Annotated in this window: 52 protein-coding genes and 1 pseudogene (1 of these 53 cut by a window edge); 12 read left to right on the top strand and 41 right to left on the bottom strand. The window is 66.1% G+C overall.

Features of this window, described 5'->3' with window-relative positions:
- From AC07PA_RS10915 to AC07PA_RS10900, 4 genes are all read left to right on the top strand, one after another.
- A protein-coding gene (locus tag AC07PA_RS10915; protein ID WP_007858183.1) for a tripartite tricarboxylate transporter substrate-binding protein crosses the window boundary here: on the top strand, positions 1–447 show its final stretch. 537 nt of this gene lie to the left of the window's left edge; only the last 447 of its 984 coding nucleotides appear in the window; the start codon falls outside the window, past its left edge; it ends in the stop codon at positions 445–447.
- Between the two features lie 15 nt (positions 448–462).
- Entirely contained in the window at positions 463–1,278 is an 816-nt protein-coding gene (locus AC07PA_RS10910; protein ID WP_007858184.1) for a cyclase family protein, read from the top strand.
- Positions 1,275–2,282, top strand: a complete 1,008-nt coding sequence (locus AC07PA_RS10905; protein ID WP_494605234.1) for a fumarylacetoacetate hydrolase family protein — start codon at positions 1,275–1,277, stop codon at positions 2,280–2,282. The genes AC07PA_RS10910 and AC07PA_RS10905 overlap by 4 nt, the downstream gene beginning before the upstream one ends.
- 161 nt (positions 2,283–2,443) lie before the next feature.
- A complete protein-coding gene (locus AC07PA_RS10900; protein ID WP_494605232.1) occupies positions 2,444–3,532 on the top strand; it encodes an adenylate/guanylate cyclase domain-containing protein in 1,089 nt (362 codons plus the stop codon).
- 38 nt (positions 3,533–3,570) lie between these two features.
- Here AC07PA_RS10900 and AC07PA_RS10895 read toward each other — a convergent pair whose 3' ends face one another.
- Positions 3,571–4,299, bottom strand: a complete 729-nt coding sequence (locus AC07PA_RS10895) for a haloacid dehalogenase type II (RefSeq protein WP_494605230.1) — start codon at positions 4,297–4,299, stop codon at positions 3,571–3,573.
- A 185-nt stretch (positions 4,300–4,484) separates the two neighbouring features.
- Between AC07PA_RS10895 and AC07PA_RS10890 the strand changes: the two genes are divergently transcribed.
- The 4 genes from AC07PA_RS10890 to AC07PA_RS10875 all read left to right on the top strand — a co-directional run bounded on the left by AC07PA_RS10890 (position 4,485) and on the right by AC07PA_RS10875 (position 8,863).
- Positions 4,485–5,717: an MFS transporter gene (locus AC07PA_RS10890; protein WP_007858188.1), complete on the top strand. Its 1,233-nt coding sequence runs from the start codon at positions 4,485–4,487 to the stop codon at positions 5,715–5,717.
- Between the two features lie 134 nt (positions 5,718–5,851).
- Positions 5,852–7,081 carry an alanine transaminase gene (gene alaC / locus AC07PA_RS10885; RefSeq protein ID WP_494605227.1) on the top strand — a complete coding sequence of 410 codons (1,230 nt, stop codon included), beginning with the start codon at positions 5,852–5,854 and terminating at the stop codon, positions 7,079–7,081.
- Between the two features lie 242 nt (positions 7,082–7,323).
- Positions 7,324–8,244, top strand: coding sequence for a hypothetical protein (locus AC07PA_RS10880; RefSeq protein WP_494605225.1), 921 nt, complete (start codon positions 7,324–7,326; stop codon positions 8,242–8,244).
- 103 nt (positions 8,245–8,347) lie between these two features.
- A complete protein-coding gene (locus tag AC07PA_RS10875; protein ID WP_494605223.1) occupies positions 8,348–8,863 on the top strand; it encodes a GAF domain-containing protein in 516 nt (171 codons plus the stop codon).
- Positions 8,864–8,917: 54 nt separating this feature from the next.
- Here the strand turns inward: AC07PA_RS10875 and AC07PA_RS10870 are convergent, their stop codons facing one another.
- The 15 genes from AC07PA_RS10870 to AC07PA_RS10800 form a co-directional block, all read right to left on the bottom strand.
- Positions 8,918–10,024, bottom strand: a complete 1,107-nt coding sequence (locus AC07PA_RS10870; protein ID WP_494605221.1) for a M14 family metallopeptidase — start codon at positions 10,022–10,024, stop codon at positions 8,918–8,920.
- Positions 10,025–10,060: 36 nt separating this feature from the next.
- Positions 10,061–10,900 (bottom strand): urease accessory protein UreD, encoded by an 840-nt coding sequence (locus AC07PA_RS10865; protein WP_494605219.1) that lies wholly within the window; start codon positions 10,898–10,900, stop codon positions 10,061–10,063.
- Positions 10,901–11,087: 187 nt separating this feature from the next.
- Positions 11,088–12,446, bottom strand: a complete 1,359-nt coding sequence (locus tag AC07PA_RS10860) for an FAD-binding oxidoreductase (protein WP_494605217.1) — start codon at positions 12,444–12,446, stop codon at positions 11,088–11,090.
- 108 nt (positions 12,447–12,554) lie between these two features.
- Complete coding sequence (locus AC07PA_RS10855; RefSeq protein WP_494605215.1) at positions 12,555–13,454, bottom strand: ABC transporter permease; 900 nt, start codon at positions 13,452–13,454, stop codon at positions 12,555–12,557.
- Positions 13,451–14,284: an ABC transporter ATP-binding protein gene (locus AC07PA_RS10850; RefSeq protein WP_494605213.1), complete on the bottom strand. Its 834-nt coding sequence runs from the start codon at positions 14,282–14,284 to the stop codon at positions 13,451–13,453. The genes AC07PA_RS10855 and AC07PA_RS10850 overlap by 4 nt, the downstream gene beginning before the upstream one ends.
- Before the next feature lie 75 nt (positions 14,285–14,359).
- Positions 14,360–15,358, bottom strand: a complete 999-nt coding sequence (locus AC07PA_RS10845) for an ABC transporter substrate-binding protein (protein ID WP_145695473.1) — start codon at positions 15,356–15,358, stop codon at positions 14,360–14,362.
- A gap of 77 nt (positions 15,359–15,435) precedes the next feature.
- Positions 15,436–16,299 (bottom strand): creatininase family protein, encoded by an 864-nt coding sequence (locus AC07PA_RS10840; protein ID WP_494605211.1) that lies wholly within the window; start codon positions 16,297–16,299, stop codon positions 15,436–15,438.
- 31 nt (positions 16,300–16,330) lie between these two features.
- On the bottom strand, positions 16,331–16,801 hold the full coding sequence (locus tag AC07PA_RS10835) for a RidA family protein (protein WP_494605209.1): 471 nt from the start codon (positions 16,799–16,801) through the stop codon (positions 16,331–16,333).
- Entirely contained in the window at positions 16,798–18,129 is a 1,332-nt protein-coding gene (locus tag AC07PA_RS10830; RefSeq protein WP_494605207.1) for an amidohydrolase family protein, read from the bottom strand. The genes AC07PA_RS10835 and AC07PA_RS10830 overlap by 4 nt, the downstream gene beginning before the upstream one ends.
- 13 nt (positions 18,130–18,142) lie before the next feature.
- Positions 18,143–18,730 (bottom strand): NAD(P)H-dependent oxidoreductase, encoded by a 588-nt coding sequence (locus AC07PA_RS10825; protein ID WP_218340396.1) that lies wholly within the window; start codon positions 18,728–18,730, stop codon positions 18,143–18,145.
- Between the two features lie 16 nt (positions 18,731–18,746).
- A complete protein-coding gene (locus AC07PA_RS10820) occupies positions 18,747–19,052 on the bottom strand; it encodes a 2Fe-2S iron-sulfur cluster-binding protein (protein ID WP_492805508.1) in 306 nt (101 codons plus the stop codon).
- 139 nt (positions 19,053–19,191) lie between these two features.
- Positions 19,192–19,863, bottom strand: a complete 672-nt coding sequence (locus AC07PA_RS10815; protein ID WP_494605205.1) for a TetR family transcriptional regulator C-terminal domain-containing protein — start codon at positions 19,861–19,863, stop codon at positions 19,192–19,194.
- Positions 19,864–19,903: 40 nt separating this feature from the next.
- On the bottom strand, positions 19,904–20,422 hold the full coding sequence (locus AC07PA_RS10810; RefSeq protein ID WP_494605287.1) for a nucleoside deaminase: 519 nt from the start codon (positions 20,420–20,422) through the stop codon (positions 19,904–19,906).
- A 120-nt stretch (positions 20,423–20,542) separates the two neighbouring features.
- Entirely contained in the window at positions 20,543–21,064 is a 522-nt protein-coding gene (locus AC07PA_RS10805; protein ID WP_494605203.1) for a nucleoside deaminase, read from the bottom strand.
- Positions 21,061–22,089: an ABC transporter substrate-binding protein gene (locus AC07PA_RS10800; protein ID WP_494605285.1), complete on the bottom strand. Its 1,029-nt coding sequence runs from the start codon at positions 22,087–22,089 to the stop codon at positions 21,061–21,063. Before AC07PA_RS10800 ends, AC07PA_RS10805 begins: the two co-directional genes overlap by 4 nt.
- Before the next feature lie 751 nt (positions 22,090–22,840).
- On the opposite strand from AC07PA_RS10800, the gene AC07PA_RS10795 reads away from it, so the two are divergent.
- Positions 22,841–23,785, top strand: a complete 945-nt coding sequence (locus AC07PA_RS10795) for an isopenicillin N synthase family dioxygenase (protein WP_494605283.1) — start codon at positions 22,841–22,843, stop codon at positions 23,783–23,785.
- A 25-nt stretch (positions 23,786–23,810) separates the two neighbouring features.
- Here the strand turns inward: AC07PA_RS10795 and AC07PA_RS10790 are convergent, their stop codons facing one another.
- On the bottom strand, positions 23,811–24,242 hold the full coding sequence (locus tag AC07PA_RS10790) for a hypothetical protein (RefSeq protein WP_494605201.1): 432 nt from the start codon (positions 24,240–24,242) through the stop codon (positions 23,811–23,813).
- Positions 24,243–24,418: 176 nt separating this feature from the next.
- Between AC07PA_RS10790 and AC07PA_RS10785 the strand changes: the two are divergent.
- A pseudogene (locus AC07PA_RS10785) lies at positions 24,419–24,869 on the top strand (carbohydrate kinase family protein); the annotation flags it as partial.
- A 45-nt stretch (positions 24,870–24,914) separates the two neighbouring features.
- Here the strand turns inward: AC07PA_RS10785 and AC07PA_RS10780 are convergent.
- From AC07PA_RS10780 to AC07PA_RS10745, 8 genes are all read right to left on the bottom strand, one after another.
- Positions 24,915–25,946 carry a DEAD/DEAH box helicase family protein gene (locus tag AC07PA_RS10780; RefSeq protein ID WP_494605199.1) on the bottom strand — a complete coding sequence of 344 codons (1,032 nt, stop codon included), beginning with the start codon at positions 25,944–25,946 and terminating at the stop codon, positions 24,915–24,917.
- On the bottom strand, positions 25,931–27,499 hold the full coding sequence (locus tag AC07PA_RS10775; protein ID WP_494605197.1) for an ATP-dependent nuclease: 1,569 nt from the start codon (positions 27,497–27,499) through the stop codon (positions 25,931–25,933). The genes AC07PA_RS10780 and AC07PA_RS10775 overlap by 16 nt, the downstream gene beginning before the upstream one ends.
- A 156-nt stretch (positions 27,500–27,655) precedes the next feature.
- On the bottom strand, positions 27,656–29,062 hold the full coding sequence (locus tag AC07PA_RS10770) for an ApeA N-terminal domain 1-containing protein (protein WP_494605195.1): 1,407 nt from the start codon (positions 29,060–29,062) through the stop codon (positions 27,656–27,658).
- A gap of 210 nt (positions 29,063–29,272) precedes the next feature.
- The gene (locus AC07PA_RS10765) at positions 29,273–30,328 is read right to left on the bottom strand and encodes a patatin-like phospholipase family protein (RefSeq protein ID WP_494605193.1); all 1,056 of its coding nucleotides are present in this window, start codon (positions 30,326–30,328) and stop codon (positions 29,273–29,275) included.
- A 90-nt stretch (positions 30,329–30,418) separates the two neighbouring features.
- The gene (locus tag AC07PA_RS10760) at positions 30,419–30,895 is read right to left on the bottom strand and encodes a nucleoside deaminase (protein ID WP_494605191.1); all 477 of its coding nucleotides are present in this window, start codon (positions 30,893–30,895) and stop codon (positions 30,419–30,421) included.
- A 4-nt stretch (positions 30,896–30,899) separates the two neighbouring features.
- Positions 30,900–31,667 carry an ABC transporter permease gene (locus tag AC07PA_RS10755; RefSeq protein WP_007861943.1) on the bottom strand — a complete coding sequence of 256 codons (768 nt, stop codon included), beginning with the start codon at positions 31,665–31,667 and terminating at the stop codon, positions 30,900–30,902.
- A gap of 19 nt (positions 31,668–31,686) precedes the next feature.
- Positions 31,687–32,511, bottom strand: coding sequence for an ABC transporter ATP-binding protein (locus AC07PA_RS10750; RefSeq protein WP_494605188.1), 825 nt, complete (start codon positions 32,509–32,511; stop codon positions 31,687–31,689).
- A gap of 106 nt (positions 32,512–32,617) precedes the next feature.
- Entirely contained in the window at positions 32,618–33,649 is a 1,032-nt protein-coding gene (locus tag AC07PA_RS10745; RefSeq protein WP_007861939.1) for an ABC transporter substrate-binding protein, read from the bottom strand.
- Between the two features lie 327 nt (positions 33,650–33,976).
- Here AC07PA_RS10745 and AC07PA_RS10740 point away from each other — a divergent pair, with 327 nt between their 5' ends.
- Entirely contained in the window at positions 33,977–34,795 is an 819-nt protein-coding gene (locus tag AC07PA_RS10740) for an HDOD domain-containing protein (RefSeq protein WP_007861936.1), read from the top strand.
- Positions 34,796–34,865: 70 nt separating this feature from the next.
- Here AC07PA_RS10740 and AC07PA_RS10735 read toward each other — a convergent pair whose 3' ends face one another.
- From AC07PA_RS10735 to AC07PA_RS10660, 16 genes are all read right to left on the bottom strand, one after another.
- Positions 34,866–37,172, bottom strand: coding sequence for an NADP-dependent malic enzyme (locus AC07PA_RS10735; protein ID WP_494605186.1), 2,307 nt, complete (start codon positions 37,170–37,172; stop codon positions 34,866–34,868).
- A gap of 239 nt (positions 37,173–37,411) precedes the next feature.
- Positions 37,412–37,729: a DUF6471 domain-containing protein gene (locus tag AC07PA_RS10730; RefSeq protein ID WP_007861932.1), complete on the bottom strand. Its 318-nt coding sequence runs from the start codon at positions 37,727–37,729 to the stop codon at positions 37,412–37,414.
- Positions 37,730–37,739: 10 nt separating this feature from the next.
- The gene (locus tag AC07PA_RS10725; RefSeq protein ID WP_494605184.1) at positions 37,740–39,572 is read right to left on the bottom strand and encodes an ATP-binding protein; all 1,833 of its coding nucleotides are present in this window, start codon (positions 39,570–39,572) and stop codon (positions 37,740–37,742) included.
- Positions 39,573–39,620: 48 nt separating this feature from the next.
- The gene (locus AC07PA_RS10720; RefSeq protein ID WP_007861927.1) at positions 39,621–40,325 is read right to left on the bottom strand and encodes a PspA/IM30 family protein; all 705 of its coding nucleotides are present in this window, start codon (positions 40,323–40,325) and stop codon (positions 39,621–39,623) included.
- A 16-nt stretch (positions 40,326–40,341) separates the two neighbouring features.
- Positions 40,342–41,196, bottom strand: coding sequence for a hypothetical protein (locus AC07PA_RS10715; protein WP_494605182.1), 855 nt, complete (start codon positions 41,194–41,196; stop codon positions 40,342–40,344).
- A gap of 8 nt (positions 41,197–41,204) precedes the next feature.
- Complete coding sequence (locus AC07PA_RS10710) at positions 41,205–42,095, bottom strand: hypothetical protein (protein ID WP_494605180.1); 891 nt, start codon at positions 42,093–42,095, stop codon at positions 41,205–41,207.
- Positions 42,092–42,928, bottom strand: a complete 837-nt coding sequence (locus AC07PA_RS10705) for an ABC transporter ATP-binding protein (protein ID WP_007861921.1) — start codon at positions 42,926–42,928, stop codon at positions 42,092–42,094. The genes AC07PA_RS10710 and AC07PA_RS10705 overlap by 4 nt, the downstream gene beginning before the upstream one ends.
- Positions 42,929–42,962: 34 nt before the next feature.
- Positions 42,963–43,766, bottom strand: coding sequence for an ABC transporter permease (locus tag AC07PA_RS10700; RefSeq protein ID WP_007861919.1), 804 nt, complete (start codon positions 43,764–43,766; stop codon positions 42,963–42,965).
- Between the two features lie 10 nt (positions 43,767–43,776).
- Positions 43,777–45,492, bottom strand: coding sequence for a phosphate ABC transporter substrate-binding/OmpA family protein (locus AC07PA_RS10695; protein ID WP_494605178.1), 1,716 nt, complete (start codon positions 45,490–45,492; stop codon positions 43,777–43,779).
- Positions 45,493–45,505: 13 nt separating this feature from the next.
- The gene (locus tag AC07PA_RS10690) at positions 45,506–46,201 is read right to left on the bottom strand and encodes a hypothetical protein (RefSeq protein WP_494605176.1); all 696 of its coding nucleotides are present in this window, start codon (positions 46,199–46,201) and stop codon (positions 45,506–45,508) included.
- A gap of 239 nt (positions 46,202–46,440) precedes the next feature.
- A complete protein-coding gene (locus tag AC07PA_RS10685; protein ID WP_494605174.1) occupies positions 46,441–47,928 on the bottom strand; it encodes a nucleobase:cation symporter-2 family protein in 1,488 nt (495 codons plus the stop codon).
- Between the two features lie 180 nt (positions 47,929–48,108).
- Positions 48,109–48,876: a GntR family transcriptional regulator gene (locus AC07PA_RS10680; protein ID WP_145695193.1), complete on the bottom strand. Its 768-nt coding sequence runs from the start codon at positions 48,874–48,876 to the stop codon at positions 48,109–48,111.
- A gap of 46 nt (positions 48,877–48,922) precedes the next feature.
- A complete protein-coding gene (locus AC07PA_RS10675) occupies positions 48,923–49,699 on the bottom strand; it encodes an aspartate/glutamate racemase family protein (protein WP_494605172.1) in 777 nt (258 codons plus the stop codon).
- Positions 49,700–49,729: 30 nt separating this feature from the next.
- Positions 49,730–51,220: an NCS1 family nucleobase:cation symporter-1 gene (locus AC07PA_RS10670; protein WP_494605170.1), complete on the bottom strand. Its 1,491-nt coding sequence runs from the start codon at positions 51,218–51,220 to the stop codon at positions 49,730–49,732.
- Positions 51,221–51,438: 218 nt separating this feature from the next.
- Positions 51,439–52,143 (bottom strand): GntR family transcriptional regulator, encoded by a 705-nt coding sequence (locus AC07PA_RS10665; protein ID WP_494605168.1) that lies wholly within the window; start codon positions 52,141–52,143, stop codon positions 51,439–51,441.
- Entirely contained in the window at positions 52,140–53,465 is a 1,326-nt protein-coding gene (locus AC07PA_RS10660; protein WP_494605166.1) for a C4-dicarboxylate transporter DctA, read from the bottom strand. The genes AC07PA_RS10665 and AC07PA_RS10660 overlap by 4 nt, the downstream gene beginning before the upstream one ends.
- A gap of 327 nt (positions 53,466–53,792) precedes the next feature.
- Here AC07PA_RS10660 and AC07PA_RS10655 point away from each other — a divergent pair, with 327 nt between their 5' ends.
- On the top strand, positions 53,793–55,775 hold the full coding sequence (locus AC07PA_RS10655) for an ATP-binding protein (RefSeq protein ID WP_494605164.1): 1,983 nt from the start codon (positions 53,793–53,795) through the stop codon (positions 55,773–55,775).
- Positions 55,776–56,075: the final 300 nt, after the last annotated feature.

The raw sequence follows: 56,075 nt of genomic DNA, 5'->3' as shown, positions 1-56,075 counted from the left end.
CAGCTGGACATGCGCCACATCGCCTACCGCGGCACCGTGCCCGGCGTGCAGGACCTGCTGGGCGGGCAGGTGCCGGCGTTCTGGGGCCCCATCGGCGACTACCTGCAGCACACCAGAACCGGCAAGCTGCGCGTGCTGGCCATTGCCGGGGGCAAGCGCTCGGTGTTCCTGCCCCAGGTGCCCACCCTGCAGGAGCTGGGTTATCCCCTCAAGGTCAGCGAGTGGTATGGCTTCTTCCTGCCCGGCAAGGCCACGCCCGAGGTGGTCAAGCGTGCGTCCGACGCGCTGCAGGCCGCGCTCACCCAGCCCGAGGTGGTCGATTTCGGCAAGCAGTACGGGCTGGAGATCCGTGCCTCCAGCGCAGCCGACCTGGCCCGGATGCTGCAGGCCGACGCCGACCAGTGGCGCGGCCTGATCAAGCAAACCGGCTTCACCGCGGAATCCTGAGAAAGTCTTTCAGCCATGTCCACCCCATCCCCGCGCCGCATCGTCGATATCTCGATGCACCTTGAAAACGATGTCGTCTCCGACCCCCCGGGCCTGGGCCCGCGCATCAGCTACATCGACCACCACATGAGCTTCGACGACCTGGCGCGCTTCTTCCCCGGCGTGCGCAAGGAGGACCTGCCCGACGGCGAATCCTGGGCGGTCGAGGACGTGCAGCTCAACACCCACAACGGCACGCACCTCGATGCGCCCTACCACTTCGCATCCACCATGGACGGCGGCCAGCGCGCGCTGTCCATCGACGAGGTGGACCTCGACTGGTGCTTCCAGCCCGGCGTGAAGCTCGACTTTCGCCACCTGCCCGATGGCTACGTGGTGCAGGCCGCCGACGTGGCGGCCGAGCTCGCGCGCATCGGCCACACCCTGCAGCCGCTGGAGATCGTGGTCGTCAACACCCGTGCGGGCAGCGCCTACGGCACGGCGGGCTACACCCGCGCGGGCTGCGGCATGGGTTACGAGGCCACCATGTACCTGCTGGAGCGCGGCGTGCGCCTCACGGGCACCGACGCCTGGAGCTGGGACGCCCCCTTCGCCTACACCGCCGAGCGCTATGCCGAAACCCGCGATGCCTCGCTGATCTGGGAGGGCCACAAGGCCGGCCGCGACATCGGCTACTGCCACCTCGAAAAACTGCACAACCTCGAAGCCCTGCCTGCGAGCGGCTTCTATATCTCCTGCTTCCCGGTCAAGGTGCGCGGCGCCTCCGCCGGCTGGACGCGCGCCGTCGCCATCTTCGATCCGGTACTCCCCTTGCGCAAGGAACCGGCATGAAGCTCGCCACCCTCAAGAACGGCCAGCCCGACGGCCGCCTGGTCATCGTCTCGGCCGATGCCGCCCACTGCGTGGACGCCAGCCCCGTGGCCCCCACCCTGCTCGATGCGCTGCAGCGCTGGGATGCGGTGCTTCCTGCCCTCACGCGCCTGTCGCAGGCCCTCGACATCCCCGACGCCCGCACCAGCGTGGGGGCCATTGCCTTCGATCCACGCCAGTGCGCGGCACCGCTGCCGCGCAGCTTCCAGTGGCTCGACGGCTCGGCCTTCCTGAACCACGGGCGGCTCATGGAGCGCGCCTTCAAGACCCCGCCCATTGCCGACTTCGAGACCATCCCCCTCATGTACCAGGGTGCGGCCGACGACTTTCTGGGCCCGCACGACCCGGTGCCGCTGCCTTCGGAAGACGACGGCATCGACTACGAAGGCGAGTTCGGTGTGGTGCTGGGCGCCACGCCCATGGGGGTCAGCGCCCGGCAGGCGCTGCAGCATGTGCGCCTGGTCGTGCTGCTCAACGACTGGAGCCTGCGCGGCTTTGGCCCGCGCGAGGCCAAAAGCGGCTTCGGCTTCGTGCAGGCCAAGCCCGCCACGGCATTTGCCCCTATCGCCGTCACGCCCGACGAGCTGGGTCCCGCCTGGCGCGAGGGCCGCGTGCACCTGCAGTTGCAGACCTACCGCAACGATGCCTGGTGCGGCCACCCGCACGGCGGTGCCATGCACTTCGACTTTGGCCAGCTGATCGCCCATGCCGCACGCACACGCCGGCTGTCGGCCGGCACGGTCATCGGCTCGGGCACCGTCTCCAATGCCGATGCGGCCATGGGCTCCAGCTGCATTGCCGAGCGCCGCATGCTCGAAACCCTGGCCCAGGGTGCGCCGCGCACACCCTTTCTGCGCTTTGGCGAGCGGGTGCGCATGGTGGCGCTCGATGGGCAGGGCCACCCTGGTCCCTTCGGCCAGCTCGACCAGGTGGTGCAGTGCGCAGGGGCCCTCGCTGCGGGTTGATGCGAGCACGGCGACTGCCGGGCGATCATAAGGCGCTTTCCCCTGTTGTCGTTGTTTTCCCGGGGTCGGCTTGACCGGCCCGCGGGCCGCGCCTATTCTGGCTGGAGAGGACTGCCGTGCCCGGCAGTGCCCGGATCCCTGTGGAACCCCGCCTGTTGCCCATGCACAAAGAATTCAACCACGACGCCCTGCGCCGCCTGCAGGCGTTGATTGCCCGCGAGACAGGCGCCCCGCTGGGCGAGGCGGCCGCGGCCGAGGCGGCCGCCATCCTGCGCGGCGCCGACGGGCCCGAAGGCGTGCCCGCTGACGACAGCGTGGTGGCGGCACCGCGCGAGGTCACCATTTTGCTGGCCGACCTGCGCGGCTTCACGGCGCTGTCGGCATCGCTGCCCGCGGGCGTGGTGATCGCCGCGCTCAACCGCTGCCTGGCCGTGCTCAGCGAGGTGGTCTTCAAGCACCAGGGCGCCATCGACAAGTTCATGGGCGACTCCATCATGGTGCTGTTCGGCGCGCCCACGGCCAGCGACGACGATGTGGACCGGGCGCTGATGTGCGCCGTCGAGATGCAGATGGCCATGCGCGACCTGAACCTGGCCCACATGCGCGAGCGCCTGCCCGAGGTGTTCCTGGGCATCGGGGTGAACACCGGCACGGTGATGGCCGGGCGCTTCGGCTCCGACGTGTACTCCGAATACACCGTGATCGGCGAAGAGGTCAACCTCGCCTCGCGCATCGAGGCCTTCAGTCTGCGCGGCCAGGTGCTCATCAGCGAGGCCACCTACCAGCGCTGCTGGGGGCTGGTGTCGGCATCAGCCCCCATGCAGGTCTATGTCAAGGGGCGCCAGCAGCCCGTGGGCCTGCGCGAGCTGGTGGCCATCCCCTCGCGCAAGCTCAAGGTGCCGCGCCAGGAGTTTCGCCGCAGCCACCGCGTGGACACGCGCCTGCCCTGCCTGTGCCAGCGCATCCAGGACAAGATCATCGTGCCGCAGATCGTGCACACCGCCATCCGCGACATCGGTTACCACGGCCTGCTGGTGGAGATGACCGAGCGGCTCGCCCTGCACAGCGAGATCAAGCTCGAATTCGACCTGACCCTGGTCGAGTACCGCGCCACCGATGTGTATGCCCGCGTCATCACCCTGAAGCCCGAGGGCGAGCAGTGGCTGGCGGGCCTGGAGTTCACCTCCATCAGCCCCGAGTGCCACGCCAAGGTGCAGATGTTCGTGCAGCTGCTGGTGGCAGCGCGGTAAGGCTTCGTTCTTCTCCGCTGTCAGGGTTGATCAGGCGCTCAGCAGCCCAGCCGCTGGGCTGCGTCCACGATATCGCGGGTGTGCAGGTCATTGCCTGGCTGCGGAGTGCAGTCCTTGGGGCGGGCAGCGCCCAGTTCCAGGGGCCGCTCCACATAGATGGTGCGCAGCCCGCAGGCGCGCGCCGCCTCCAGGTCGTCGTGGTGGGTGGCCACCAATGCCACCTGGGCGGGCTCCAGGTCGAAGATGCGCGCCACGCCCAGGTAGGTGTCCGGGTGGGGCTTGTACGCGCGGAACACCTCCGCGCTGAGCACGCAGTCCCACGGCAGTCCCGCGCGCTTGGCCATGTGGGTCAGAAGGCTGATGTTGCCGTTCGACAGGCTGGTAATGGTGAAGCGCTGCTTGAGCCGCGTGAGCCCGGCCACGCTGTCGGCCCAAGGGTCCAGCCGCTGCCACACATGGTTCAGGTGCCAGCGCTCGGCCTCGGTGAGGTAGGCCAGACCGAATTTCGGCAGTATCTCGTCGAGGATGCCGCGGTGCAGCGCGTCGATGCGCGTCCAGCCCTGCTCGCCGCGCATCACGCGCGCCATGGCCGGCTGGTAGCCGCTGCGCCAGGCGATGGCGAAGGCATCTCCATCCACGGCAGGGTATAGCGCCTGCATCTCGCGCACGATGCTGCCGTGCCAATCCACCACGGTGCCAAAGATGTCGAAGGCCAATACCTTCACGGTGCTGGCAAGCTCGTCTGCGGTGCTCGGTGGTGTGGTCATTCGCTGGCCTTGGTTGGGAACGAAGGCCAAAGCGTAGCAGGCCCGCCGCCAGCGCGTTTTGGCCAGGCATGCTATGGTTACAGGATTCGGGTTTACCCCCGTAACTCCGTTTCTTCTCCACACCCTGCATGTCCTGCGCTGCGCCATCGCGTGCAATGCAGTGCTGCCCTGTTGCTGCTGCCGCCATGACCGCGCCCCTGTCTCCCACGTCGTCGCCCATCGCCCACACCCCCACCGACGACCGCACCCTGGTGCGCGCCGTGCTGGCCCTCGGGGTCGGCGGCTTTTCCATCGGCACGGGCGAATTCGTCATCATGGGCCTGCTGCCCGAGGTGGCGCGCGACATCGGGGTCACCATCCCGCAGGCCGGCCACGTCATCAGCGCCTATGCGCTGGGCGTGGTGGTCGGCGCCCCGGTGCTGGCCGTGCTGTGCGCCAACTGGGGCCGGCGTGCGCTGCTGATGGCGCTGATGGTGGTGTATGCGCTGGGCAACTTCGCATCGGCCCTGGCGCCGGGCTACCTGTCGCTCAGCGCCATGCGCCTGTTCACCGGCCTGCCGCACGGCACCTACTTTGGCGTGGCCGCCCTCGTGGCTGCGGCCCTGGCGCCGCCCGGGCGCCGCGCGCGCGCCGTGGGCTGGGTCATGCTGGGGCTGACCACCGCCACCCTGGTGGGTGTGCCGATTGCGGCGGCGCTGGGCGAATACTTCGGCTGGCGCGCGGCCTTCGTTTTCGTGGGGCTCATCGCCGTGGCCGCCGTGGTCATGGTGCGCCTGTGGGTGCCCGACATGCCGGCGTCGCACGGTGCCAGCCCGCTGCGCGAACTGGGCGCCCTGGCGCGCAAGCAGGTGTGGTTCACCCTGGGCATCGGCGCCATCGGCTTTGGCGGCATGTTCGCCGTGTTCAGCTACATCAAGCCCACGCTGCTCGAAGTGGCCGGCCTCTCGCCCGCCTATGTGCCCTTCGTGCTCTCGCTGTTCGGCCTGGGCATGGTGGCGGGCAACATCGTCGGTTCGCGCATGGCCGACAAGGCCCTCATGCCCGCCATCGGCAAGGTGCTGCTGTGGTCCATCGTGGTGCTCGCGCTGTTCGTGCCCGCCGCACACCACCCGGTCAGCGCCGCGCTGGCCACCTTCTTCCTGGGCACACTGGTCGCCATCGGCCCTGCGCTGCAGATCCGCCTGATGGACGTGGCCGGCGATGCGCAGACCCTGGCCGCAGCGCTCAACCACTCGGCCTTCAACGCCGCCAACGCGCTGGGCGCCTGGCTCGGCGGTGTGTCCATCGCGGCCGGCCTGGGCTGGACGTCCACCGGCTGGGTGGGCGTGGTGCTGGGCATCTGCGGCGTGGGCATCTTCGCGTGGTCGATGGGCAGCGAGCGGAACACGCAGCGCGCCACGGCGGGCCTCAAGGCCTGAGCGTAGCGGCGGCGCTACAGCGCCGCCCTCTGCAGACCGGCCACCGCGTTCTGCGTTACAGTGAACGCGGGCCAACCCCATTGTTGGCCACGTCGCTCGGACGGTTCCGGGCGCTTACGTGAAAGTTCACCAGCATGTCTGCTTCTCAGGGCAAGCGCCGCTTTGCGCGCATCGATCGCCTCCCCCCCTACGTCTTCAACATCACGGCCGAGCTCAAGCTGGCTGCCCGCCGCCGTGGCGAGGACATCATCGACATGAGCATGGGCAACCCCGATGGCGCGACCCCGCCGCACATCGTGGCCAAGCTCACCGAGGTGGCCCAGCGGCCCGACACCCACGGCTACTCCGCCAGCAAGGGCATCCCGCGCCTGCGCCGCGCCATCAGCCACTGGTACAAGGACCGCTATGCGGTCGACATCGACCCGGACACCGAGGCCATCGTCACCATCGGCTCCAAGGAGGGCCTGGCCCACCTGATGCTGGCCACGCTGGACCGGGGCGACACCGTGCTCGTGCCCGACCCGAGCTACCCCATCCACATCTACGGCGCGGTGATCGCCGGTGCCGACATCCGCAGCGTGCCCGTGGCGCCCGACGTGGACTTCTTCGCCGAGCTGGAAAAGGCCATCCGCGGCAGCTACCCCAAGCCCAAGATGATGATCTTCGGCTTCCCGAGCAACCCCACGGCGCAGTGCGTGGAGCTGTCGTTCTTTGAGCGCGTGATCGCGCTGGCCAAGAAGCACGACATCCTGGTGGTGCATGACCTGGCCTACGCCGACATCGTGTACGACGGCTACCGCGCCCCCAGCATCATGGAAGTGCCCGGCGCCAAGGACGTGGCGGTGGAGTTCTTCACCCTGTCCAAGAGCTACAACATGGCCGGCTGGCGCGTGGGCTTCATGGTCGGCAACCCCGACCTCGTGGCCGCGCTCGCCCGCATCAAGAGCTACCACGACTACGGCACCTTCACTCCCCTGCAGGTCGCGGCCATCGCCGCGCTCGAGGGCGACCAGCAGTGTGTGAAAGACATCGCTGCCCAGTACCAGCGTCGCCGCGACGTGCTGTACAAAGGCCTCACCGAAGCCGGCTGGGCCGTGGACTGCCCCAAGGCCAGCATGTACATCTGGGCCCGCATTCCCGAGCCCTACCGCGCCCTGGGCTCGCTCGAATTCGCGCGCCAGCTGCTCGACAAGGCCAAGGTCTGCGTCTCGCCCGGCATCGGCTTCGGCGACCAGGGCGATGAGTACGTGCGCTTCGCCCTCATCGAGAACGAGGCCCGCATCCGCCAGGCCGTGCGCGGCATCCGCGCCATGTTCAAGGCCGATGGCTTGCTGAAGGTGCCGGCGGCGACCGGGGCAGCGTGATGCGGCATTGATGCCGGCCTGTCGTTGGGGCTGTGGGTGCGCGCGCCTGGGTTTTGGACCCGGCGCGCTGCACCACAATCGGCACCGTGAATTCACCTACCGCCATCCCTCGTCTCTTTTCTTCTGATTCTTCATTGGCATGCCTGGGCCGGGCGCGTTCCAGCGCTGCAGCAGCTGCGGCAGTAGCGGTTGTCGTGGCGCGGTCGTGTCTGCCGGTGCATGCCCAGGGCGCTGCGGCCCAGATGGCTGTTGCCACGCCCGCTGCGGCGTGCTCCTTTGCCGGCACGGGCGTGTTGCCCCGGGACACCATCGTGATTGCAGCGGGTAGCTACGGTGGGCGCCCCGCCGGCTTCCAGATCGACCAGAGCGGCAACGACGCCACGGTCTTCGACGTCACGGTGCATGCAGACAAGCCAGTGGCCCTGCTTCTGGCCGCGTACGAGCCGTCTGTCTGGTCCGTCGGCTGGACAGCGGGGACCCGGGTCGTCGCGGTGTTTGCCACGGGCTACCACCGCCAGGCTGTGGCCGGGCTTCCTGCCGGCACGCCCATCATCACCTCGGCCCACACGGAACAAGGCGAGTGTGGCTATGCCTATCTGGGCGAAAGCCTGGCCTGGGTCAACCCGAAGTCCCGCGCCGTGTTCGGCAAGGAGGCCAAAAGGGTTTACGACAAGGCGCCCGAGGGGGCCATCCTCATCACAGAGTCCTCCCGTGCGCCGACGGCGCCCATGCGCTCGCCCGATACGGCGGTCGAATCCTTTCGCAGTCCCGATGCGCTGCTGGCCGGCAAGGCCGGCCTGGAATTGGGCGTGCGCAAGGGCCTGCTGCGCATGGCGGTCGATGGCGACGTCCAGGCCGTGCGCAGGCACTACCAGAAGCTGGCCGCAAACAACAGCCGAGCGGGCAAGGCCGACATACCCCCCGTCGCAGGCCAGGCACCCGGCGCGGGGCCTGCAGTGCAGATACCGAACCTGTACCTGGGCAACACCTACGTCGTGCTCAAGCCCTTCACCCTTCCCGCAGGGCTGTACGGGGGGCACTCCGCTTCCTTCATCGTGCCCAAGGGCGTGCCCGCCCCCGGCGGAGACCTGGGGCACAGCATGGTCGTCAACCTCAACAGCAGCCAGGAAAAGCAGGCCTGCACGGGATCGGGTTGTCGTTGAGGGCGCGTGTTGGGGCCGCGAGTGTGCGAAACGCACGCAACAAAACCATACGTCTGCTTACCGCTGGCCTGCTCAGTCGCGGTTTAGACTGGTAGGTATGCACATGCTCGACTACAACCCCGACGACCTGGATGTCACCATTTCCGAGATGCTGGTCGCCACCAGCGACTCTGCCGACCACGAACTGCCCGCGGTGGTGCCTGCGGTGTTGAAACTGCTGCGCAAGCGCCTGGGCATGGACGTGGCCTTCGTCTCCCAGATCGCAGACGGCCGCCGCACTTTCCAGGCCGTGGACAACGCGCCCGACTTCCCGTTGCTTCAGCCCGGCATGTCCGATCCGGCCGAAGAAAGCTGGTGCCAGTATGTCGTCGAGGGCCGTCTGCCAGAGAAGATCGACGATGCAGCGCCCCTCGTCAGGGCAGGGAAGGCGCCCGACCCCGGATTTACCATCGGCACCCACCTGAGCACCCCCGTGCGCTTGGCCGACGGCCAGGTCTATGGCACCCTGTGCTGCTTCAGCCGGGGTGTGCAGAAGGATGCGGACATCGACCGGCTGCGGTACACGGCGAACCTGCTGGGCGAGAAGTTATCGGAGGGGGCAGGAGAGACTTCTCGTTGAACTCGCGGTGATGGGGTGGCGACCACGGCGCGCTTGTTGTGGCCCCGCTGCCCCTCAAGCCTTGCGCAACCCCTGCAGCGTCTGCAGCAGCACCACCCGCGTCTGCCCCAGCACCATGCCCTTCCACTCCTCGTTGTCGCAGTAGAACGTGTCGCGCAGCTGGGCGCGGATCTCGCGCTGCTGCGCTGCGGGTGCCTCGGGGTGGCGGCGCAGCCAGGTGTCCGCGCGCAGGCGGTACAGCATGTCGGGCTCGGGCACGGTGCCGAACTCCAGGCCCATGGGCGCGATGCGGGCGTTGGGGCATTCGTCGAATGCGGTGGTGACCACCGGGCCCGACACATCGGCCGAGGCCGAGTCGCCGGAGAACGGCGAGAACACGTCGGCGCCCCACCAGGACTGGGCCAGCGCCAGGTCTTCGGGCGTGTTGCGGCCCGGGTAGATCTTCTCGCCGTGGCCGTAGGGGCCCAGGCCCGTGTGCACGTCGATCCAGCCCAGGTGCGTGGCGGCTGCCGCGTACTTGCGCAGGATGGCGCGGATGGTCCTGTTGCTCCACGACGGGGCGGTGCCGCCGTAGAACAAACCGTCGGGCGAGGTGTACTGCCCCTTGAACACGGCATTGCGGAAGGCGGCCATGCCGTGCCGGGCAATATAGGCGTCCACGGCTGCGTCGTCGGCGGTTGTGGGTGGCCAGGTGGCGGGCAGCACCAGCGGCTCGACCTCGGCATACGCCGTGTTCACCGGCAGCGGCGCGCTGAAGTCGATGTGGTTGCGGTTCAGGTCGATGTTGTCTTCGTTGGTGCGGTGCAGGTGCGAGAACCCGTGCGGGTTGACCGCATGCACCAGCAGCAGTGCCACGCCGGCCTGTTCGAGCCGCGCGAGCAGGTCGGCATCGTGGAGCGTGGCGACCTGCGTGCCCGAGCCGCAGAAGCCCTCGGGCCCATGCGTGCCCGAGGTCACAAGCAGGATCTTTTGCGCACCGATGGCGCCGACCAACGCCACGTCGGTGGCCAGCTCTTCGCCCAGCGCACCCCGGTGCTCCGGGTGCACAAAGGACTCGATGGCCGCGCCGCTGTGCGCTGCGGCTTCGAGGAACTTGGTGCGGGCTTCGGCGTAGGTGCCCGAGAAGTGGCGCGTGGCCGCGCTGCGTTGCGGTGTAGGCATGGCGAATGGCTCCTGTGTGGGGTGTGTCGAGTGGGGCTACATCGCCCAGATGCGCGGCGCCTCGCCCTGCAGCGCCCACATCTGCTCGCGCCAGGCCACGCGCACGGCCTTGAGCAGCTTCATCGCCGGCTCCACCTGCGGGGCCAGCACGCGCACCACCACCATCTGCGCGTTGGGGCTGGTGGCGCCTGCGGTGGCGGTCAGGGTGGGGTGCGCATCCATCACCGCGCGCGCCGCGTCCAGTGCGGCGTCGCGGCGGTTGCGCTCCAGCGCGCTGCCTGCGGCAAAGAACATGCTGGCCATGCAGCGCTGGCCGGCCAGGCCCAGCGGGCTTTGCAGCAGGCGCTCGTCGGCGGCATCGATCACGCCGCGCTCCAGCCACAGGCCGGGCACGGTGAGGTGCTGCACGAAGCGGCCCTGCACAAAGGGCTGCTCGGCATGGGGCAGGCCCAGGGCGGTCACGTCCCAGCCCATGCATTCGGCGCCAGGCGCCAGGTTCAGGGTGAGGTGGTTCTCGGCATTGCAGGCGCTGTAGCACAGGGCCTCCAGCGGCAGCCATTCCAGGCGCGCGCCCTCGGCCAGTGTCAGGTGGCTGCGCTGCAGCGCCAGCGGGCCGGTGGATCGGTAAAAGCGCGTGGCGCCCGGCGTGGTCACCAGGCCGTGCGCGCCCGGGCCCACGGTGGCGGCGATGTCCAGCGTGTCGCCGCCCACCAGGCCGCCGGGCGGGTGCACCAGCACGTTGTGGCAGATGGCGTCGCCCTCGGGGTACAGGCTTTGCAGGATGCGCAGCGGGCCGTTGTGCTCGTACCGTGCCACGGTGCGGGCGTTGGGTTCTTCAACGGTGTAGTCGAGCTGCAGGCGGGCGTGCCAGGACATGGATGAATCACTGCCGAGCTGCGCGGCTGCTATTAAATGAATAGCTGATTATGCCTCTGCGACTTTTGCACGGCGGCTTTGAAGGATCGCATTCAGCCGGATAGCTAGGCGGGGAGCCGCAGACAGTGCTTTTGCACGGCAAGGCTCCCCAACGACGCTAGCTGGTTGAAGGCAAATCCGCAGGGCACTAAGCCACCTTGGCTACAGGAGGTACCCAGCTGCGCAGCTTGCCGGGGTTGAGCAGGCCCTGCGGGTCGAAGCGCTGCTTGATGCCCACCACGGCCGGGTCCAGGTTGTTCTGCTTGCCGTCTTCCACGATGTAGACGTGCGGGTTGTTGATCTGCACGCCATGGTCGCGGTAGATCTGCATGATCTGGTTCAGGCGCTCTTCGGTGCTGTAGCGGATGATCTGCAGCCCGCTGCAGTTGAAGGCGCCTTCCTTGGTGCGCAGGAACTCCAGGTGCATCATCACCTCGCTGCCCAGGGCCTTCTCCAGCGCCTTCACCTGCTCCAGCCGGGTGGCTGGGTTGAAGCCGCTCTGGATGTAGGTGAGCGTCTTGTCCACCTTCAGCGCGTGCAGGGTGGTGTGGTTCCAGGTGTATTCGAGCAGCGTCTTGTGGCTCTTTTCCACCTCGTCGGCGGTCTTGCGGTAGCCGACGTTGCCGCCGTATCGGGTGGCCATGTCGCGCATGCCGTCTTCGGAGTGCGAGGCCACCAGCAGCATCACCGCGTGGCAGCCTGCGGGCAGGTGCTCGGCCAGGCTGGTGAAGTAGGCGGGGATGGGCGCGGCCAGAAAGCACACCTCCTTTTTCTCCAGCCCCGGCGCGGCGCCGAAGCGGTCGGCAAACTCCAGCGCGGCGTCGAACTCAGTGAAGGTGACGATGCATTCCGTCCACGCCACCGTGGGGGTCAGCGCCACCTCCAGCTCCAGCACAATGCCGTTGGTGCCGTAGGTGTGGTGCAGCAGCATGGCCTCAGGGCCGCGCAGCTCGATGACCTGGGGCTCGGGCTCCACCGTCATGGCGCGCACGGCCAGCACGTTGCCCGGTGCGGCCAGCGGGCCGTGGTTGATCGACCCGGCCCCGCCAAAGCCGCCGCCGAACAGCCCGCCCAGCGTGGCGCTGCGGTAGGTGGAGGGCAGCCATCGCAGCTCCTGCCCCAGGGGCTTGGCCTGCGCGTCGAAGTCCGACAGGCGGATGCCCGCCTGCGCCCGGCCCACGCCGCCACGCACCCAGCCAAAGCCGTTGTAGCCCGACAGGTCCAGGATCACCCCGCCATGCAGCGGCGTGCTCTGTCCGTAGTTGCCGGTGCCGCTGCCGCGCACGGTGAGGGGGATCTGCGCCTTTGCACAGGCGGCCACTACCTGGCGGATCTCGTCCTCGGTGCGAGGACGCACGGCCACGTCGCCGCGCTTGCCGGCCAGGTCGCGCTTGAGTACAGGGCTGAACCAGGCGAAGTCCTGCGACAGCCGGCCCACGCGCAGCGGGTCGGCAATCCAGTCCAGGCCGGGCAGTTGTTCGGGCAGTTGGTGGGCAGTGGTGGTCATGTCTGTCTCTCCTGTCGGTGCGGCGGGTGGCGTGGGGCGGGCAAAGCGCGGCCCCCACCACGCGTGCGCAGTGTCAAAAAATGGATGCGGTCCGGGTAGGTGGTGGGCTCAGTCGTGCGAGTTTTCGCTGGCGTGCCAGCTGCCCAGGGCCAGCCGGGTACCCCAGGCCATCAGGGCGAACAGCGCCACGCCGGTCAGCGAGATCAGCAGCAGCGCAGCGAACATGCGCGGGATGTTGAGCTGAAAGCCGGCCTGCAGGATCTGGTAGGCCAGCCCGGCGCCCTGGCCGCCGGTGCCGGCCACGAACTCGGCCACCACGGCGCCGATCAGGGCCAGCCCGCTGGATATGCGCAGCCCGCCGAAGAAGTAGGGCAGCGCACTCGGTATGCGCAGGCGCAGCAGGGTCTGCATGCGCGTGGCGCGGTTGAGCTTGAAGTAGCTTTGCAGGTCCGGCTCCACGCTGCGCAGGCCCAGCGTGGTGTTGCTGATGATGGGGAACAGCGCCACCAGCGCAGCGCAGATCACCATCGACGCCGTCGGGTCCTTCACCCAGATGATGATGAGCGGCGCCACGGCCACGATGGGCGTGACCTGCAGCAGCACGGCGTACGGGAACAGCGCTGTCTCGATGCGCTTGCTCTGCACAAACAGAAACGAGATCAGCACCCCCGCCACCGTGGCCACAGCAAAGGCCAGCACGGTGATCTTGACGGTGACCCAGAGCGAGCCGCCCAGGGCCGCCCAGTCGGTGAACAGCGTCTTGAGCATGAGCAAAGGTGAGGGCACCAGGTAGGGCGGCAGCTCCATCGCCGTGACCAGGCCCTGCCACAGTGCGATGAGCACCAGGCCCACCAGCAGCGGGTAGACCACGCGCTGCACGCGGGGCTGGGCCATCAGCGGCACGCGCGGTCGTACGGCAGGCTTGGTAGCGGCGATGGCGCGGGCGGGCGGGGCGGTGCGCTCGGCCGCAGGGCTGGCCACCGGGGTGGAAGGGAACGGGGTGCTCATGCTGCGGTCTCCTCGGTGTCGGCGCTGGCGCGCAGCAGGCTGTCCTGCAACTGCTTGGCGTAGCGGCTGAATTCGGACGAGACCATGAAGTCCGACGTGCGCGGGTAGGGCGCATCGATGCGGAACTCCTCCACCACGCGGCCGGGGCGCGCGGCCATCATCACCACGCGGCTCGACAGGAACACCGCCTCGTGGATCGAGTGCGTCACGAAGATCACCGTGAGCTTCTTCTTGCGCCACAGATCCAGCAGGTCCGCATCGAGCCTGTGGCGCGTGATTTCGTCCAGCGCGCCGAAGGGCTCGTCCATCAGCAGCAAATCAGGCTGGGTCACCAGGCCGCGCGCAATGGACACGCGCATCTGCATGCCGCCCGACAGGGCGCGCGGCAGCGCGTTGGCAAACTTCGACAGGCCCACCAGCGCCAGGGCCTCGGCCACGCGGCCGTCGGCCTCCTGGCGCGGCATGCCGGCCAGGTCCAGCGGCAGGCGCACATTGGTCTGCACGCTGGCCCAGGGCATGAGCGTGGGCGACTGGAAGACAAAGGCCATCTTCTTGCCGCTTTCCTCCAGCTGGGCCACCGGCTTGTGCCACAGCTGCAGCCGGCCATCGGTGGGCTCCAGCAGGCCGGCCACCATCTTCAGCAGCGTACTCTTGCCGCAGCCCGAGGGGCCGAGCAGGGTGACGAACTCGCCCTCTTCGATGGTCAGGTCCACCGGCAGCAGGGCTTGCGTGCCGTTGGGGTAGGTCTTCTCGGCCGACAGCACCTGCACGGCGGGCGTGGGGCGGTGGGTCGTTGCCGGGTCGGCGGGGGTGGGCTCAGCGGACTGCATGGGGTCGCCTTTCGATGGATGCGGCCCGCCCCGCTGCGCGCGGGGCCGGGGCCGCTGTTTCAGGGCAGGGTGGGCTTACGGAAGAACCTTGAGGTCCTTGACGAAAGCGGTGCTGTACGTATCGGCCAGCTTCACCTTGGCCGGGTCGATCAGCTTGGCCTCCACCAGGAAGTCGTAGCTCGCCTTGGCGCGCGCATCGGTCATCACGCCGATGCCCATGCTGGCCGCGTCGCCACCCGTCACCATGCCCATCTCCTTGAGCTTGGCCACGCTGTAGGCCAGCTGTTCGTCGGTCATGTTCGGGTTGTCCTTCTTGATCAGGGCATTGGCCGGGGCCGGGTCGGCCAGGTAGCTCTTCCAGCCTTCCATGGTGGCCTTCACGAACGAGGCGACGGCGGTGCCGCGCTCCTTCACGGTCTTGTCCATGCAGCTCACCGTGGTGGCGTAGGCGGGGTAGCCCTGGTCGCTGAACATCAGGGTGTTGGCCTTCACGCCGGCCTTGGCGATGGCGAAGGGCTCGGACGTCAGGTAGCCCTGCTGGGCGGTGTTCTTGTCGGCCACGAAGGGCTGGATGTTGAAGGTATAGGGCCGCGTCTGCGCATCGTTGAAGCCGTACTTGGCCTTCAGCCAGGGCCAGTAGCCGCGCTGGGCCGACGAGGCGATGAGGATGGTCTTGCCCTTGAGGTCCTCGAACTTCTTCACGTCGTCGTGCGCGATCAGCACCTGCGGGTCTTTCTGGAACACGGCCGCCACCGTGGTCACGGGCACACCGCCCTCGCGCATCTGGATCATCTGCAGGTCGCTCGATCCCATCACGCACTCGGCCTGGCCGGCCGCCATCATCTGCACGATGTTGACCTGCGGGCCACCCATCTTGATGGTCACGTCCAGGCCGTACTTCTTGTACAGGCCCGTGGCCACCGCCTGGTAGAAGCCGCCATGCTCGGCCTGCGCGTACCAGTTGGTCATGTAGGTGAACTTTTCCTGCGCGTGGGCCTGCATGGTGCCGGCGGCACCAACAGCGAGCAGCGCAGCTGCACCAAGTTTGGAAAGGCGGGAGGCGGTCTTCTTCATCATGGCAGTGCTCCGGTAGGTGGTGGAGGGGGAACAGGGACGAAAAGGGGGGATGGATGCGGCTGCGTTCGCAGGTTTCAAGCCAGGGCGGTGGAGCTCTCCACATGGCCCGTGTGGTTGGCGCGGCCCCAGGTGGCTTCGGCGCGCGGGGCCCAGCGCAGCTGGTGCAGCTCGGTGATGGCGGCGGCCCAGCTCACGGCCAGCGAGTCGAGGATTGCGTGGCCCTGCTCGGCCGTGGCCGGCAGCGGGTCGCCGATGATGCCGCTGGGCCCGAAGTCGCGCGCGCTCCAGGCGCAGGCCGGGCGGCCGTCGGGCGACAGCAGGGGCGAGCCGAACACGGGCGGGTAGTTCACCACCGCGCGTTCCATGTGCACGGTGTCGGGCGCCAGGGCCAGCATCAGCGCCGTCTCGGCATGGCCGGCGTGCATGGCCAGCTTCTTTTCCTGCTCCGACAGGTACTTGCCCGCCACGTGCGGCACGCGCCAGGTGAAGCTGGGCACCACGATGAAGTCGCCATGGCGCAGGCGCAGCTCGCGCGCGCACATCTCCATCACCTGCGGCTGGCCGCCATGGCCGTTGACGAACAGCAGCTTGCGAAAGCCCGCGCGGTAGACCGACTCGCCCACCTCGTTCATGGTGGCCAGCAGGGTCTCGCCGCTGAGCGTGATGGTGCCCGGAAAGTGCAGGTGCTCCTCCGACTTACCGTAGGTGATGGGGGCCATGGCAAAGGCCGGCACCTCGGCCGGCAGGCGCGCCAGCGCATGGCCCACCACACCCGCGCTGATCACCGTGTCCACCGCGCAGGGCAGGTGCGGGCCGTGCTGCTCGGTGGCGCCCGTGGGCAGCACGATCACGGTGTTCTCCTTGTCCGGCAGGTCGACGATCTCGGTCCAGCTCAGGTAGGGCAGGTAGCGGTGGGGCGGGGTGTAGCCGTGCAGCATGGGCGGGTCTTTCGTGAAGGGGATGTGGAGGTCAGCGCAAGGGGAGGTAGGCAGTCGCTTCCACCTCGATCAGGATGTCGGCCGTGGGCAGCATGCCGGTGACCTCCACCACGGTGGAGGCCGGCGGCTCACCCGGGAAGAACAGCTTGCGCACGCGGCTGTACTGGGGAAAGTGGTCCAGGTGCTTGAAGTACTGCACCAGCTTGAACACGTCGGACATCTGGCCGCCCGCGGCCTCGATGGTCTGGCGGATGCGGTCCAGCACATACCAGCTCTGCGCCAGGATGGGCCCCTCCTTGATGTCGCTGCTGAACTCGCCCGTGCGGCCGATCAGCGTGGCCGCCTCGTCGGGGATGTCGGCGTAGCCGCGCACGATGCGGTTGGCCGCAGGGTCCACGGCGATGATCCCGGACAGGAACACCAGGTCGCCCGCGCGGCGCCAGGCGGCGTAACGGGCCAGGGGCTGGGCGATGCCCGAGGGGGTGTTGGAAGCGGTCGTCATGCAAGGCTCCGTACAGGAATGGGGGAGGGGGCTGGGGTGGCGTTGGCCACATGCCACGCCGCGCTGGCATGGCCGCTGGTGACGCGGCCCTGGCGCAGCACCACGCGCTGCTGCGTGCGCGACGGAAAGCCCCAGCCATCGGCCTGCTGGAAGACGATCAGGTCGGCCGGCATACCGGGCTGCAAGGGCAGGGCATCGGGCCCGCGGCGCAGCCAGTCGCTGCGGCACAGAGCCTCGGACCAGCGGTCGAACGGCGCGTCAAGCTGCGCCGCCAGCACGCCGGTGGCCAGGGCCTCCAGCGGGTCCAGGCTGCCCACGGGGCAGAACGGGTCCTGGATGTTGTCGCTGGCCACCAGTACCGGAATGCCGCGCGCATGCGCCTCCTTGATGAGGGTGATGCCGCGCTGGCGCGGCGTGCGGCCCGTGGTGGCGTCCTGCAGCAGCAGGTTGGTGATGGGCAGGGTGACCAGGGTGATGGGGCAGCGCGCCACGGCGTCCAGCGTGGCCAGGGCGGTGGCCTCGTCCTGCGCGGCCAGCGCGCAGGTGTGGCCGCAGACCACGTGGCCGTCGAAGCGCAGCTCCTGCAGCAGCGCCGCCGTGGTGGCCAGGCCCTGGGCGCCGGGGTGCAGCTCCTCGTCCACATGCAGGTCCACGTTCAGGCCGTGGTGCTGCGCGGCCTCGAACAGGTGGCGCAGGGCCTGTGGGTCCCAGTTCGTGGAATGCACGAAGCCCCCCAGCAGCGCGCCCGGGCCGCTGTCGGCCACGGTGGCGGCCAGCCGCATGGCGGTGGCACGCTCGGTGTACAGGTGCAGGGGGATCAGGGCCACGCGCTCCAGCAGCAGGCGGCCCGCCCATTCGTGCGCCAGGCTGCGCAGCACGTTCCAGGCGAGCGGCTGCGCATCGGGCTCCCACCAATCGCAGTGGGTGCGCAGGTGCACGGTGCCGGCCTCGCAGGCCCATTGCAGGGCGCGGCTGGCGCGGGTGCGGATGTCGGCGTCGGTCCAGCCCTGGCGGTCCACCATCATGGCCTCGATGGCGCCCAGCAGGCCGGGCTTCACCGTGCCCATGCGCGGCAGGGTGAAGGCCTTGTCCAGATGGGTGTGCGCATCCACCAGGCCGGGCAGCACCAGGGCGCCGGCCAGGTCCCAGGTGGCGCCCGTGGCCGGGGGCTGGGCAGGGTGGTGCGGCGCGATGGACTCGACGCGGCCCTGCACCAGGTGCACATCGGCCAGTGTGGGCTGGCTGCCCTGGGCGGGCCATTGGCGCGGCAGCAGCCAGCGCGGCAGCCGCGCGCGCAGCAGGTGGTCGGGGGCGTTGGATGCGTGCATGGACAAGATCCCCTTACGCAAAGCGCGCCATGGCCTGGCCCACGCGGGCCTTGAAGGCGGCCAGCCGCGGCGGCGTGGCCACGTTCATGTGGTAGTAGGCGTGGTAGTCCACGCGCGCCTTGCCGCCGGTTAGCAGGCGCATGTAGCGCGTGACGGACTTGCGTGGCGGATCGCCCATGAGCAGCGCCGTCCAGCGCGGGCGGCCATAGGTCACCACGGCCGAGATGCGCTTGATGTGCGTGAGCGAAGGCTTGACGTTGTGCGGGTCGCTGATGTCGAAGGCCACGCCGGGCATCAGCACCCGGTCGAAAAAGCCCTTGAGCATGGCCGGCATGCCGAAGCACCAGGTGGGAAAGCAGAACACCACCGCCTCGGCCCACAGCAGCCGGTCCACATAGCCCTGCACCGGCAGGCGGTTGCTCGGCACCTCGTGGTAGCCCAGGCGCTCCTCGCGGCTGAGCACGGGGTTGAAGTCCTCGGCATACAGGTCGCAGTCGTCCACCTCGTGGCCGGCCGCGCGCAGGTTGCGCACCACCTCGTCGTGCAGGGCCGCGTTGTAGCTGGTCTCCACCGGGTGGCAATAGATCACGAGGATGCGCATGGCGGGGGCTCCTTCTTCAAAGGTCGAGCGTGAGCGTGGGCCCGTGGCTGCGCGCGCAGCACACGGCCACATGGGTGGCCTGCTCTTCGGGGCTCAGGCAGCTGTCGCGGTGGTCGGGCGCGCCGGCCAGCCAGCGCGTGGCGCAGGTGCCGCACACGCCCTGTTCGCACAGCGTGTCGATGGCGATGCCGGCGAGCTGCAGCACATCGGCCATGCTCTCGCCGGGCTGCACGGGCAGCCGCATCTGGCTGCGCGCAAGCACCAGTTCAAAAGAAGCCGGTTCCGTGGCGGGCAGCGGCGCTGCCGTGGCTGGGGTTTGCATGTTTGACCACTTGATTTGATCGATTGGTCAAACTATTGCAAATGCTGTGCCAGCAGGGCTTTCGGGCCGTTGCCTGGCTTGCCCTGGGTCAAAGCGCTGTATTGGCGCTGCTGCTACGCCCGCAAGCGTGCAGGCCTGTTCACTCTGGTGCGAAATCGGGTGCCAGGCCACAGCCCAGCAGCACGAAATTGGTGAGCTCGCGCACGATGGGTTCGCGGTCGATGGTTTCTTCGGGCGCCAGGCCCAGCATGATGTGCACCTGCACGCCGTAGTCGGCGTAGTGCTGCGTCATGCCCCAGATCTGCATGAGCAAGAGCCGCGCGTCCAGCGGGCGCATGCGGCCCTCGGCGATCCAGCGGTCGATCAGGTCCACCTTCTGCTGGGTGGACTTCACGGCCACGGGCCAGTACCGGCCCAGGTTGCGCCCGCCGCCCAGCACCTCGGTGGTGAAGATGCGCGACAGCCCCGGGTTGTCCAGCGCGTAGTCGAGCTTCTTGCGCACATAGGTGCTCAGCACCTTCTTCGGGTCGTCGCTCTGGCTGTCGAACTGGAAGGCGCCAGACCAGCCGTTGAGCACCGAGTACAGCAGCTCCTCGTACAGCTCTTCCTTGCTGGCGATGTAGTAGTGCAGCTGCGGCTTGGTCAGTCCCGCGCGCTCGGCAATGGCCTTGGTGGACGCGCCCTTGAAGCCATGGCGGCTGAACTCGGCAATCGCCGCCTCGCGGATCGCACCCAGGATGCGCTCGCGCCCCTGCTTGGAGCGGCTGAGCAGGGCGCCAGAGACATTGCTCTCGGCTTCGGGTTCGGTCATGGAGGGGGCTTTGGACGGCATGGATGCCGATTCTCGCCGTTCAGGATTTCCAGAAGCCCACATGCGGTGCACTGGCCTCTTCGATGAGGGCGGGGCCGATGCATTCGATGGCGTGTGGCGAGGCGGCAAACACGTCGCGGCACGACAGCTCGGCATCGCGCTGCTCCGCGCGCTCCCCGCGGAACTCGCGCAGGCGCACCGCGTCGATGCCGAACACCACGCGGCCGATGCCCGACCAGAAGATGGCGCCCGCACACATCACGCACGGCTCGGCCGACGAATACAGCGTGGCCTGGGCCAGCGCATCGCGCCCCACGCGCGGGCTGAGCTGGCGCACGGCATTGGTCTCAGCATGGCCCGTGCAGTCGCCCGTCTCGGTCGCGTTGCAGTAGGCCTCGGCCAGCAGCGTGCCGTCGCCGCCGATCACCACCGCGCCAAAAGGCCGGTTGCCGCGCGCCCGGGCCGTGCACGACCAGGCGATGGCCTTGCGCAGGTAGGTGCCATCGGTGTCGCCGATGTCGGCCGGGTCATCGAACTGGTGGTGGGGCAAGGCGGCCATCAGGGCATGCATGGGGTGTCTCCGTCAAGGTGAACGGTTGCTGTTGCCACCGCTATGCATTTGGCATGCCACGAACAATGTGTGACATGTATGCATGCCTTTTGTGGCCGTGCGCTGTGCTCAGATCTTCCACGCACCCTGGTGCGAAGTGGACGATTCCTCGATCAGCGCCGGGCCCACGCAGGCGATGGGGTGGGGTGATGCATGGAACACGTCGCGGCAGGAAAGCTCGGCATCGCGCTGGTCCAGCCGCTCGCCGCGGAACACGCGCAGGCGCACCGCGTCGATGCCGTAGACCACGCGCCCGATGTTCGCCCAGTAGATGGCGCCCGCGCACATCACGCACGGCTCGGCCGACGAGTACAGCGTGGCGCCGGCCAGGTCCTCGCGGCTATGCACCGGGCTGGCCAGCCGCACGGCCGAGGTTTCGGCGTGCGCGGTGCAGTCGCCGTTTTCGCCGGTGGCGTTCCAGGCCTCGGCCAGCACCCGGCCATCGGCCGCCACGATCAGGGCGCCAAAGGGCCGGTTGCCGCGCGTGCGGGCCTTGTCGGCCAGGGCGATGGCCTGGCGCAGGTATTTGCCGTCGCGCTCGTCCAGGGGTGCCTCCTGCGGCAGCAGCTCTGCGGGGGCGGTGCTGTTCATGCCACCACCTTGCGGTCGGCCAGGGCGGGCAGAAAGGCGGGGTTGAACACGCGCTCGGGCGCAGGCTTGCGCGCCAGGCTGAACACGGCCGCCACCTCCTCGATCTGGTGCGCCAGCACGCTGCCCTGCACGCCGCCCAGGCCCACGGCCTGCGATTCGGCCGTCTGCAGGTACTGGCGCGTGATGGCCCAGCGGTCACGCTCCACCTCCATGTTCAGGATGGCCTCGCGCGCCTTGATGGCGGCAAACGCCGCCTCGGGGTTGGCCAGCGTCTCGCGCAGCGCGCGGTTGCTTGCGCGCAAAAATGCCTTGGCCACCTCGGGCTTCTCCTGCAGCAGCTTGCCGGCCAGCACAGCATTGCCATACAGGTTCAGGCCCGCCTTGTTGTATTCGAGAACCGACAGGTCCTTGGGCGGGACGCGTGCGAACAGCGACACGGCCGAGTCGTGGAAGTAGGTGGCGGCATCGACATCGCCGCGCACCACCACGTTGTCGCGCGCGCTGAAGTCGGTGGTCACCCAGCTGAACAGCTCGGGCGGGGTCTTGAGCGCGCGGGCCACCATGGGCCAGCTGCGGCGCGTGGCTTCCACGGCGGCTGCGGCCACCTTCTTGCCCTTGAGCGACTGGAAATCGGTGGTGATGCCCCGGTCCTTGCGGCCGATGATGACGAACGGCGCCCGGTTGTAGTACTGGTAGATGGCCTGCACCGGCGTGTCGGCGTTCTGCGCGTGGAACTCGGCCAGCGAGCTGATGTCGCCCAGGCCGATGTCGTAGGCCCCGCTGGCCACACGCGTGATCGATGCCACGGAGCCTGCGCCCACATCGATGGTCACGTCCAGGCCCTCGTCCTTGAAGTAGCCCTTGGCCTGCGCCAGGAAGAAGGGCGAGGTCTGGCTGGTCACGCGAAAGTCCAGCGTGAACTTGAGGGGGGTGAGCGTGCCCTGTGCGTGCACCACGGCAGGGGCGCCCAGCGTGGCAGCGAGCGAAGAGGCGAGGGTGGTCGAGAGAAAGCGGCGGCGTTGCATCAACATGGCGGTGGCCCAGGTTCGGTGGAATGTCCCGGACCCACAGGCGTGTGCCGCCGCAGGACCGGGTCGAACTGAGCAATTTCCGGGCGCCACCAACAGCAAAGAAAGGTGGCAGCGCTGAACGCTTCTACTCGGCAGGGGCTGATGCAGAAAGCGTGCCCGGTGCCGCAAAAGCGCTGCGCCGCGCTGCGCGCCAGGCACGTTTTGCCAGAGGCTTGCCTTGGCGCAAGCCGCTGCTCAGCCTCTTGTGCGATAGGGCTGGCATGCGCCGAGCACGCGCCTGAGGTGCGCTGGCTTGGTGCGCTGGCGCCCTGGTTTGGTGAGCGCTGGCGCACAGGGTCGAACGGTGCCGTGGGGCGTCCCTGTGGAATGTCCGACGGCATTGCTGGCCTGCCGTTTGCTAGCATCCGGTGTAAGAGTAGAAGCGTTCAGTCCAGCCCATCCGCATTGCGTGGACCGGCTGGCGGGTCATTGCTCTTGAAGCCGGTGGCGGCTTGCGTGCGGTGCGCGTGCCCTTTGAGGGCCCTCGCAGCCTGCGGGCCGTTGCCATTGTTCCCTTCAAGAGCCACATGGCGCCGCGCCGCTTCTTTCTTCATTCCCAGCGGCCTGCCGTGTGCCTTGTTTGCCATTGATCTAACGAGGAAACCACGCCATGCACAGCAGCACCACTGCCACCCCCACGGCATCGTCCGTCTATGAGCCCACCGTCGCCCCCGACGTGCTGGGCGAATTGGAAAAAGAATCGCGCATGGGCGGCGCGATGGACGGCGAGACCTCCACGCGCGAAGTGCGCCGCATCGACATCTCCAACTTCGACGAGCGCAAGGAAGAAATCGCCGATCAGCTGTGGGCCGCGTCGGTCGACATCGGCTTCTTCCAGGTGACGAACCACGGCATCCCCATCGAGGACATTCGCGCCGCGTTTGCACGGGCGCAGGCCTTCTTCGACCAGCCCAAGGACACCAAGGCCCAGTGGCCCCTGTCGCGCAACTCCGGCTGGGAGCACAAGGCGCAGATCCGCCCCTCCACGCGCACGCCCGACCAGAAGGAGTCCTACCAGGTCACCCGCCCCCGCATGGCGGGCCTGTGGCCCACCGAGGCCGAGCTGCCCGGCTTCCAGGCCGCCACCCTGGCCTTCGAGCGCCAGTGCTGGGAGGTGGGCATGCGCCTGCTCTCGTGCTTTGCCTACAAGCTGGGCTTTGATGCGGACTTCTTCACCCGCGCCCACCAGCCCGACCTGCCCACCTACCAGAGCACGCTGCGCATGCTGCATTACTTTGCGGTGGACCCTGCCCTCAAGGACGAGCTGGGCCTGTGGCGCGCCGGCGCCCACACCGACTTCGACTGCCTCACCCTGCTGTTCCAGCGCCCCGGCCAGGGCGGCCTGCAGGTGCTGCCCGGCAAGGAGGCCGAAGGCCGCCAGTGGACCAGCGTGGAGCCGGCCGAAGGCGTGATCACCTGCAACATCGGCGACATGCTCACGCGCTGGAGCGACGACCAGCTGCCCAGCAATTTTCACCGCGTGCGCAACCCCCTGCCGCACGAGTACCAGGGCGCACGCTACAGCCTGGCCTTCTTCTGCCAAGCCAATGAAGACGCCGTCATCGAAGGCCCCGCCAAGAAGTACCCGCCCATCACCGGCGCGGAATACCTGCGCCAGCGCATCAGCGCTAATTTCTCCAACAAGTACTGAGTAAGGGGGCGGGCGCGGGGCTCGCTCAGGCCCCGCCGCGCATCCACAGGTAGGCGACCACAGCCGCCACCAGCACCACGGCCACCACGATCCAGTTGCCCACGCCACCGCTGGGCTGCTGGCCTGGCGAAAGGCCCGGGGTGCCTGCACCCACGCCGATGGATGCCGGCTCGCCCATGGACTGCTCGATCGCATCGGCCCGCTCCTTGGCCTCCTTCAGGCCCAGGCCCTCATGGTCGCGCAGCAGGCGAATGGCCTCGATCTTATTCCCCTCGGCCAGGGCCTGGCGCACGGCGTCGGGCACGTGGAAGCTGCCATCCACCGGCTGCGCCGCACGGGCTGCCACCGACACCGCCTCGCCACGCTGGTGCGCGTCGATCAGGTCCTTGGCCTCCTTGAGGCCCAGGCCCCGTAGCAGCGCGCAGGCGCTTGATGGCTTCGATGAGCTGGCCTGCATCGAGGGCGGCCAGCACGGCGGGTGGGAGAGAAGGGCCGGCAGGGGGCATGGCAGTTCTGTTCAGCGGTGGCGACGAGCATGTTCTATCACGCGCGGGTGCGATTGGGCAGGGACTTCGTCCATTCTTGCGTCCTGTTGCAGGACAAGGCAGCTCGCTGCTTTGCCTTGCCTAAGACCGCCAGCTCTCCGGCCGCCGCACGGCCGAAGACATTGCTGCCTTCTACCTAGAGCGCGGCGCCAAGCAGGTCGTCGTCAAGCTCGGGCCCGAAGGGCCTGAGAGCGGAGAGCAAAGCTCAGCGGAGCGGTTCTGGCTAGGCGCTGCGTCGCAGGCAGTACGAGTAGTACGACAAGACGCGGCAACGATGCCAGAAGAGCTTTGCTAGCCGCTCTTACTACGCGCAACGCGACGGCGCATCCGGCATCGCGCCCGGCCTGCGCGTGGAGCGTGTGGTCGATACCGTGGGCGCTGGTGACGGGTTTGCGGTGGGTGTCGTCAGCGGCCTGCTCGAAGACTTCACCCTGGCCCAGGCGGCGGCCCGTGGCAATGCCATTGGCGCGCGCGTGGTGCAGTTTCCGGGGGATGCGGATGGGCTGCCTACGCGGGCGGAATTGGGGTTGGGTGGGTGAACGCTGAGAGCTGATAGCCAAATCAATAAACGATAGCGGAAGCCACTAGCCGGTTTTGTAGGTTTTGAGAAGGGATTCCGGGATCAAGGTCAGGTTACCGCGTGCACGTGAACACGCCACATACAGCTTGTTCCGCGTTCCGGGATTGATGTCCTTGAACCCGCCTTTCTTCCATGCCGTTACATTGCCCGGGTTCAGAACTACTACCACGTCCCCATACCTGTCCACCCCCTTGGATGCCCCCCAGTTCTGGGAGTAGCACCCAAATTTGTGGTGCTCTTGGTAGAAGAGTTTGACGACGCTGTTGTCCTCGTAGAGCGCCCGCACTGCATCTGGGTCATCCACATAGCGCACTGTTGACTCGCGGGCATTGCTTGCTTCGATGGCAATCCCAATCTTTTCTGTGATGAAGTCGCAGACGCTTTTGCTGCATCTGTGGCTTGCCTTCAGACTGGTTGTGTCTACGCTGATCTCGGCCTTCTTGAAACGGGTCTGGTACTCCACATAGTCGTCGTGTAGCCCCACATTGACGGAGCCATCGCGGCTCGTATCGTAGGTGTGCTGAAAAAAATCCCCAACGAAATCGCACTGCACCTTGGCCGCGCTGATGGACATGAGGAAGTTGAAATCGTGGCCTCCAAAATCCTGGACCTCGTCCACGAAAAAGACATCGAAATACTTTTCAATGCGCGCAATCACGGCTGGCATCAGCTTCGACTGCTCCATCAACTTCGCGAGCCTGTTTGCATAGAGTCGCTTTCCCGCTGTCATGTAGCGACGGTCCTGAGATAGGCTGAGACGGGGAAGGAGCGGCGGCAAGCTGAATGTCACGCCTCTTGTTTTCTTCGCTGAGCGGAGAAAAGGGCGATAGCAAAAGCTATGGAGGAACCGGAAATAGGTGTAGAGCTTGACGTTCGCAGGGAAGTAGCCAAAGCGCGCAATGATCTTCTGGCGCAAGTTCTCCCGGTTCGCGTCCGTGTAGGTCACGATCAGGAAGCGCTTCTCCTCATCCAGCTTTTGCACCAGGCGGGAGGTTTTACCGGAGCCCGCTACAGCGAAGGTTACGCTCTTATCCATTCCACCGCCTGCTTGATGTAGGCGGGCACGGTCAGCTCTTCGCCCTTTTTTTCCAGCAAAGTGAACGCTGCATCGGTCTTATTCTTCAACATCCACTCTTCAACAGAAAGCGTGCGTCGACCCTCCGCGAATTGCGCCTCGCACAAGGCCTTGTTGTCTTGGTACATGCAGACTTCGAAGCTGTATCTGGCATTGTCAGTGTCAGCAAAGATCATGGTCGTTGCCGCGAGGTGGTCCGCGTAGTTCTCAACGCAGTTGACCTGATAGTCGCGGTCGTTGTCACGGATGACGGCCACGCGAATGCTCAGGAGCTTCGCAAGCTCCAAGTAGCGCTTGAAGCTGGTGCCATCCACGGAGATGACGTGAACTCCGTCAGTGTCAGTGCTTCCACCCGGCGCACTGTTTTTGTATAGAGCATCCATCAGGATGAATTCCGCATCACCCTCCACAAGGATCGCCTTCTTGCATAGCGCCAGCTCAAGAACGTTGTTGTCCGGGGCCTTCATGAAGAACTCTGCCGTCTCCTTGCTGAGGCTCTTCAGTGAGGCCGGCGCTGATGGTGTCTCTTCGCTCAGGATCTGCACGTTCTTGAGATTGAGACGTGTCGCGATGAAGCTGCTATGGGTCGCGATGAAGAGCTGCTTCTTGCGAGATGCCCTGATGCGCTCAATGAGCTTGCGCATGTGGACATGGCTTAAATGGTTCTCTGGCTCCTCAAGAAGTAGAACGTCAAGCGCATGTTCGCGGTCACGAAGCGCGAACTCCGTCTTGATGAAGCACTGCCGGCCCTTGCCCTTGCTGTCAATCGGGATGTCACCCTCCGTGATGATGATGTCCGTCTCAATGCTGGCCTTCGGGCTGGTTCGCACATCGAACTTGTAGATATCGAGCGGCTCATTCATCTCCTTCAGGATTTCGTCCCTGAACTTGAGCTTTGCGCGCCGGTACTCAAAACCGTGAAGGTTACGGTCAACCACGCTTGCATGCGCCGCGTACATTGAACGGGTGTACTCGCGGGTTGCGTACTCGTTGTTGATCTGCGCACTGTCGATGAGCAGATGCTTGAACGGCTTCTTGTGCGGAAAGATTGCGTCATCCGTGAACGTGGAAAACTGAATGCCGTAGTACTCGAAGGGGAAGCTGTCATGGGGACCGTCCAGGATCTCCTTGATCTGCTTCGTGTAGTCCTCAACAGGCTTACATTCCAGCTTCATGCCCAGGGCGTCAATGCCCTTGCTGTTGTTCCGACCATCCAGATCAGCATCAGTCACACCGTCAAAGTAGACCTCGATCACCAGTTCTGGCAGGTCTTCGATTCTTCGAGGAGCCGTGGCCAGGAACTTTGCGATGCAGTCAACGTTGAAGAGGGTCTCCAGACCCAGTGCCTCAACCTTTGACCGACTGGCGCTGAGGACAATGTCCAGCGCCTGAAGGACTGAGCTTTTGCCGGCCTCATTGCCGCCGACTAGGATGTTCAGTTCAGGATCAAAATCGAGCTCGAGCGTCTTGAACCGCTTGAAGTTTTGCAGTACCAATTTCTTGACTGTCCCCACCGCAAGCCCCTCCTACCTGAACCGTGTTCGTTGAGCCCAGCAAGCTTAGCGTGTGGTCTCGGCCTTGAGAATCCAAAAAATACAGGCCATGCACAGGGGAAGAGGGGATGGAGGCTGTTTCCCCGTCCTCAGGCCTATCAACGGATCTGCCAGGCCCTACGACAGGCCAATGTCAATGGTTCCGAGCTTTCCCTTGAAGCTCTCAGACTTTTTGCACATGGCATCGATTTCCTGGTGCGTGAAGCCGCAGAGTTTTAAGACATGGAGCTGGAAAAGCAGCTCGAGAACTACGCACAGCTTGTAGAGCTGACCGCCCTCGGCACTTTGCTCTTTTCCTGCCGCATCGTAATGAGTCAGGTAGTTCCGTGTCGCAACGATCTTGTCAATTCGCGGCTTGGTCTTCTTGGCGTCCCCGAAGATATACGTGAACTCAGAGAACAACTCCTTCAGGCGCTGACGCAGCGAAGGTTCATTCCCGTACTTCAGTCGAGGTTCCAGCCAATCCTTGAATTCCTTTGGGACCGCGCTTTCGAGCAGCGCTGTCAGTTCTTTGTACTTTTCTTCAGGGAAGGCTTTGCTTGAGGAGGTATGCCGATGCAACGACTCGCAGGCCTGCGCCAGCATCAGAAATTTGTTGTCGAGATAGAGTTCACGCCCCTTGTTGACAGCGAAGTACAGGTTGAAAGGAGCCACGTACTTCTGATAATTCGTCAGCCACGAATCGAACTTGACGGCGAACTCTTCCTGCACATCCGCGAACTGGAACAACGTGTATGGCGGCCTGACATCGGCCAGCTTTGGTTCTGCCCTAAAGGCTGGCGAGTAGTAAAGGGTGAACGGATCTTCTTGCACTTTTTCGCCAATGGTCTTGATGACCTTTTGGGAACGCAGAGTGATCTCTTCAAAACCTACCAGTTGATTGATGCCAACCGAGGCGAAGCTCACGAAGCGGTGGACCATCTCCAGTACGTCGTCTAGAGGCGTGGCCTTAGTGAATCTAAAGCTCACCCATGTTTTCTGGGTGATTTTCGCTTCGCGATATTGAATAGTTGAAGGCACTGACCATGCTGGATAAAACCGCACAGTGGTTCCATCCGAAAGCGTCCATTTTTTCTCCGGTGGGGGCACGAACGTGACCGCTGCTGAAGTGTACGTGGACTTTTCAATAACGGTGTTGATCGGCGCAAATTCCAGCCATTCATTGACCGCATCTCCGTAGATGTCAACTTGGTCAAACTCAAAGGGCTCATCTTGACCGAAATGTGTGCCAAACAGTGCGGTAGCAACTCGAAACGTCGTCTGCGGCACCCCCGGAAAACTCAACTTCCGGTTGATGACATGGCAACGATCTAACGTGATCGACTTACCTGTATGGGAGAGTCCGAGAATTCGGCCAATTTTCTTGACGTCATCAACCTCTATGACACCTCCAGAAAGTACCCCCATTAGTTCAAGCTGCAATCGTCCGTCGTCAGTGGATACAAATCGCCCAGGGACCTGATTATCAGGTGTCTGAGGGAGCCAAAAATAGCCTTCAAGGTTGGGGGGGCTGAGTGTGCTCACGGTTGCCTACGACCTCCGGCAAGTTCTATTGCCATGCTCATTATGCTGCCTATCAGCATTGGCTTGGCCCCATAAATGAAGGCCGCTGCAATCTTCTTGCAAGCTCATTCTGAGACAGCTGTCGTGGTCAAGCTTTTCCGACATTTCGATAGAGGATGTTGCGCCCAACGCCGTACCACTTTGGCGCTTCCATTATGCGGCGAGCGCCGCCTACTTAACCCCCGTCGTCGTAGCACACCCTTCCCCCATCCCCGCCATTCCCGCCAACTTCTGCAAACTCGACCGCTTCTCCAGACACGCCTTGTATTCCGCCTCCCGCACTTTCTCCTGCGCCAGTTGCGCAGCACGCGCACGCTCGGCCTGCAACTGAGCTATCCGCTCGCGGATCTGCGGCATGGCAGCCAGGGCCGCCTTCTCGCCTTCGAGGATGGCGCTGGCGCGCTGGGCGAAATCGGCGGGGCCGATGTCCAGCACCTGGGGGCGGATCACCACGTCGGCGCGGGCCAGTTCGGCCTCGCCCAGCTTCTGGCCCATGATGGCGATGGACTGGCCCAGGGTGCCCAGCATGTCGCCGGGCGTCTTGCCGCGGGCCTTGTTCGAGATGTCCACGGCCACCACCACGTCAGCGCCCAGCTGGCGCGCGGCGTCCACGGGCACGGGGCTCACGATGCCGCCGTCCACAAAGTGGTACTTGCCGATGGTGACCGGTTGGAACACGCCGGGCACGCTGCTCGATGCGCGCACGGCCTGGCCGGTGTTGCCGCGGGCGAACACGGTGCGCTCGCCATCTTCCAGCCGCGTGGCAACCGCCACAAAGGGCTTGGCCATCTGCTCCAGGCTTTTGCGGCCCACCTGCTCGTTGACGTAGTCCTCAAGCTTCTTGCCCACCACCAGGCCGCCGGACGACAGCTGCAGGTCGCGGATCTTGGCTTCGTCCAGCGCCACGGCCTTTTCCTGCATGTCAAAGGCGTTCATGCCGCTGGCGTACAGCGCACCCACCACGGCGCCCGCGCTGGTGCCCGAGACGACGGCGGGCGCGAAGCCATTGGCCTCCAGCATCTTGATCACGCCGATGTGCGCAAAGCCCTTGGCCGCACCGCCGCCCAGGGCAATGCCGACCTTGATGGGGGCGGGTGCCGTTGCCGTGGTCGCAGGGGCGGCGGTTGTTGCTGCGGGCTGGCTGGGGGTGGTGCCACCGCCGCATGCGGACAGGCCGGCCACGGCCAGTGCAAGCGCCAGGGGGCGCAGAAAGGTGTGCAGGCGCATGGTGCCGAAAGATCCTGTGGTTACAGGGCGGCGAGTATATCGACGGGTGCTTTCCGGCGTTGCTGCCAGGGTTGGCCGGCTCGGCTTGGCTCAGCGCCAGAAGTCGCGATGCAAGGCCGTGATTTCGTCTTCGAGCGCCAGCACCGGGCCCAGCACCTCGGTGGCGCGCTGGCCGGCGGCAAACACCATGCGGCAGGGCAGGTCCAAGGTCGGGTTCTCGGCGTGATCGCCGGTCAATGCCTTCAAGGCCGATTCCTCGGCGCCATACAGCACCCGGCCAATGCCGGCCCAGTAGATGGTGCCTGCGCACATGGCGCAGGGCTCGAAGGTGGTGACCAGCGTGCACTGCGCCAGGTAGGCGCCGGGGTAGTTGGCGGCTGCCGTGCGCGCCAGCGTGCTCTCGGCATGGTTCACCGTGTCGATGTTGCCCTGCTCGGCCAGCACGGTCTCGCCGTCGGGCGCGACCAGCAGGGCGCCAAAGGGGTGGCGGCCCATGCCCATGGCGCGCTGCGCCACGGCATTGGCGCGGCGCAGCAGGGTCGCGGCCTGGGCTTCGCCCAACGCCATCGTGTTATTCACCCTGGGATCCGCGGTGTGCCCAGCCCGTGGTGCGCTTTTCCACCCAGCTGAACAGCTCGTACATCACCATGGCCATGGCGCCCACCACCATCAGGCCGGCAAAGGCCAGGCCCATCTGCATGGACGAGCCGGCGCTGATCAGCAGGTAGCCGATGCCCTCGTTGGCGGCGGTCATCTCCGACACCGTGGTGCCCACAAAAGCCAGGGTGATGGCCACCTTGAGCGAGCCGTAGAAGTACGGCATGGAGCGCGGCAGGCCCACCTTGGTGAGCACGTCCCAGCGCTTGGCGCCCAGCACGCGCAGCACGTCTTCCAGCTCGGGCTCCAGTGTGGCCAGGCCGGTGGCGATGTTCACCATGATCGGGAAGAAGCTGATCAAGAAGGCCGTGAGGATGGCCGGCCCCACGCCAATGCCGAACCACACCACCAAAATGGGCACGAAGGCCGCCTTGGGCAGGGCGTTGAAGGCGGTCATCAGCGGGTACACGGCGGCATACGCCAGGCGCGAGCTGCCGATCAGAAAGCCCAGCAGCACGCCGACCACGATGGCGAGGCCAAAGCCCGCCATGGTGACCCAGAAGGTGCGCCAGGCATGGGCGGCGATAACGCCGGCGAACTCCACCAGCTGCACGCCGATGGCCCAGGGGCTGGGAAAGATGAATTCCGAGACGTTGAAGGCCGAGCAGATGATCTGCCACAGCAGGACGATGGCGACGAGCAGGATCCAGGGGGACCAGCGTTCCGCGGTTTTCTTGTGCATGGTGTTTCTGGATACTTGCTTATTGCTGGATGGGGGCGCCGGCCTTGCGCATGGCCCCAATATGGCCGCGCAGCTCGTGCACGATGTCGGTGAACTCCTTGGTGTAGGTGATCTCCAGGTCGCGCGGGCGTGGCAGCTCGATGTCGCGGCGCACCACGAAGCGGCCGGGGCTCTTGCTCATCACGTACACCGTGTCGGCCAGGAAGACCGACTCGCGCAGGTCGTGCGTCACCAGGATCACGTTGAATTTCTGCTCGGCCTGCAGGTCGCGCAGAATGCACCACAGCTCTTCGCGCGTGAAGGCGTCGAGCGCGCCGAAGGGCTCATCCAGCAGCAGCATCTTGGGCTCGTGGATCAGCGCGCGGCAGATGCTGGCGCGCTGCTGCATGCCGCCCGACAGCTGCCAGGGGAACTTGTCCTCATACCCACCCAGGCCCACCTTCTGCAGCAGGGCGCGGGCGCGGGCTTCGTACTCCTTGCGCTTTTGCTTGAAGTTGCTGCGGTGGGGCTCCACGATCTCCAGCGGCAGCAGCACGTTGTCCACCGTGGTGCGCCAGGGCAGCAGGGATGGCGCCTGGAAGGCCATGCCCGAGATCTTGAGCGGCCCGGTCACGGGCTGGCGGTCGATCAGGATCTTGCCCATCGAGGGCATCTTCAGGCCCGTGGCCAGCTTCATGAAGGTCGATTTGCCGCAGCCCGAAGGCCCGACGATGGCGATGAACTCGCCTTGGCGGACCTGCAGGTCGATGGCCTCGACAGCGAAGTGGTTCTGGGCGAGCAGCTCGTCGTTGTAGGCGAGCCAGACGTCACGAAAATCCACGAAATAGGAATCGGCAGCCGTCATTGGATGGTGTTCTTGTGGGGCTGGGCCCGCCAGCCCGACACTGCGGCGGGGCGGGCGGGCGAGGGGAGGGAATGCATCGGCCAGCGGCATGCCGCTGGCCGCGGGGTCACTTCTTGGGCAGGATGTTCAGCTCGGCTGCGGGGGGCAGGAAGCTGTCGGTCCACACGTCGTCGGCCTTCACGCGGGTCTTGGTGTTGAAGGCGTCGGACACCTGCGATGCCATCAGCGACAGGCGGCCCGGCACGGCCTTGCCAAAGCCTTCGGCGCGCGCGTCGGGGCTGTTGATCACGGTGTCGATGGCCAGCTGCAGGCGGCGCGTTTCCAGCGGCACGTTGACGATGCCGTCACGCGCCTTCACGTGCTCGATGGAGGCAGCCGGGTTGGCCATGACTTCCTTGGCGCCCTTGGTGAAGGCCTTCAGGAAGGACTTGATCGCCTCGGGGTTCTCCTTGATGAGCTTGGGCGAGGCGATGATCACGTTGCCGTACAGCTTCACGCCGAAGTCGGCATAGGGCAGCACCACCACGTCGGCGGCCTTGGCGCCGCGCGCCTCCAGGTTCAGGAGCGAGGTGAAGGTGAAGCCGGTGATGGCGTCCACGTCGCCGCGCACCAGCATGGTCTCGCGCAGCGGTGGGTCCATGGCGGTCCACTGCACGCTGCCCACGCCATTGGCCTTCTGGAAGATCGGGAACGCGCGGCGGCCGGCGTCGAACACTGGGGCACCGAGCTTCTTGCCCGCCAGGTCGGCCGGCTTGGTGATGCCGCTCTTCTTGAGCGCCATGACCGAGGCCGGGGTGTTGTTGTAGACCATCATCACCGCCACGGGCTTGTTCTGCGCGTCGGGGTTGTTGGCGTGGAATTCCATCACCGCGGCCAGGTCGGCAAAGCCCATGTCGTAGGTGCCCGAGGCCACGCGCTGCACGGCGCCGCCCGAGCCGTTGCCGGCATCCACCGTCACGTCCAGGCCCGCTGCCTTGAAGTAGCCCTTGGCCACGGGCTGCAGGAACAGGGCAGCCGGGCCCTCGAAGCGCCAGTCGAGCTGGAACTTGATGGGCGTGGTGGCCTGTGCATGGGCCACGGAGAAGCTGCCAGCGGCGACCAGCAGCGCGGCGGCTTGCAGGAGGGATCGTTTGTTCATAGGTGGATTCCTGTCAGAAGACGGCAGGGGAAGTTGCGCACATGCGCTGGCGGTCCGGATGCACCGCCCCCGTGCCTTGGTGGGGAGTCAGCAAAAACGATGCCCGCTTTCAGGAGCGCCAAGGCGGGATGGAGCCTATTGTTCGCCAGATTGGTGCATGCCCTTCTAGAGGCTTTCCCGAAATGGTGCATCAGCAGTGCATACCACGGTGGTACATCGTCGATTCACCAGGCCGGTGCGCGCATTGGGGCAAACGCGCACCCACGGTCGGCGTGCCAGTGGTACAACGAAAGTCCATTCGAATCCAACGGACAAGGAGGGAGCCCCATGGCGAATATCCAGGAATTCTTCGAGAACGTGCAGTTGCCCACCATCCCCGACGTGGCGCGCGAGCTGATCGCCACCATGAAGGACGATGACATCCCCTTCGAGAAAGTGCGCGGGGCGATCTCCAAGGACCCGGCCCTCACGGCCAAGCTCATCCGCCTGGCCAACAGCGCGCGCTTCGGCCTGCCGCGCCAGGTGGCCTCGCTCGACGACGCCATCACCATGGTGGGCCTGAACCAGGTGCGCACGCTGGCCCTGGCGTCGTGCATGTCCGGCGTGTTCAAGGACGCGCAGGGCGTGGACGCCGAGGCTTTCTGGAAGGAAAGCATGGCCATCGCCGGCTACTCGCAGTGGCTGGCGCGCACCCTGGGCTCGGACGTGCAGGAGTCATGGCTCGCCGGCTTCCTGGTGCGCCTGGGCGAGCTCATCATTGCGCAGAAGATGCCCGAGCAGATCCCCGCCATCGAGCAACTGCCGCACCACGCGGGCGGCCGCTGGGAGCGCGAGCGATCCCTGCTGGGCTTCACCGAGGCCCAGGTCACCGGCGAGCTGGCGCGGCGCTGGCGCTTTCCGGACACCATCGTGCGCGCGCTGGAGACGGCCGAGGACCCCGTGGCCTCCACCCCGTTCTGCCGCCTGGGCGGCATCCTGCATGTGGCCACGCTGCTGGCCGAGATCGGGCTCGAAGAGCCCAAGTCGCCGGCCGACACCATTGCCAGCCTGCCAGCCGAGGTGACCAAGGCCCTGCAGCTCGATGCCGACTGGCTCGTGGAGCACTTGCCGCCCGTGGCCAACTACGTGGACGTCTCGGTACGTTGAGCCCGCACGGGGGCGGCTCGAAAAAAAGAGGCCCGAGGGCCTCTTTTTTTGTGGGCGCTGCTGCAGCAGATCAGCGCGCGCGCGTGGCTGCGCTGGCAACGGCCAGGGCGGTCATGTTGAACACCCGGCGCACCGTCGCCGCGGGGGTCAGGATGTAGGCCGTGGCCGCACCGCCCATGAGGATGGGGCCCACGGTCACGCCGCCGCTGGTCGTGGTCTTGAGCACGTTGTAGAGGATGTTGGCCGCATCCAGGTTGGGGCAGATCAGCAGGTTGGCCGAATCGGTGAGCGTGGAGTCCGCCATGTAGGCATTGCGGATGTTGGGCTCCAGCGCGGCGTCGCCGTGCAGCTCGCCGTCGCACTCGATCTCGGGGTGGGCGGCCACGAACAGGTCGCGCGCTTCGCGCATCTTGCGGGCCGATGGGCGCTTGGACGAGCCATAGCTCGAGTGCGACAGGAAGGCCACCTTGGCCGGCAACCCGAAACGCTGCACCTCCTGCACCGACATCCAGGCGATGTCGGCCAGCTGCTGTGCCGTGGGGTTCTCGTTCACGTACGTGTCGGCAATGAACAGCGTGCCGCGGTTGGTCATCAGCGCATTGAGCGCGGCGTAGTCGTTCACGCCCTCCTGGCGGCCCAGGATGCTGTGGATGCGCTCCAGGTGGGTTTCGTAGGTGCCCACCAGGCCGCAGATCATGGCGTCGGCATCGCCCAGCGCCACCATCAGCGAGGCGATGATGGTGTTGGAGCGGCGCACGGACGCCTTGGCCACTTCGGGCGTGGCGCCATCGCGCTTCATGAGGCTGTGGTAGTGCTCCCAGTACTGGCGAAAGCGCGGGTCGTCCTCGGGGTTGCACACCTCCACATCCTTGCCCAGCTGCATGCGCAGGCCGGCCTTCTCGATGCGGGCGGCGATCACGGCAGGGCGGCCGATGAGGATGGGGTGGGCGATCTTGTCGTCGATGGCCATCTGCGCGGCACGCAGCGCGCGCTCGTCCTCGCCATCGGCGTAGGCCACGCGCTTGTTGCCTTCGGGCAGGGCCTTGGCCGCGGTGATCACCGGGCGCATCAGCATGCCGGTCTGGTAGACGAAGCGCGACAGGGCCTCCTTGTAGGCCTCCATGTCGGTGATGGGGCGCGTGGCCACGCCCGACTCTGCCGCCGCCTTGGCGACGGCGGGCGCTATCTTGAGGATCAGGCGCGAGTCGAACGGCGTGGGGATCAGGTAGTCGGGGCCGAAGGTGAGTTCCTTGCCGGCATAGGCGCTGGCCACCTCTTCGCTGACGTCGGCCTTGGCCAGATCGGCGATCTCGCGCACGCAGGCCAGCTTCATGGCCTCGGTGATCTTGGTCGCGCCGCAGTCCAGTGCGCCGCGGAAGATGTAGGGGAAGCACAGGACGTTGTTGACCTGGTTCGGGTAGTCCGAGCGGCCCGTGGCAATGATGCAGTCCGGCCGCACGGCCTTGGCCAGCTCGGGGCGGATCTCGGGCTCAGGGTTGGCCAGCGCCAGGATGATGGGCTTGGTGCCCATGGTCTTGACCATCTCGGCCGTGAGCACGCCAGCGGCCGAGCAGCCCAGGAACACGTCGGCACCGTTGACCACGTCGGCCAGGGTGCGCGCCTCGGTCTTTTGCGCGTAGCGCTGCTTGGAGGCATCGAGCCCGCCGGGGCGGCCGTCGAAGATCACGCCCTTGGAGTCCACCATGAAGACGTTCTCGCGCTTCACGCCCAGGCCCACCATCACGTCCACGCAGGCAATGGCCGCGGCACCCGCACCCGAGACGGCGATCTTCACCGCGCCGATCTCCTTGCCCACCAGCTCCAGGCCGTTGAGCAGCGCGGCGCTGGAGATGATGGCCGTGCCGTGCTGGTCGTCATGGAAGACGGGAATGTTCAGCCGGTCCGACAGCTTCTTCTCGATGTAGAAGCACTCGGGCGCCTTGATGTCCTCGAGGTTGATGCCGCCCAGCGTGGGCTCCAGCGCCGCGATGATCTCGACCAGCTTGTCCGGGTCGCGCTCGGCCAGCTCGATGTCGAACACATCCACGCCAGCGAACTTCTTGAACAGGCAGCCCTTGCCCTCCATCACCGGCTTGCTGGCCAGCGGGCCGATGTCGCCCAGGCCCAGCACGGCCGTGCCGTTGGTGATCACGCCCACGAGGTTGCCGCGCGAGGTGTAGTCGAAGGCCTTGGACGGGTCGGCCTCGATATCGAGGCACGGATAGGCCACGCCCGGCGAGTACGCCAGCGACAGGTCGCGCTGGTTGGACAGGGGCTTGGTGGGGGTGACGGCGATCTTGCCCCGGCTGGGGTTGCGATGGTATTCGCGGGCCGCGTCGCGCAATGCCTCTTCGGCAGCGGAAAGGTTCTGTGTCATACGGAAATCCTGCAGGAGATTCTCAGCAAATGCCGAAAATGAGCTTACTCCAAGGAGAGAGCTGTCGGAGTGAGGGTTAATGCGTTGATTGCATGGGATCCAACCTTGATGCCATGGGTGCCATGGTGTGGGGGGTGGAGGCCTGGCCTTGCCCGGTGGGGCTGGTGAGGCGGTGGGGGTTGTGGGCCCCGGACCATGGCAAAAACCGGATTGTCTTCCTTTTCAGAAAGCCAATAGGCCTATCCAGGTTTGGTCAGTCGTGCCTTTTTGTTGGCCTCCACCTTGCGGGTGGCCGGCGCCAGGCCGGGGATCTCCAGCGTGGACAGGTCCAGCTGCGTCACGCCCATGCTGCGCAGCAGCAGCAGAAAGTCGGACGCCTTGAAGGCGCCCCGGCTCTGCTTGGTGGTCAGGTTGTTCGGGGTCTGGTCGATGCCCAGCTCGGTGAGCAGCTCCGACACCTCCTGCCAGCCCCAGCGCTTGTCGTTCTTCGCGGCGGTCAGGGCCCTGCGCACTTGGTCGCGGGCCAGGGCGTTGACGTCGTCGCTGCCGCTGTTCATGGCCTGGCCTTCACAGGCGCAACTGGCTGCGCACGCGCTTCATCTCGGCATGCAGTTCGTCGGTGGTGCGGTGCTTGAACTTCTCGGGCAGCAGGCTGCGGCGCGAGGCCTCGGAGATGGCCAAGAGCTCCATGTACTCGATCATCAGCGTGTCGCGCGTGGGCATGTAGTCCACTGCGGCCTGCAAGAACACCTCGCGCGTGAGCCGGCCATCACCGCGCTCGGCCAGGTCGATGGACAGCAGGGTCAGCGCCTCCAGCTCGGCGTTGGAGAACTCCGTGTCTTCCAGCGCCGCCTCCATCCAGCCTTCGCCGATGCCATCGTCGTCATCCTGCGGCACCGGCTCCTCGACCGCCTTGCCAAAGCGCTTGAGGATCACGCGCACGATGTTCGCGCGCTCCGCCCCGTTCTCGGGGAAGAACAGCGGAATCTTGGTGTCGAAGCGGCCGGGCCGCTTCATGTCGGCATCGAGCTTGTCGGGCCGGTTGGTCATCATGATGAACAGCACCTGGCCGCGGTTGTCGGTGTCCGACATGAACTCCTTGAGCCGCGCCGTGACGCGCGACGACGTGCCGCCGTCCTCGTCGCCTTCGCCGCCCAGGCTGCGGTCGCCCTCGTCGATGATCAGCGCGATCGGCCCCATGGCCTTGACCATGGCCAGCACCTTCTCCAGGTTGCTTTCGGTCGCGCCCACCCACTTGGAGCGGATGTTCTTGAGCATCACCGCCGGTATCCCGGCCTCGCGCACGAAGGCCTTGGTCACGAAGGTCTTGCCCGAGCCCATGGGCCCCACCACCAGGATGCCCATGGGGATGCGCGCCACGTTGCCCGAGCGCACGGCGGCGGCAATGGCGGCCAGCTCGGCCTTGACCATGGTCATGCCACCCACGCCCTCCAGGCCCATCTTGGGCTCGACGAACTCGATCAGGCCAAAGCACTCCTGCGTCACCAGCTCGCGCTTGCGCGTGCGCAGCAGCGCCGCGATCTCCTCGAAGGCATTGCCCTTGGCCGGTGCCTTGCTGCCCGGCTGCAGCAGGTGGCGGATCTGCTCGTTGGTCTGGCCGCTGGTGAGCTTGGTCAGCTGCTTGGCGCGCGCCTCGGCGTCCTCGGTACCGGCGATCAGCTCGCGGATCAGCGCCTCGCGCTCGGCATCGTTGGGCGCGGGCGCCTTGCTGTCGTTGCCCAGCAAGCCGAACAGCTGCACCAGGCGCAGGCCCGAGGCCTGCTGCGCCAGCCGCGTGACCTGGCCGGCATCGAGCGAGGCATCGGCCATGCGGATGGTGGTCTCGCGCTCGGCCTGGCCGGGCATGGGGATCTCGACCGTGGCGATGCGCGGGTTCGACAGGATCTGCGCGTTCAGCTCGGCCAGCGATTCGACCAGCAAAAACACCACGTTGTCGCTGTCGCCGATCTGCGGGTCCAGCGACCAGCGGTGCAGCTTGGCAATCGCCTGGCGGTCCTGCATGGTCATCATCGACGGGTCGCCCGCCGGGAACAGCGAGCCCGCGTAGTGGATCACCACGGCCGTGCCGCTCTCGTGCGTCAGTGCCTGCTCGATGCCATCGAGCGGCTCGGCCTCGGCATCGAAGGCCCGGCCCGCCAGGGCCTGCGTGCCCGAGGCGATGCTGTGCGAGAGCACGCGCTTCTTCTTGCCCTCCAGCAGCGAGCGGAACAGGTACTGCTCCAGCTCCACGAACTTGCCATCCAGCAGGATGCGGTCGTAGATGTTGCGGTACAGCACGAAGACCGAGGCATCGCCGCCCAGGTAGCGCCGGCGCACGGTGTCGACCCAGGCAGGCGTGGCAGGCGTCGCGGTCGTTGCGGAAGGGGAGGGTGTGCTCACGGGGTTCCTCGGGCGGTGGCAGGCGTGCCGCTCTGGTGGTCTTTGGGCTTACATCTGCTTGGCGCCTGCACCTTGCGCGCGGGCCGCCTTGAGCTGGGCCAGCTGCGCTTCGGCCGTGGCGCGCGATGCGCCCTTTTGAAGGCCCTTCATGCGCACGTCCAGGTCGGCGCCGCGCAGCTCGTCGCCCAGGTTGGCTTCGGAGATCACGTTGGCGATGTGGCCGCGCACGTTGTCCAGCGCACGGATCTCGGCATCCACCGACAGGCCTTCGAGCTGGCTGTGGATCTGGATCTTGGCCTTGGCGCCGGCCAGCTTGGCCAGGTTGCGGTCGCGCTCGTCCTCCACGCGCTTGATCTCGCTTTTCATCTCCAGCAGCGCATCCTTGATCTTCTCGGCCTCGGCCATGGCCGTCTCGGCCTCGGCCGTGAGCTCGGTCACCGACTGGTCGTTGTCATTCTTCATCTGCAGGATGCTCACCGCCAGGTCGTCCTGGTTGGTGTCCATGGCCTGCTGCAGGTTGGCCTCCAGCTGCGCCTGCTTTTGCTTGGCGTTGTGCAGGCGCGTGGTCACGTCGTCGCGCTGGCGGATGATGGCGCCCGCCGCCTTCTTCAGGCGGTCGTAGTTGGCCTTCATGCTGTTGATCGAGTTCTCGTAGGCAATCTCGGGGTTGTTCTTTTCGATGCCCGAGACGAACAGCGAGAGGAAGCCGGTGAACAGGTTGCTCAGGCGGCCGAGGAAGTTGGAAGAAGCCATGGTGCAGGTTCCTTGCTTAGCTGTTGTTGACGTTGTCGAAGAAGGTGCGGTGGTCTTGGGCGAAGGCGACGAAGCCCTGCTCCACCTGGGCCAGCATGGCGGCATGCTGGGCGGGGGGGATGTACGCAAAGGCGGCATTCACCCCCTGGGTGGCCCACTCGAAATGGTCGGCCTCCACGGCGCCGCCCTCGCCCGAGTGGATGCCCACCCAGGACAGGGCCTTGTGCTGGGTGCCACCGATGTCCACCTCGGTGTGGAACAGGCGCTCGGCCAAGCCGCCGCCAGCCTCGCGCAGCGTGGCGCCGATCACGGTGAACTCGCGGTCGGCCAGCAGCTCGCTGCCCAGGTGGTAGCCCATGGCGTGGAAGATGGCCTCCAGTGTGTCTTCCTGCCCGCCGCCGTAGCCGCGCAGCACGCCCTGGTTCAGCAGCTTGAGCCAGGCGGGCTCGGCCGCCAGCGCGTTCACCGTGGCCATGTCGGCGCCCGGCAGCGTGGTCTGCACAATGCCCTTGAGGAAGGCCTGCGCCAGGTTGCGGTGCGGGTCGCGGGCGCGGGTGGAGTGGTCGTCGAACTCGTCGCGCGCCGCATCGAAGATGTAGCTGGCCACCAGCACATTGCGGTCGGCCGCGGGCAAAAAGGGCTCGGCCGGGTCGGTGAACAGGTGGCGCGCGCAGCCGATCTTGCCCGCGAGCGAGGCCACGCTGCAGCCGAAGTAGCCGTTCCAGGCGATGTAGCGCGCGAAAAAGCGCACCAGCCTGCCCGGCTCGTCGGAAACGATGGCGGCCTTGAGCGCAGCCTCCATCAGGCGCGTGTACTCGTCGAAATCGACGAGGGTCTGCAGGTGCGATTTCTGTACCGTGGTGGTCGTCATGGAGGGGCTCATTTCATGGCTTGCGCTACGGGGCGCGGAGCGGGGGATGCGCTGGCTTTCGCTGCAGCGGGGCTCGGAACGTGGACGCCAATGGTGTCCAGCTCCTCGCTGATGTCGGCTTCCAGGTTCTCTTCGATGGCCAGGCGGTCCACGCTCTCGCGCAGCCGGGCCGAGGCATCGCTGGCCATGGGCATCGAGACGGCCTGCTGGAACACCTCTTCGATGATGTCCGGCATGGACACCATGGCCGCCTCGATGGCGAACATGCGGCTGCCCAGGCGGCTGCTGCTCTCCAGCAGGCGCTGGTAGTCCTTCTTCGCCTGCAGCAGCTGGCGGCGCTCGCGCTCGTCGGTGGTGGCGGCCAGTTGGTCCTCCACGCTGCGCAGGCGGTCGGCAATCTCCCGCTTGCTCAGCTGGCTCTGGCGCTCGTTGGCGCTCACGATGGCCAGCCAGCGCGCCAGGTAGTCGCGCGTCACGTCCTTGAGGCGGTCGATGTCCTCCACGCTCAGCGCGCAGGTGCGGGCCTTGACCATGCGCTCCAGTGCGTCGATGCGGTCCAGCGTCTGCAGGTACACGCGCATGCGCTTGGAGCTGGGGTCGCACTCATTGCGGTCGCCCAGTTCCTTGAGCAGGCTGTCCACCTGCGCCTGGTAGCGCATCGCCGCGTACTTGCGGCGCACCGCGTAGCGGAAGGTGGACATCCCCGGCACGTACAGCAGGGCCAGCCCCTCCACGGCCGCATAGGCCGTGCCCACGAAGATGAAGCCCGGCAGCCCGTAGGGAAAGGAGGCCAGCACCGCCAGCGCCGCCGCGCCCAGCGAGGCCGTGACGTTCCACTTGCCGGTCAGGAACTCCTGGATATAGGGGGGCTCTTCCCGTTCGCCCGGGGCGAATTTCATACGCTCAGCGTGATTTGGCCATGGCCCTTGGCGTCGCGCAGCGACGTGAGGATGCGGTCCTGCATGCGCAGGGTCTCGGTCGAGCGCGCCCAGGCCTCCGAGCGCGGGTGCTCGGCATGGATCACGAAGTCATCGGCAATCTTCGCCGGTTGGGGCGACAGCACGATCACCCGGTCGCCCAGGGCCAGGGCCTCGCTCACGTCGTGCGTGACGAACACCACCAGGCAGGGGTTGGCCTTGCACAGTGACAGCAGCAGGCGCTGCATCTCCTCGCGCGTCTGCGGGTCGAGCGCGCCGAAGGGCTCGTCCATCAGCAAAATGCGCGGGCGCAGCACCAGGGCGCGCGCAAGCGCCACGCGCTGGTTCTGCCCGCCCGAGAGCTGCGCCGGGCGCATGGCCTTCTTGTCGGCCAGGCCCACGGCGGCGAGGATGGTGTCCACGCGCTCCTTGATCTCGGCCTGGCTGATGCGCCCCTTCCAGAGCTTGAGCGTGAACGGAAAGGCCACGTTGTCCCACACCGTCAGGTCGGGGCGGTTGGCGTACTGCTGGAACACCGTCACCGCATCGTCGTGCTGGTCCAGGCATTCCTTGCCATCGATCGCTACCCGGCCGATGGTCGGCGTCTTCACGTTGAACGGGCGCACCCCGCCCATCATGCGCATCAGCGTGGACTTGCCGCAGCCCGAGGGGCCCAGCAGCATGTTGATGCTCGGGTTCTCCAGGTGCAGGTCGATGCCGTCGATCACGCGCAGCACGCCCCGGCCGTTGGCGGCAGGGTACTCCTGCACGATGCCGGTCATCTGGATGGAAATGCTCACAGTGCTCGATGTCATGCTTGGCTTGTTGTTGTCGGGGTTCTCAGGGCGTTCACACCGTGCTTTCCCACGGGAACATCTTGCGTTTGGCCCAGGTCATCACGCGGTGCGTGATCAGCGCCAGCGCGATGATGGTGATGATGCCCGCGAACACCTGGTCCATGGCCGAGAAGCGGCGCGCGTTCTGGATCAGCTGGCCCAGGCCCTCCTTGGCGTTCACGTACTCGGCCACGGTGATGTAGGTCCACATCACCGAGATGGCGATGATGATGCCGTCCACGATGCGCGGCATGGCCATCGGGATCACCGCGCGCCGGATGCACTCCCACGGCGTGGCGCCCAGGTCGCGCGCGCTGATCCAGTACGACTGCGGCACCGAGCGGATCGCATCGCGCACCAGGGGGATCAGGTAGACCACCGCACCCGAGAACAGGAAGACGATCTTCATCTCCTCGCCAATGCCGAACCACATCACCATGATGGGCAGGAGCGCCACGATGGGCGCCGAGCGGAACGGGTCGATCAGCGGCGACAGCGTGGCGTTGATGCGCGGCGAGGCCCCCATCAGGATGCCGATGGGCAGGCCGATCAGGATCACCAGAATGCCGGCCACCACCAGCCGCCCGCCGGACCACAGCACCGAGGTCAAGAGCAGGCTCTCCTGGCGCACCGGGTCCCAGGCCAGGCGCGAGAAGGCCATGGCCACCTCCCACGGTGCAGGCAGCCGGTTCGAGTTGACCAGGCCCGAGGCGCTCACCAGCGCCCAGGCCACCAGCACCACCACCACGGCGCCCACGCCCAGCATGCGCTGGGTCTGGGGCGAGATCGGATGGCTGGGGTTCCAGAATTGGGCCATCGCCGGCCCCTCAGCGTGCCAGCACGGCGATGCGGGTGGCGCGGTTCATCTGGCGGCAGGTATCCAGGTCCACCTCCAGCGCGCCGGGGTTGCCTTCATTGCAGATCGGGTTGTTCGAGCCATTGCCCACCACCTTGAAGCGCGCGGCCGGAATCTCCCACTGCGTGACCACGTACTTGGTCACCGCATCGGCCCGCGCCTTGGACAGGCGCTGGTTGGCTTGCGCGCTGCCGGTCGAGTCGGTGTTGCCCGAGATCTCGAAGTAGGCCGAGCCATTGCTGTTGATGAAGGGCACCACCTGGGTGTCGATCACCTCCTGCGCCTTCTTGGTCAGCTCGGCCTGGCCCACGGGGAAGTTCACGCTCACCGGCTTGGTCAGCGCGGCGGGGCGGGCTTCGGCCTTTTGCATGCCGGCCGTGTCGAAGGTGAACTCGGGCTTGGCGGCGGCAGCGCGCGCGGCCTGGTTGTCCTTGAGCAGCGCGTTGATGAAGCGGTAGTCGAACGAGTTCTGCGGCGAGACCACGGGCGAGTTCGGGTTGGCCAGCGAGCCAGCGGCGCGGTAGATCGCGTCGAACTCGCGGTACACGCGCTCATAGTGGTTGGTGTCGCCCGCCAGGCCCAGGATGCGGGCGTTGTCGTCCAGGCCCGTCCACACCAGGTTGGAGAACAGGCTCGAGATGAAGGGCATGCCTTCCTTCTTGGCCAGTTGGTCGAAGAAGGGCTCGGTGCGCACCAGCGCCTCGGCAGCACCCGCGGGGTTGGCGCGGGCGGCGGTCACGCCATCCATCCAGCCCTTGACGAAGCCCTGGAAGGCCGGCTGGTTGGCCGGGTCCTGCAGCAGCTTCTGATTGCAGACCATCACGTCATAGATCAGGTTGGTTGCCACCTTGGTGGAGTACACCACGCGCGCGCCGGGCGTGGCCTTGACGGCCAGCGACAGGTCCGGGTCCCACAGCACGGCCGCGTCCACGCTGCCTGCGGCAAACGCCGCGCGCACGCCGGGCGTGCCCTCGTCGGCGTTGATGTAGACCACGCGGTCGAGCACGTTGGCCTTTTGCTTGGCGCTCAGGCTGGAGTTGTTGATGGCGTTGATAAACAGGCCGTGCGAGGGTGTGTACTTGAGCAGCGCCACCTTCTTGCCCACCAGGTCCTCGATGCGCTTGATATCCGGGTCGCGCGCGATCACCGCGTCGGCGCCCTGGGTGTTGTCCACGATCATGATGGCGCGGCCATCGAGCTTGGTGTTGATCAGGTTGGGCTGCTCCTGCGCCCAGAAGTCCGAGGTGCGCCACGCGCACTGCGCCGTGTTGCTCTCAAAGATGGTCGTCAGCGTGGGGATGTCGTCCTGGATGATGAACTCCACGTTCACCCCCGCCTTCTGGAAGATCGAGCCCGGCTGCGTCTTCAGGCTGTTGCCATTGGCCACCAGGGCCGGCGCATAGCCGTGAAAGCTCACGATGCTGACCTTGAGCGGGTTGCCGGGCGAGCCCAGCGCGCCGCCCTTGGGCGCGGCCACCGCAGGCGATGCCGCAGGCGCATTGCCGCTGCTGCCGGCCGCCACGGCAGGCGCCGACCCGCTGCTTTGGTTGGCAACCTCGTGCGAGGCCTCCGTCTTGCCCAGCTTGTCCTGCACCCACATCTTGCCGCCCATGTTCCACAGAACGGAACCGGCAGCCCCCACGACGATGACCGCGATCAGCGCCTTGCCCAGACCAGTCAGTTGCATTGCTCTACTCCTGTTATTTTTGAATCGGTGAACCACCGGCGAACGTGATGACGACCTGGCCGAGGCGGTTCATTTCCGCATCCAGCCGGGCCGATTCCCTGTCCCCCGCCTCCTGGTTCGTTCTGGCGGCCGCACGCACGTCGGCCGTCTGCTGCGCGGCACGTGCCACGCCGCGGTCCAGCAGCGCCGTCAGCTCGGCAATCTGCTTGCGCACCTGGGCGCTCTTGTCCTGCTCCTCGGCCTGGATGGCCGCGATCTCCCGGTCCGCATTTTGCAGCGCGGAAGCCACTTGCTGGGCGATTTTCTGCTTGGCGACGGCCAGCGCCTTCACCTTGCGTTGCGCGTCCAGCACGGAATCGTCCACCGTCCAGCTCTCATCGGCCTCGTCCATGGCGCGCACGGCCTGCTTGCGCACCTCCATGGGCATGCTTTCCAGCCCCGCCATCAGCTTGAGCAGCTTCTCGGCGGTATAGGCCACCACGGGCACATTGGCCTCGCGGTACAGGTCGGCAAAGTCCTTTTGTTCCGCCACCACGCTCTGCTCGGGCGCGAGCACGGGCTGTGGTACTGCGGCGGGCGCAGGCGAGGGTTCCGGCTCCGGCTCGGGTTCCGAATAGGTTTCTGGCGGTGGGTCGTCCCGGGCCTGCTCATCCGGGTCGAGTGTCACGAGTCCGGTGGCCGCCAACATCTTGCTGAATTTCGTGCGCATGGGATTCCTTGCAACGGAGCAATCAATGTAGCGTACTGCACGGTACGTTAGCTTGCACCGGTGCAAGTTGCGCACACCAGGGGCGCCTGGGGGCCGTGCGCCAGAGGAGAAACGGCCCCCGCGGGAGGTACGCGCTTTTCCATCGGTGCCGCATGGACTTTTTGCGCCAGCGTCCCGCCCACGCAAAAAAGCCCCCGGCGGTCAGCCGGGGGCCTGTTGGATATGAGCGGGCCGGGTGATCAGTGGGCTTCGGCCTGGCGCGCTGCGTTCACGGCAGCGCTGGTGTCCTTGCTGGCACCGTTGAAGAACACATTCAGCGCCACCGCCGTGATCGAGGCCAGCAGGATGCCCGACTCGATCAGCGGGTGGATGGCATGCGGCATCCACTGGCGGAAGCTCGGGGCGATCAGCGGGATCATGCCCACGCCGATGGAGACCGCCACGATCATGCCGTTGAAGCGGTTGTTGCGGAAATCCACCCCGCCCAGGATGCGGATGCCCGTGGCCGCCACCATGCCGAACATCACCAGCCCCGCGCCGCCCAGCACCATGGTAGGCAGCGATTCCACCAGCGCCGCCATCTTGGGCAGCACGCCCAGCACGATCAGGATCACGCCGCCGGCCACGCAGACAAAGCGGCTCTTCACGCCCGTCACCGCCACCAGGCCCACGTTCTGCGAGAAGCTGGTGTACGGAAAGGTGTTGAAAATGCCGCCCAGCAGCGTGCCCAGGCCATCGGTGCGCAGGCCGCGGGTCAGGTCGTCCTGCTCGATCTTGCGGTCCGTCATGTCCCCGAGGGCCAGGAACATGCCGGTCGACTCGATCATCACCACGATCATCACCAGCGTCATCGTCAGAATCAGGATGGGGTCGAACACCGGCAGTGCGATCTCGAACGGCAGCACCAGGTCGAACCAGTCGGCCTTGCCCACCTTGTCGAACGTCATCAGCCCCATGGCGGCCGCCACCACGCCGCCGATCACAATGCCCAGCAGCACCGAGATATTGGCGACGAAGCCCTTGGCGAACTTGGCGATCAGCAGGATGGACACCAGCACCAGGGCCGAGATGCCCACGCCCGTCAGGTCCGCATAGCGTGGGTTGGGCACCGTGGGCACCACCGCAAAGCCCTTGGGCACGGGTGGCAGCGACGAGCCGGGCGCGCCGGCGGCCGATTGCGCTTCGGTCAGCCATTTGATGTGATCGGGGTTCACCACGTTGGGCGCCGTGGGGCCCACTGGGTTGCCGAAGATCCAGTTGATGCCCACGCGCATCAGGCTGATGCCGATGACCGCGATGATGGTGCCCGTGACCACCGGCGGAAAGAAGCGCAGCATGCGGCTGACCATGGGCGCGATCAGGATCGATATCACCCCCGCCCCGATCACCGAGCCGAAGATCAACCCCGCGCCCGCCGTGCCGCTGGTGCTCTGCGCCATGGACACCATGGGCGCCACCGAGGCGAACGTCACCCCCATCATCACCGGCAGCTGAATGCCGAACCAGCGTGTGGCCCCCAGCGCCTGGATCAGCGTGACCAGGCCGCAGACGAACAGATCGGCAGAGATCAGCTTGGCCACCTGGTCGGGGGTGAGGTTGAGGGCCCGGCCCACGATCAGCGGCACCGCCACGGCCCCCGCATACATCACCAGCACATGCTGCAAGCCCAGCGCCCCCAGGCGCGCTATGGGCAGTTGTTCATCCACAGGGTGCACGGACGGTTGCATGGCAAAACTCCTTCGGGTGGGTCTGTCTGAGGTCGTTGGAATGCGGACGGCCCACGCCATAGCGTGTACAACCATCCATACAAAAAGTGTATACACAACATGGCGACAACCTTATCCCGGTAAACCCTAGGGAGCGTTTTGGAAGGAGGGGGCGCGCAGTCGGCGGCTGCGCGCGGAAGGTCAGGCCAGCAAGGCCTTGACCAGGTCGAGCTGCCGGTCCGGCCGCCCCGTATCCAGCGCCAGGTTGGCCTCGATGCGCTGCAGGTGCTCCGTCATGCTCGCCACGGCTGCGGCCACGTCGCCGGTCTTGCACAGCGCCAGGAAGTCCGCATGCTCCTCCGACGAGCAGTGCGGGTCGTTCGACGAGTCGTACAGCATGGCGATCAGCGAGCTGCGCGCCACCAGGTCGCGCACCAGCTGGGCCAGGGTCTGGTTGCCGGCCGCCTCGGCCAGCACCACGTGGAAGTCGCCCAGCAGCTTTTCACGCACCCGGCCCGTGGTCGTGCTCTCGCGCAGCGCCGCCCGCTCGAAGCGGATGTGCTGCTCCAGCATCTGGTAGTCGGCCGGCGTGGCGCTGGCGATGAACAGGCGCACCACCTCGGCCTCCAGCACGCGGCGCACGCTGAACACCTCGCGCGCCTCCTGCACGCTGGGCCGGCTCACGAAGGCGCCCTTGTCGGGGATGATCTCGATCAGCTTGTCCTTGGACAGCATCACCAGCGCCGCGCGGATCTTGGTGCGGCTCACGGTGTAGACGCGGCCCAGCGCCTCCTCGCGCAGCCAGGTGCCCGGCGGCAGGCGCTTTTCGACGATGGCCGTGGCCAGGTCCTGGGCAATGCTTTCGGTGGAGGCCAGGCGTCCGTCCGCCGCTGCCGCCTCGGGTGCGGGGTCGGCAGCAGGCGCCAGGTCGGCGGGAAGGGCTTGGGGGCTCGTGCGGGCGCGGGGCATGGGGTCCGATTGTGGCCCGATTCGTGCCGGCCCCCTGTTTGACGCCTCAAGCCGCGCGGGATATGCGCGCCGGCGGCACCACCGCCACGGGCGGCAGCGCAAAGCCGGCCAGCGCCCCGGCCATGGCCTTGGGCAGCGGCCGCGCCAGCTCGTCATGCTTGCTTGTACGCAGGCCCAGCAGCACCAGCGATTCGACCATCGACGTGGCGGCCGCCACCCCGTCGATCACCGGCACGCCCAGGGCTTGCGAAATGTGCTCGCACAGGTCCGCCATGCCCGCGCAGCCCAGCACCAGGGTGTCGCAGCCGTCCTCGGCCAGGGCGCGGCGGCACTCGTCGGTGATGCGCTCGCGCGCGTTCGATCCGGGCACCTCCAGCTCCAGCACCGGCAGCTCGCAGGCGCGCACGTTGGCGCAGAAGCGCTGCATGCCGTAGATCTCGGCCAGGTGCCAGGCCTGGCCCATGGTGCGGCCCAGCGTGGTCACCACCGAAAAGCGTGCGCCCACCATGCTGGCCATGTGCATGGCCGCCTCGGCAATGCCCACCACCGGGCCGCGCGCCAGCTCGCGCGCGGGTTTCAGGCCTGGGTCGCCAAAGCAGGCGATCACATAGCCGTCCACCCCGTCGCGCTCGCCAGCTGCAATCTCCTGCAGCAGGCCGGGCACGGCCAGTGCCTCGTCGTAGTGGCTCTCGATGGAGGCCGGGCCCATGGCGGGGCTCACCGCTACCACCTCGGTGCCCGGCCGCGCCACGGCGCGCGCGCAGGCCCCGATCTTCTCGGTCATGCTCCAGGTGGTGTTGGGGTTGATGATCTTGATGCGCACGGCTTCAGCTCTCTCTTTCTTGCATTCAGTTCAGTTCTTGCGGTTCAGCACCAGGTAGATGACGAAGCCCAGCCCCATGCCGATGAACCAGGCGTAGTTGGCGGCCGGCCGCAGCACGGGCACCATCACGCACAGGATGGGCACCAGGGCGGAGGGGATCAGCGTCCAGATCGCGCGCGGGTTGTAGCCCTTGCTGTACCAGTAGGCGCCGTGCTTGCTCATGGTGTAGAGCGCATCCACATCCACCTGCTGGCGGCGCACGATGTAGTAGTCGGCGATGAGGATGCCGACCAGCGGCCCGATGAACGAGCCCAGCACGTCCAGCGTGTAGTGGATCACCTCGGGGTTGGCATACAGGTTCCAGGGCGTGATGAAGATCGAGCCCACCGCAGCGATCATGCCGCCCGTGCGCCAGCTGATGTGCTGCGGTGCCACGTTGGAAAAGTCGAACGCGGGCGACACGAAGTTGGCCACGATGTTGATGCCCACCGTGGCGATCATGAAGGTCAGCGCGCCCAGCACCACGGCCGTGGTGCTGTCGATCTTGCTCACGGTGTGCACCGGGTCGGTGATCAGCTCGCCGAACACCGGCAGCGTGGCCGCCGTGGTCACCACCGTCAGCAGCGAGAAGAACACGAAGTTCACCGGCAGGCCCCAGAAGTTGCCTTTCTTCACCGCGTCGAAGCTCTTGCCGTAGCGCGAGAAGTCGCCAAAGTTCAGCATGGGCCCGCTGAAATAGCTCACCACCAGCGCAATCGCCGACAGCATCACCGGCAGTGCATCCCAGCCCTGGAACTTGACGCCGCCCAGGTTCAGGTCGATGTTCTTCCAGCCCGCCTTCCACACCAGCCAGCCGCACAGCACGGCCATCACCACGTACACGGCAGGACCGGCCCAGTCGATGAACTTGCGGATCGCCTCCATGCCGTGCCAGAACACCAGCGCCTGCAGCACCCACATCACCATGAACGCCACCCAGCCCAGCGTGGACAGGCCGGCAAAGCCATGTTGCGCCACATCGGCATACGGTGCCAGGTTCGGAATGAAGTGCAGCGCCAGCAGCAAAAAGGCGCCCGACGCCAGGTAGGTCTGTATGCCGTACCACGCCACCGCGATCAGCCCGCGGATGATGGCCGGGATATTGGCCCCCAGCACCCCGAACGACGCCCGGCAGATCACCGGGTAGGGCGTGCCCGTCACCTGGCTGGGCTTGGCCACCAGGTTGCAGAAGAACTGCACGATCACGATGCCCACCAGCAGCGCCACCAGCACCTGCCAGCTCGACAGGCCTAAAGCGAACAGGCTGCCCGCCGTGATGTAGCCGCCCACGCTGTGCACGTCGGACATCCAGAACGCAAAGATGTTGTATTGGCCCCAGGTCTGGCGCTTCAGGGGCGCCAGGTCCTCATTGGTCAGGCGCGGGTCGTAGCCCGGCTTGATCAGGGCATTGCCATGGTGCGGCCCGGCGGGCGCTGTGCCTCCGGCCAACGGGGTGGTACTGCTGCTGACGGCTGTGTTCACGGGTGTCTCCTCGTGTGGAAAAGGACGGGTTCCGGGCATCTGCGGCCCGGTTGAAAGTTGCACCCTATATTTGTATACAAAAAATGGATGCAATAAAACACCACTCGAACGGGAAATGACTGGGGTTTACCCGGGGTGTCTGCGGCACGCGCAAAACAAAGCCGCCCGGGCCTTGGCGGCCGGGGCGGCAATGAGAGAAAGGGAAAAGGGAGGGCGGCTCAGCCGTCAGTGCCAGAGCGGGTGCCCGACAGCGGGCTCAGCGAATCGCGCAGCCGGTCGCGCACCAGCGGCTGGCCTGGGTTCAGCGCCGCCTCCACATGGCCGATGTGGGCCAGCAGGCGCTCGCGTGCCAGGGCGGTGTCGCCGGCTTCCAGCGCCTCGACGATGGACTCGTGCTCGGCGCACGACTGGCTGGCCTCGTGCCGCGACTGGTAGAGCGAGGCCGCCAGCGTGGTGCGCGCCGTCAGGTCGCGCAATATGTCGCTCAGGCTGCGGTGGCCCATGCTCTCGGCCAGGCAGACATGAAAGTCGGCCAGCAAAAAGGCGCGCGTCGCCGCGTCGGCCCCCTCGATGGCCTGCTGCTCCTCGGCAATGTGGGCGCGCAGCCGCGGCGTCACCGACTGCAGCGGCCGCCCCGCATCGGCCAAGATGCCCGACTCGATGATGCGCCGGGCCGAGAACGCGTCGCGTGCGTCCTCCACCGTGGGCTCCACCACGTACCAGCCCCGGCGCGGGCGCACCTCCACGAAGCCGCGCGCCTGCAACTGCATCAGCGCCTCGCGCACCAGGGTGCGGCTCACGCCGAACAGGTCGGCCAGCTCCTGCTCGCCCAGGCGCTCGCCGGGCGCAAGCTTCTGGGCCAGGATGGATTCGACCACCTGCTGGGCGATCTGCGTCTGGCTGCTGGTCGGGGTGGTGCTCATGCAGCCGATTGTGGCGTGACTCGGGCCGCTGCCAACTCGGGGGCGGGCTCGATGGGCGCCACATCCTGCCCGTCCAGCACCGCATGGGCGCGGCTGCGGTCGATATCGCCCTCCCACGCGGCAATCGCCACCGTGGCCACGCAGTTGCCGATCAGGTTGCCCAGGGCGCGGGCAATGCCCATGAACCAGTCCACCGACAGCACCAGCACCAGGCCAATCGCCGGAATGGCCGGAATCGCCTGCAGCGTGGCCGCCAGCACCACGATGGCCGAGCCCGGCACCCCGTGCGCGCCCTTGGACGTGACCAGCGAGATCGCCAGGATGGTCAGCAGGTCGGCCATCGAGATCGGCGTATTGGTTGCCTGCGCAATGAACACCGCCGCCAACGTGATGTAGATCGAAAACGCGTCGAGGTTGAACGAATAGCCCGTGGGAATCACCAGCCCCACAGTCGAATCGCGAATGCCCATGTGCTTGAGCTTGGCCATGATCTGCGGCAGCACGCTGTCCGACGAGGTGGTGGCAAACACCACCGCCAATTCTTCGCGCAGGTAGCGCAGCAGCTTGAACAGGCTGAAGCCCGACACCCGCATGATGGTGCCCAGCACCACCACCACGAAGATGAACACCGCCGCATAGAACAGCACCACCAGCATGCCCAGCTGCTTAAGCGAGCCGATGCCGTACTTGCCCACCGTGAAGGCAATCGCGCCCAGCACCCCCAGCGGCGCCAGCTTGATGATGATGCCCATGGTCTTGAACAGCACGTGCGACAGGTCCTCGATCAGCACCGTGACCCGCGCCCCGCGCTCACCCAGCATCGCCAGCGCACAGCCGAACACGATGGAGAACAGCAGCACCTGCAGCACGTCGCCATTGGCAAACGCGCTGACCGCCGTGTTGGGGATCAGCTTGAGCAGAAAGTCCGTGAACCCGCCCCCCGTGAGCTTGCCCGCGTTCTCCACATAGGCGCCCATGGCCTTGGGGTCCAGCGCCTTGGGGTCAACGTTCATGCCCACGCCGGGCTGGAACACAAAGGCCAGCACCAGGCCCAGCACCAGCGCCACGGTGGTCACCAGCTCGAAGTAGATCAGCGACTTCACCCCCACCCGGCCCACGCGCTTGAGGTCCCCCGTGCCCGCGATGCCATGCACCACCACGCAGAACACGATCAGCGGGATCAGCATCTTGATCAGCTTGATGAAGCCATCGCCCAGGGGCTTGAGTGCCACCGCGGTATCGGGCCACACCAGGCCCACCACCACACCGGCTATGAGGGCCAGCACCACCTGGCCAAAGAGGGATTTGAAAAACCGCGGCATGCCCCGTCTCCTTCAGTTGTGTCTTGAAAGCAAATCTTGCATACAAGAAATGTAAGCAAGTTGGAGCGCGGGTGCATGAGGGTATGCCCGTAGCGGGGTTGTTCAAATAGGCCCGATGGGAGAGTCGCAATGCCGCGATCACGCGAAATGGAGCGGGCACATGACGAGCAGCAGGACTTCGCGATAACAGATGCCGATGGCTAAAGCATGAGCGTGATTCAGTTAAATTAGGTGGCAGGACAAAATGCGGCTGCGTGAATGCTGATGCCTACTTCTCGCGGGTTGGGGCGCTTTCGACAACATCGACATATGCGAGGGAGATCGAGCATGGCCAGGACCAAAAAGGCAGACACATCGACAGGATCGTTCTTCGAGGAGGACTATCTTGTCCGAACGCTCGGGCGTATCGCACATGATCCTGAGGTCGCGCTGACAGAATTGGTCGCTAACGCATGGGATGCAGGTGCGTCACTGGTGGACATCACAGTGCCGAGCGTGAGGGAAACAGCCTTGGTGGTTCAAGACGACGGACACGGCATGAGCGCCGCACAATTCAAAGGCCGATGGATGCGGCTGGGCTATGACCGGATCAAGCACCAAGGCGTGCAAGTGGAATTTCCTCCGGAGCGAGCGGACTGGCGTCGCAAAGCCTATGGTCGCAACGGTGTCGGCAGGCACGGCCTATTGTGCTTTGGCGACCACTACGATGTCGAGACTTGGCGCGAAGGGAAGGGAGCCGGCTTCGAGATCGGCACCCAGTGCAGTGAGACGCCCTTCAAGATCATGAAGGAGACAACGTTCCTGCGGCCCGGTCATGGGACGCGGCTAACAGTTGCCGTGGAGAGGCATCTCCCCGACGAAGGCCGGATTCGAGAAATCCTGTCGGCCCGGTTTCTCCATGATCCACAATTCGTAGTACGTGTAAACGGTCAATCGGTCTCACTGGCCGACCAGTCGGGGCTAATCGAACGGACTCCCTTAAACATTCCGGACTGTCCCGCAGCCGAGGCCTTTGTGGTTGATTCGTCCAAGGCGGCCAAATCGACAATCTATCAGGGAATCGCGTTTTGGGTGAATGGAAGGCTGGTTGGCTCGCCGAGCTGGGTGGTCGGCTCGGAGGCCGTGATCGACGGCCGGGCGCGCTTTGCCAAGCGCTACTCCATCGTAGTTAAGACCGCCGATGGCTGGACCAGTGAGATCGAACCCGATTGGGCACGCTTCAAGGCCGGCCCGAAGACCGAAGTGCTTTTCGAGGCTGTGCGCCAATACGCGCAGCAGGTGTTTGGCAAACTGTCGTCGGATTTGGTGGAGGAGAGTTCCGAGGAGGCTTTGGTCCGCAACCGCGAGGGGTTCAAGGGACTCTCGCAGCTCGGGCGCATTGAAGTCGCCAGCTTTGCGCGCGATCTCGTCAAAGCCAATCCGACGGTCCACCCGGACACGCTGTCTGCAGCCGTTCAAGCCTTGATAAATTTGGAGAAGTCTAGGGGCGGTGCGGGTCTGCTTGAGAAACTTACCAAGCTCGACGACTCCGACATCGAAGGGCTCGACCGCTTGCTCAGCCAATGGACGGTTCGGGACGCGCTCTCGGTACTCGACGAGATCGACCACCGTCTTGCCGTAGTAACGGCTATTGAGAAGCTATGTGGCGACCCCGCGACCGACGAGTTGCACACCCTGCATCCGCTGGTCACTCAGGCCCGGTGGCTCTTTGGCCCCGAGTTCGACAGCAGCGAATACGCCTCCAATGTGAGCCTGAGGACGGCAACGGCGAAAATTTTCGGCAAACGCGTCTCCACCACTGCTTTCGCCAACGCTAGGCAGCGGCCCGATATCGTGTCGCTGGCCGATGCGACTTGCTCTGTGGTCGGCACCGAGGCATTTGACTCGGCTAACTCTAACTTGATGCGCATCCAAGACGTGCTGATCATCGAGCTCAAAAAGGGCAAGTCGGCTATTGGGCGCGAAGAGATGAACCAAGCCGATGGCTATATTCAAGACTTTCTGGGCAGCGGCGCGTTGGACGGCACGCCCATGTTCAGAGCCTTTGTCGTCGGCTACGAGATCGCGCCAAAGACTGCCCGGGAAAAAGAGATCAAGGACGAGAGCGTTCTTCGCGGAAAGGTGATGGCAACCACCTACGGGCAGCTCACAAGGACTGCCCATCAACGGCTCTTCCGTCTGAAAGAGCGGATTCCGGCACGATATGAGGATGTGTCGGGAGCGGATCTGTCCGCAAGAGTCATGCAGACGGCGACCCAAGCTCCCTTGTCGCTAGTCGAAGCGAGTTCAATTTCACCCAACAAAACTTGATGTGCCATTCAGCGCAAAACAGGTAAGTAGCTATTGGTAGGTACATGAGTCGTATGCAGCCGAAGAGCTGGGGTGAGGGTCATGCGCTGTATTCATCCACTCTGTCGAGGTCAGTCAAGTGACCAGTTTATTGATGGGTTATCTGGGCAAGAAATTGCCACAAGATATGTCCTCGAAGCCATAGATTCCGCTGCAGTTGCCCCGGCATATGGGAATCCCCCCACGTCGGTTCGCTGCTACGTCGCGGTATAAGGTTCGGCGCGGCTCGCATGGCTGTTGCAGATTAAGGACAGCGAGTCG

This window comes from Acidovorax sp. GW821-FHT09B03 (assembly GCF_059418305.1).
The sequence above is the reverse complement of the archived record's forward strand: the minus strand, read 5'-3'. Positions and strand labels throughout refer to the sequence as shown.

What these genes read in the sequence shown, in the direction of transcription:
- AC07PA_RS10660 (WP_494605166.1), bottom strand. Translation starts at nt 53,465, where the DNA reads ATGCCGCGGTTTTTCAAATCCCTCTTTGGCCAGGTGGTGCTGGCCCTC.
- AC07PA_RS10740 (WP_007861936.1), top strand. Translation starts at nt 33,977, where the DNA reads ATGGCGAATATCCAGGAATTCTTCGAGAACGTGCAGTTGCCCACCATC.
- AC07PA_RS10910 (WP_007858184.1), top strand. Translation starts at nt 463, where the DNA reads ATGTCCACCCCATCCCCGCGCCGCATCGTCGATATCTCGATGCACCTT.
- AC07PA_RS10685 (WP_494605174.1), bottom strand. Translation starts at nt 47,928, where the DNA reads ATGCAACCGTCCGTGCACCCTGTGGATGAACAACTGCCCATAGCGCGC.
- AC07PA_RS10860 (WP_494605217.1), bottom strand. Translation starts at nt 12,446, where the DNA reads ATGACCACCACTGCCCACCAACTGCCCGAACAACTGCCCGGCCTGGAC.
- AC07PA_RS10805 (WP_494605203.1), bottom strand. Translation starts at nt 21,064, where the DNA reads ATGAACAGCACCGCCCCCGCAGAGCTGCTGCCGCAGGAGGCACCCCTG.
- AC07PA_RS10850 (WP_494605213.1), bottom strand. Translation starts at nt 14,284, where the DNA reads ATGCAGTCCGCTGAGCCCACCCCCGCCGACCCGGCAACGACCCACCGC.
- AC07PA_RS10820 (WP_492805508.1), bottom strand. Translation starts at nt 19,052, where the DNA reads ATGCAAACCCCAGCCACGGCAGCGCCGCTGCCCGCCACGGAACCGGCT.
- AC07PA_RS10880 (WP_494605225.1), top strand. Translation starts at nt 7,324, where the DNA reads ATGGCTGTTGCCACGCCCGCTGCGGCGTGCTCCTTTGCCGGCACGGGC.
- alaC (WP_494605227.1), top strand. Translation starts at nt 5,852, where the DNA reads ATGTCTGCTTCTCAGGGCAAGCGCCGCTTTGCGCGCATCGATCGCCTC.
- AC07PA_RS10900 (WP_494605232.1), top strand. Translation starts at nt 2,444, where the DNA reads ATGCACAAAGAATTCAACCACGACGCCCTGCGCCGCCTGCAGGCGTTG.
- AC07PA_RS10800 (WP_494605285.1), bottom strand. Translation starts at nt 22,089, where the DNA reads ATGCAACGCCGCCGCTTTCTCTCGACCACCCTCGCCTCTTCGCTCGCT.
- AC07PA_RS10905 (WP_494605234.1), top strand. Translation starts at nt 1,275, where the DNA reads ATGAAGCTCGCCACCCTCAAGAACGGCCAGCCCGACGGCCGCCTGGTC.
- AC07PA_RS10705 (WP_007861921.1), bottom strand. Translation starts at nt 42,928, where the DNA reads ATGACATCGAGCACTGTGAGCATTTCCATCCAGATGACCGGCATCGTG.
- AC07PA_RS10765 (WP_494605193.1), bottom strand. Translation starts at nt 30,328, where the DNA reads ATGCGCCTGCACACCTTTCTGCGCCCCCTGGCGCTTGCACTGGCCGTG.
- AC07PA_RS10865 (WP_494605219.1), bottom strand. Translation starts at nt 10,900, where the DNA reads ATGTCCTGGCACGCCCGCCTGCAGCTCGACTACACCGTTGAAGAACCC.
- AC07PA_RS10780 (WP_494605199.1), bottom strand. Translation starts at nt 25,946, where the DNA reads ATGGATAAGAGCGTAACCTTCGCTGTAGCGGGCTCCGGTAAAACCTCC.
- AC07PA_RS10870 (WP_494605221.1), bottom strand. Translation starts at nt 10,024, where the DNA reads ATGCCTACACCGCAACGCAGCGCGGCCACGCGCCACTTCTCGGGCACC.
- AC07PA_RS10745 (WP_007861939.1), bottom strand. Translation starts at nt 33,649, where the DNA reads ATGAACAAACGATCCCTCCTGCAAGCCGCCGCGCTGCTGGTCGCCGCT.
- AC07PA_RS10815 (WP_494605205.1), bottom strand. Translation starts at nt 19,863, where the DNA reads ATGACCGAACCCGAAGCCGAGAGCAATGTCTCTGGCGCCCTGCTCAGC.
- AC07PA_RS10735 (WP_494605186.1), bottom strand. Translation starts at nt 37,172, where the DNA reads ATGACACAGAACCTTTCCGCTGCCGAAGAGGCATTGCGCGACGCGGCC.
- AC07PA_RS10750 (WP_494605188.1), bottom strand. Translation starts at nt 32,511, where the DNA reads ATGACGGCTGCCGATTCCTATTTCGTGGATTTTCGTGACGTCTGGCTC.
- AC07PA_RS10830 (WP_494605207.1), bottom strand. Translation starts at nt 18,129, where the DNA reads ATGCACGCATCCAACGCCCCCGACCACCTGCTGCGCGCGCGGCTGCCG.
- AC07PA_RS10895 (WP_494605230.1), bottom strand. Translation starts at nt 4,299, where the DNA reads ATGACCACACCACCGAGCACCGCAGACGAGCTTGCCAGCACCGTGAAG.
- AC07PA_RS10715 (WP_494605182.1), bottom strand. Translation starts at nt 41,196, where the DNA reads ATGACGACCACCACGGTACAGAAATCGCACCTGCAGACCCTCGTCGAT.
- AC07PA_RS10825 (WP_218340396.1), bottom strand. Translation starts at nt 18,730, where the DNA reads ATGCGCATCCTCGTGATCTATTGCCACCCGGTGGAGACCAGCTACAAC.
- AC07PA_RS10845 (WP_145695473.1), bottom strand. Translation starts at nt 15,358, where the DNA reads ATGAAGAAGACCGCCTCCCGCCTTTCCAAACTTGGTGCAGCTGCGCTG.
- AC07PA_RS10700 (WP_007861919.1), bottom strand. Translation starts at nt 43,766, where the DNA reads ATGGCCCAATTCTGGAACCCCAGCCATCCGATCTCGCCCCAGACCCAG.
- AC07PA_RS10795 (WP_494605283.1), top strand. Translation starts at nt 22,841, where the DNA reads ATGGGCGGCGCGATGGACGGCGAGACCTCCACGCGCGAAGTGCGCCGC.
- AC07PA_RS10760 (WP_494605191.1), bottom strand. Translation starts at nt 30,895, where the DNA reads ATGGCGTTGGGCGAAGCCCAGGCCGCGACCCTGCTGCGCCGCGCCAAT.
- AC07PA_RS10890 (WP_007858188.1), top strand. Translation starts at nt 4,485, where the DNA reads ATGACCGCGCCCCTGTCTCCCACGTCGTCGCCCATCGCCCACACCCCC.
- AC07PA_RS10690 (WP_494605176.1), bottom strand. Translation starts at nt 46,201, where the DNA reads ATGCGCACGAAATTCAGCAAGATGTTGGCGGCCACCGGACTCGTGACA.
- AC07PA_RS10875 (WP_494605223.1), top strand. Translation starts at nt 8,348, where the DNA reads ATGCTCGACTACAACCCCGACGACCTGGATGTCACCATTTCCGAGATG.
- AC07PA_RS10710 (WP_494605180.1), bottom strand. Translation starts at nt 42,095, where the DNA reads ATGAAATTCGCCCCGGGCGAACGGGAAGAGCCCCCCTATATCCAGGAG.
- AC07PA_RS10840 (WP_494605211.1), bottom strand. Translation starts at nt 16,299, where the DNA reads ATGCTGCACGGCTACACCCCGCCCCACCGCTACCTGCCCTACCTGAGC.
- AC07PA_RS10730 (WP_007861932.1), bottom strand. Translation starts at nt 37,729, where the DNA reads ATGAACAGCGGCAGCGACGACGTCAACGCCCTGGCCCGCGACCAAGTG.
- AC07PA_RS10680 (WP_145695193.1), bottom strand. Translation starts at nt 48,876, where the DNA reads ATGCCCCGCGCCCGCACGAGCCCCCAAGCCCTTCCCGCCGACCTGGCG.
- AC07PA_RS10695 (WP_494605178.1), bottom strand. Translation starts at nt 45,492, where the DNA reads ATGCAACTGACTGGTCTGGGCAAGGCGCTGATCGCGGTCATCGTCGTG.
- AC07PA_RS10810 (WP_494605287.1), bottom strand. Translation starts at nt 20,422, where the DNA reads ATGGCCGCCTTGCCCCACCACCAGTTCGATGACCCGGCCGACATCGGC.
- AC07PA_RS10665 (WP_494605168.1), bottom strand. Translation starts at nt 52,143, where the DNA reads ATGAGCACCACCCCGACCAGCAGCCAGACGCAGATCGCCCAGCAGGTG.
- AC07PA_RS10755 (WP_007861943.1), bottom strand. Translation starts at nt 31,667, where the DNA reads ATGCACAAGAAAACCGCGGAACGCTGGTCCCCCTGGATCCTGCTCGTC.
- AC07PA_RS10720 (WP_007861927.1), bottom strand. Translation starts at nt 40,325, where the DNA reads ATGGCTTCTTCCAACTTCCTCGGCCGCCTGAGCAACCTGTTCACCGGC.
- AC07PA_RS10835 (WP_494605209.1), bottom strand. Translation starts at nt 16,801, where the DNA reads ATGACGACCGCTTCCAACACCCCCTCGGGCATCGCCCAGCCCCTGGCC.
- AC07PA_RS10655 (WP_494605164.1), top strand. Translation starts at nt 53,793, where the DNA reads ATGGCCAGGACCAAAAAGGCAGACACATCGACAGGATCGTTCTTCGAG.
- AC07PA_RS10790 (WP_494605201.1), bottom strand. Translation starts at nt 24,242, where the DNA reads ATGCAGGCCAGCTCATCGAAGCCATCAAGCGCCTGCGCGCTGCTACGG.
- AC07PA_RS10855 (WP_494605215.1), bottom strand. Translation starts at nt 13,454, where the DNA reads ATGAGCACCCCGTTCCCTTCCACCCCGGTGGCCAGCCCTGCGGCCGAG.